46 protein-coding genes (2 of these 46 cut by a window edge) are annotated in these 57,671 nt (G+C 63.5%); 12 read left to right on the top strand and 34 right to left on the bottom strand.

Features of this window, described 5'->3' with window-relative positions; genetic code table 11:
* The 5 genes in view from ACDC66_RS13985 to ACDC66_RS13965 are tightly spaced (each overlapping or abutting the next) and all read right to left on the bottom strand, a layout consistent with a single transcriptional unit that may run on beyond the window.
* Window positions 1-451: the 5' portion of a DUF2878 domain-containing protein gene (locus tag ACDC66_RS13985; RefSeq protein ID WP_376697350.1), read on the bottom strand. It extends 119 nt beyond the left edge of the window; 451 of the gene's 570 nt are visible here — the first part of the coding sequence; its start codon is at window positions 449-451; its stop codon lies beyond the left edge, outside the window.
* Entirely contained in the window at window positions 448-1,734 is a 1,287-nt protein-coding gene (locus tag ACDC66_RS13980; RefSeq protein ID WP_376697349.1) for a class I SAM-dependent methyltransferase, read from the bottom strand. The genes ACDC66_RS13985 and ACDC66_RS13980 overlap by 4 nt, the downstream gene beginning before the upstream one ends.
* Complete coding sequence (locus tag ACDC66_RS13975; protein WP_376697348.1) at window positions 1,731-2,480, bottom strand: DUF1365 domain-containing protein; 750 nt, start codon at window positions 2,478-2,480, stop codon at window positions 1,731-1,733. Before ACDC66_RS13975 ends, ACDC66_RS13980 begins: the two co-directional genes overlap by 4 nt.
* Complete coding sequence (locus tag ACDC66_RS13970) at window positions 2,473-3,714, bottom strand: NAD(P)/FAD-dependent oxidoreductase (RefSeq protein ID WP_376697347.1); 1,242 nt, start codon at window positions 3,712-3,714, stop codon at window positions 2,473-2,475. Before ACDC66_RS13970 ends, ACDC66_RS13975 begins: the two co-directional genes overlap by 8 nt.
* On the bottom strand, window positions 3,711-4,622 hold the full coding sequence (locus tag ACDC66_RS13965) for an acyl-CoA desaturase (protein ID WP_376697358.1): 912 nt from the start codon (window positions 4,620-4,622) through the stop codon (window positions 3,711-3,713). The genes ACDC66_RS13970 and ACDC66_RS13965 overlap by 4 nt, the downstream gene beginning before the upstream one ends.
* A 197-nt stretch (window positions 4,623-4,819) precedes the next feature.
* Between ACDC66_RS13965 and ACDC66_RS13960 the strand changes: the two genes are divergently transcribed.
* Together ACDC66_RS13960 and ACDC66_RS13955 are read left to right on the top strand one after the other, a co-directional pair.
* Window positions 4,820-5,317, top strand: coding sequence for a nuclear transport factor 2 family protein (locus ACDC66_RS13960; RefSeq protein WP_376697346.1), 498 nt, complete (start codon window positions 4,820-4,822; stop codon window positions 5,315-5,317).
* Window positions 5,314-5,841, top strand: coding sequence for a chalcone isomerase family protein (locus ACDC66_RS13955; protein ID WP_376697345.1), 528 nt, complete (start codon window positions 5,314-5,316; stop codon window positions 5,839-5,841). The genes ACDC66_RS13960 and ACDC66_RS13955 overlap by 4 nt, the downstream gene beginning before the upstream one ends.
* Before the next feature lie 317 nt (window positions 5,842-6,158).
* Here ACDC66_RS13955 and ACDC66_RS13950 read toward each other — a convergent pair whose 3' ends face one another.
* Genes ACDC66_RS13950 through doeB2 form a run of 4 tightly spaced genes read right to left on the bottom strand, consistent with a single transcriptional unit; the run spans window position 6,159 to window position 11,279 of the window.
* A complete protein-coding gene (locus ACDC66_RS13950) occupies window positions 6,159-7,535 on the bottom strand; it encodes an NAD-dependent succinate-semialdehyde dehydrogenase (RefSeq protein ID WP_376697344.1) in 1,377 nt (458 codons plus the stop codon).
* Window positions 7,532-8,791 (bottom strand): ectoine hydrolase, encoded by a 1,260-nt coding sequence (gene doeA, locus ACDC66_RS13945; protein ID WP_376697343.1) that lies wholly within the window; start codon window positions 8,789-8,791, stop codon window positions 7,532-7,534. The genes ACDC66_RS13950 and doeA overlap by 4 nt, the downstream gene beginning before the upstream one ends.
* Window positions 8,788-10,053 (bottom strand): aspartate aminotransferase family protein, encoded by a 1,266-nt coding sequence (locus ACDC66_RS13940; protein ID WP_376697342.1) that lies wholly within the window; start codon window positions 10,051-10,053, stop codon window positions 8,788-8,790. The genes doeA and ACDC66_RS13940 overlap by 4 nt, the downstream gene beginning before the upstream one ends.
* Before the next feature lie 53 nt (window positions 10,054-10,106).
* Window positions 10,107-11,279: a N(2)-acetyl-L-2,4-diaminobutanoate deacetylase DoeB2 gene (doeB2, locus tag ACDC66_RS13935; protein WP_376697341.1), complete on the bottom strand. Its 1,173-nt coding sequence runs from the start codon at window positions 11,277-11,279 to the stop codon at window positions 10,107-10,109.
* 272 nt (window positions 11,280-11,551) lie between these two features.
* Here doeB2 and ACDC66_RS13930 point away from each other — a divergent pair, with 272 nt between their 5' ends.
* Complete coding sequence (locus ACDC66_RS13930) at window positions 11,552-12,025, top strand: DUF4442 domain-containing protein (RefSeq protein WP_376697340.1); 474 nt, start codon at window positions 11,552-11,554, stop codon at window positions 12,023-12,025.
* A 244-nt stretch (window positions 12,026-12,269) separates the two neighbouring features.
* Here the strand turns inward: ACDC66_RS13930 and ACDC66_RS13925 are convergent, their stop codons facing one another.
* On the bottom strand, window positions 12,270-16,559 hold the full coding sequence (locus ACDC66_RS13925) for a response regulator (RefSeq protein WP_376697339.1): 4,290 nt from the start codon (window positions 16,557-16,559) through the stop codon (window positions 12,270-12,272).
* A 231-nt stretch (window positions 16,560-16,790) separates the two neighbouring features.
* On the opposite strand from ACDC66_RS13925, the gene ACDC66_RS13920 reads away from it, so the two are divergent.
* A complete protein-coding gene (locus tag ACDC66_RS13920) occupies window positions 16,791-17,795 on the top strand; it encodes a class 1 fructose-bisphosphatase (protein WP_376697338.1) in 1,005 nt (334 codons plus the stop codon).
* A 76-nt stretch (window positions 17,796-17,871) separates the two neighbouring features.
* Here the strand turns inward: ACDC66_RS13920 and ACDC66_RS13915 are convergent, their stop codons facing one another.
* The 5 genes from ACDC66_RS13915 to ACDC66_RS13895 form a co-directional block, all read right to left on the bottom strand.
* A complete protein-coding gene (locus ACDC66_RS13915) occupies window positions 17,872-19,326 on the bottom strand; it encodes a bifunctional 2-methylcitrate dehydratase/aconitate hydratase (RefSeq protein WP_376697337.1) in 1,455 nt (484 codons plus the stop codon).
* 331 nt (window positions 19,327-19,657) lie between these two features.
* A complete protein-coding gene (locus ACDC66_RS13910; RefSeq protein ID WP_376697336.1) occupies window positions 19,658-21,298 on the bottom strand; it encodes a fatty acid CoA ligase family protein in 1,641 nt (546 codons plus the stop codon).
* A 329-nt stretch (window positions 21,299-21,627) separates the two neighbouring features.
* Window positions 21,628-22,515, bottom strand: coding sequence for an alpha/beta fold hydrolase (locus ACDC66_RS13905; RefSeq protein WP_376697335.1), 888 nt, complete (start codon window positions 22,513-22,515; stop codon window positions 21,628-21,630).
* Between the two features lie 94 nt (window positions 22,516-22,609).
* Window positions 22,610-23,500, bottom strand: a complete 891-nt coding sequence (locus ACDC66_RS13900) for a 3-oxoacyl-ACP synthase III (protein ID WP_376697334.1) — start codon at window positions 23,498-23,500, stop codon at window positions 22,610-22,612.
* An 11-nt stretch (window positions 23,501-23,511) separates the two neighbouring features.
* Window positions 23,512-23,646 (bottom strand): hypothetical protein, encoded by a 135-nt coding sequence (locus ACDC66_RS13895; protein WP_376697333.1) that lies wholly within the window; start codon window positions 23,644-23,646, stop codon window positions 23,512-23,514.
* Between the two features lie 85 nt (window positions 23,647-23,731).
* Between ACDC66_RS13895 and ACDC66_RS13890 the strand changes: the two genes are divergently transcribed.
* Window positions 23,732-25,057, top strand: coding sequence for a flavohemoglobin expression-modulating QEGLA motif protein (locus ACDC66_RS13890; protein ID WP_376697332.1), 1,326 nt, complete (start codon window positions 23,732-23,734; stop codon window positions 25,055-25,057).
* Between the two features lie 2 nt (window positions 25,058-25,059).
* On the opposite strand, the gene ACDC66_RS13885 is transcribed toward ACDC66_RS13890, so the two are convergent.
* Window positions 25,060-28,389, bottom strand: coding sequence for a hybrid sensor histidine kinase/response regulator (locus ACDC66_RS13885; RefSeq protein ID WP_376697331.1), 3,330 nt, complete (start codon window positions 28,387-28,389; stop codon window positions 25,060-25,062).
* A 265-nt stretch (window positions 28,390-28,654) separates the two neighbouring features.
* Window positions 28,655-31,066, bottom strand: a complete 2,412-nt coding sequence (locus ACDC66_RS13880) for a TonB-dependent receptor (RefSeq protein ID WP_376697330.1) — start codon at window positions 31,064-31,066, stop codon at window positions 28,655-28,657.
* 182 nt (window positions 31,067-31,248) lie between these two features.
* Between ACDC66_RS13880 and ACDC66_RS13875 the strand changes: the two genes are divergently transcribed.
* From ACDC66_RS13875 to ubiB, 6 genes are all read left to right on the top strand, one after another.
* Window positions 31,249-32,562: a GntP family permease gene (locus ACDC66_RS13875; RefSeq protein WP_376697329.1), complete on the top strand. Its 1,314-nt coding sequence runs from the start codon at window positions 31,249-31,251 to the stop codon at window positions 32,560-32,562.
* 218 nt (window positions 32,563-32,780) lie between these two features.
* Window positions 32,781-34,373 carry an AbgT family transporter gene (locus tag ACDC66_RS13870; RefSeq protein WP_376697328.1) on the top strand — a complete coding sequence of 531 codons (1,593 nt, stop codon included), beginning with the start codon at window positions 32,781-32,783 and terminating at the stop codon, window positions 34,371-34,373.
* A complete protein-coding gene (locus ACDC66_RS13865) occupies window positions 34,370-34,720 on the top strand; it encodes a gamma-butyrobetaine hydroxylase family protein (protein WP_376697327.1) in 351 nt (116 codons plus the stop codon). The genes ACDC66_RS13870 and ACDC66_RS13865 overlap by 4 nt, the downstream gene beginning before the upstream one ends.
* A 62-nt stretch (window positions 34,721-34,782) precedes the next feature.
* Window positions 34,783-35,508 (top strand): bifunctional demethylmenaquinone methyltransferase/2-methoxy-6-polyprenyl-1,4-benzoquinol methylase UbiE, encoded by a 726-nt coding sequence (gene ubiE, locus ACDC66_RS13860; protein WP_376697326.1) that lies wholly within the window; start codon window positions 34,783-34,785, stop codon window positions 35,506-35,508.
* A gap of 3 nt (window positions 35,509-35,511) precedes the next feature.
* The gene (locus tag ACDC66_RS13855) at window positions 35,512-36,123 is read left to right on the top strand and encodes a ubiquinone biosynthesis accessory factor UbiJ (protein WP_376697325.1); all 612 of its coding nucleotides are present in this window, start codon (window positions 35,512-35,514) and stop codon (window positions 36,121-36,123) included.
* On the top strand, window positions 36,120-37,769 hold the full coding sequence (gene ubiB, locus ACDC66_RS13850) for a ubiquinone biosynthesis regulatory protein kinase UbiB (RefSeq protein ID WP_376697324.1): 1,650 nt from the start codon (window positions 36,120-36,122) through the stop codon (window positions 37,767-37,769). The genes ACDC66_RS13855 and ubiB overlap by 4 nt, the downstream gene beginning before the upstream one ends.
* A gap of 1 nt (window position 37,770) precedes the next feature.
* On the opposite strand, the gene pgaD is transcribed toward ubiB, so the two are convergent.
* The 7 genes from pgaD to secA all read right to left on the bottom strand — a co-directional run bounded on the left by pgaD (window position 37,771) and on the right by secA (window position 46,739).
* On the bottom strand, window positions 37,771-38,286 hold the full coding sequence (gene pgaD, locus ACDC66_RS13845) for a poly-beta-1,6-N-acetyl-D-glucosamine biosynthesis protein PgaD (protein WP_376697323.1): 516 nt from the start codon (window positions 38,284-38,286) through the stop codon (window positions 37,771-37,773).
* Entirely contained in the window at window positions 38,283-39,554 is a 1,272-nt protein-coding gene (pgaC, locus tag ACDC66_RS13840; protein ID WP_376697322.1) for a poly-beta-1,6-N-acetyl-D-glucosamine synthase, read from the bottom strand. Before pgaC ends, pgaD begins: the two co-directional genes overlap by 4 nt.
* Window positions 39,555-39,605: 51 nt before the next feature.
* On the bottom strand, window positions 39,606-41,414 hold the full coding sequence (locus ACDC66_RS13835) for a PgaA family protein (protein ID WP_376697321.1): 1,809 nt from the start codon (window positions 41,412-41,414) through the stop codon (window positions 39,606-39,608).
* A gap of 120 nt (window positions 41,415-41,534) precedes the next feature.
* A complete protein-coding gene (locus ACDC66_RS13830; RefSeq protein WP_376697320.1) occupies window positions 41,535-42,272 on the bottom strand; it encodes a creatininase family protein in 738 nt (245 codons plus the stop codon).
* Between the two features lie 60 nt (window positions 42,273-42,332).
* The gene (locus tag ACDC66_RS13825) at window positions 42,333-43,034 is read right to left on the bottom strand and encodes a 4'-phosphopantetheinyl transferase family protein (protein WP_376697319.1); all 702 of its coding nucleotides are present in this window, start codon (window positions 43,032-43,034) and stop codon (window positions 42,333-42,335) included.
* Entirely contained in the window at window positions 43,034-44,005 is a 972-nt protein-coding gene (locus tag ACDC66_RS13820) for a Nudix family hydrolase (protein ID WP_376697318.1), read from the bottom strand. The genes ACDC66_RS13825 and ACDC66_RS13820 overlap by 1 nt, the downstream gene beginning before the upstream one ends.
* A gap of 10 nt (window positions 44,006-44,015) precedes the next feature.
* Window positions 44,016-46,739: a preprotein translocase subunit SecA gene (secA, locus tag ACDC66_RS13815; protein WP_376697317.1), complete on the bottom strand. Its 2,724-nt coding sequence runs from the start codon at window positions 46,737-46,739 to the stop codon at window positions 44,016-44,018.
* A gap of 138 nt (window positions 46,740-46,877) precedes the next feature.
* Here secA and ACDC66_RS13810 point away from each other — a divergent pair, with 138 nt between their 5' ends.
* Window positions 46,878-47,192, top strand: a complete 315-nt coding sequence (locus ACDC66_RS13810) for a DciA family protein (RefSeq protein ID WP_376697316.1) — start codon at window positions 46,878-46,880, stop codon at window positions 47,190-47,192.
* A gap of 161 nt (window positions 47,193-47,353) precedes the next feature.
* On the opposite strand, the gene lpxC is transcribed toward ACDC66_RS13810, so the two are convergent.
* The 10 genes from lpxC to ACDC66_RS13760 form a co-directional block, all read right to left on the bottom strand.
* Window positions 47,354-48,268, bottom strand: coding sequence for a UDP-3-O-acyl-N-acetylglucosamine deacetylase (lpxC, locus tag ACDC66_RS13805; protein WP_376697315.1), 915 nt, complete (start codon window positions 48,266-48,268; stop codon window positions 47,354-47,356).
* Window positions 48,269-48,486: 218 nt separating this feature from the next.
* On the bottom strand, window positions 48,487-49,656 hold the full coding sequence (ftsZ, locus tag ACDC66_RS13800; RefSeq protein ID WP_376697314.1) for a cell division protein FtsZ: 1,170 nt from the start codon (window positions 49,654-49,656) through the stop codon (window positions 48,487-48,489).
* A gap of 177 nt (window positions 49,657-49,833) precedes the next feature.
* Window positions 49,834-51,063 carry a cell division protein FtsA gene (gene ftsA, locus ACDC66_RS13795; protein WP_376697313.1) on the bottom strand — a complete coding sequence of 410 codons (1,230 nt, stop codon included), beginning with the start codon at window positions 51,061-51,063 and terminating at the stop codon, window positions 49,834-49,836.
* Window positions 51,056-51,829, bottom strand: a complete 774-nt coding sequence (locus ACDC66_RS13790; protein WP_376697312.1) for a cell division protein FtsQ/DivIB — start codon at window positions 51,827-51,829, stop codon at window positions 51,056-51,058. Before ACDC66_RS13790 ends, ftsA begins: the two co-directional genes overlap by 8 nt.
* On the bottom strand, window positions 51,796-52,722 hold the full coding sequence (locus ACDC66_RS13785) for a D-alanine--D-alanine ligase (protein ID WP_376697311.1): 927 nt from the start codon (window positions 52,720-52,722) through the stop codon (window positions 51,796-51,798). The genes ACDC66_RS13790 and ACDC66_RS13785 overlap by 34 nt, the downstream gene beginning before the upstream one ends.
* Window positions 52,719-54,146, bottom strand: a complete 1,428-nt coding sequence (gene murC / locus ACDC66_RS13780) for a UDP-N-acetylmuramate--L-alanine ligase (protein WP_376697310.1) — start codon at window positions 54,144-54,146, stop codon at window positions 52,719-52,721. The genes ACDC66_RS13785 and murC overlap by 4 nt, the downstream gene beginning before the upstream one ends.
* Window positions 54,143-55,204 (bottom strand): undecaprenyldiphospho-muramoylpentapeptide beta-N-acetylglucosaminyltransferase, encoded by a 1,062-nt coding sequence (gene murG, locus ACDC66_RS13775; protein ID WP_376697309.1) that lies wholly within the window; start codon window positions 55,202-55,204, stop codon window positions 54,143-54,145. Before murG ends, murC begins: the two co-directional genes overlap by 4 nt.
* Window positions 55,201-56,382 (bottom strand): putative lipid II flippase FtsW, encoded by a 1,182-nt coding sequence (gene ftsW / locus ACDC66_RS13770; RefSeq protein WP_376697308.1) that lies wholly within the window; start codon window positions 56,380-56,382, stop codon window positions 55,201-55,203. Before ftsW ends, murG begins: the two co-directional genes overlap by 4 nt.
* Window positions 56,383-56,387: 5 nt before the next feature.
* Window positions 56,388-57,464, bottom strand: a complete 1,077-nt coding sequence (gene mraY, locus ACDC66_RS13765) for a phospho-N-acetylmuramoyl-pentapeptide-transferase (RefSeq protein WP_376697307.1) — start codon at window positions 57,462-57,464, stop codon at window positions 56,388-56,390.
* On the bottom strand, window positions 57,458-57,671 hold the final stretch of the coding sequence (locus ACDC66_RS13760) for a UDP-N-acetylmuramoyl-tripeptide--D-alanyl-D-alanine ligase (protein ID WP_376697306.1). 1,130 nt of this gene lie beyond the right edge of the window; the window shows 214 of its 1,344 coding nt (coding positions 1,131-1,344); its start codon lies off the right edge, out of view — the gene reads right to left on this strand; its stop codon occupies window positions 57,458-57,460. Before ACDC66_RS13760 ends, mraY begins: the two co-directional genes overlap by 7 nt.

Raw genomic sequence — 57,671 nt, 5'->3', positions numbered from 1 at the left:
CGAGCACCACCTGCCAGGCCGGTGCGAGCCACTCGACCGCGCCGAAACGCGAGCCGGCATAGTAGGACATGGGCGAACCAATGCCGCCCAGGATGCCAATGAGCAGTAGTCGCTGCTTGAAAATACTCATCGAGTGATTGAGTACCAAAGCCAGGGCCAGCCACAAGAGAAGAATCCAGAACGGCGCGAGCCCGCTCGACGGCCAGGGCATGGCAAAGGCCATAAGGCCGAATTGCACCCAGAGGGTATCCAGCACAAACCCGATTGCCAGGCAAAGGGCGATCATGCGCCAGTCATTGCGATGACGCCGTCGAGGATGCAACTGCCATAGAGCCATGGCGGCGACGACAAGCGTGCCGCTCCAGCCGGCAATGCCCCAGGAAGCTCCGACTACGCAGGCCGGCCAGCTCAGCTGGAAAAGCCCCTGGTTGATCCAGAAGTCTCGTCTCATGCCGTCAGCTCGCCTCCGCCGCTGAGTCCGGATTCGGAACCCGGTCGCCATTGCGGACCGGCCAGCAGCAGGTGAACGTCGCTAATGGCACGTTCGCGGAAGCCGCCCTCGCAGTAAGCCAGGTACCACAGCCATCGGCGCCGGAAGGTTTCGTCGAAGCCCATCTCGCGGATATTGTCCCAACGGGCCTCGAAGCGCTCGCGCCACGCTGCGAGGGTGCGCGCATAGCTGGCGCCGAAGTCGGTCATCTCGACCAGGCCCAGGCGGCTCGCGCGCGCCATGGATCGGGCAACCGCACTGACCGAAGGGATGAAGGCGCCGGGAAAGACGTAGCGCTTGATGAAGTCGACGTTCTTCAAAGCGCTGCCATAACGATAATCCTCGATGGTGATGGCCTGGAGCAGGGCCAGGCCGTCGGGCTTGAGCAACTCGTCGATTTTCGCCAGGTAGGTATCAAGATACTGGTGACCGACCGCTTCGATCATCTCGACCGAAACGATCTTGTCGAACTGCCCCTCCAGAACACGATAGTCACGAGTCAGAAGTGTGACGCGATCCTCGAGGCCGGCTTCCCTGACCTTGCTCAAGGCGAACTCGTATTGTTCACGTGAGATCGTGGTGGTCGTGACGCGGCACCCGTATTGCCGTGCCGCATGGATCGCCAATCCGCCCCATCCAGTGCCGATTTCCAGCAGGTGATCATTCGGACCCAGATCGAGCTTGCGACAAATCCGCTCGAGCTTGTTGATCTGCGCCTGCTCGAGAGTTTCGTTGTCGCCAAGGTACAGCGCACTCGAATACATCATGCGCTCATCCAGCCAGGCGGCAAAGAAATCGTTACCCAGATCGTAATGGGCGGCGATATTACGCCGGCTTCCCTTGAGGCTGTTACGGTTGAATGCGTGCCAGAGCGCCAGGGCGATATTGGTCAGTCGTGCAACCGCTGTTTCCATTTCGTCAAGCACGTTGCGGTTACGGGTAAGCACCTGTACCACAGCTACCGGATCCGGGCTGTCCCAGAGCTGTGCCATCCAGGCCTCGGCCGCACCGACGCTGCCACCGCTGGCCATCAGTCGCCAGAAGCGTAGGTCGCGGATTACCACCGTCGCCTGCAGCGAATCGCCGGGATTACCCAGCGTGTACTCGCCGTCGGCGTCCTCGATAACGAGTCGCCCTTGCTCGATGGCCCCAAGCCGGGACAGCACTCGAGCCCGCAGCCATCGATCGATGCTGCTGCCTGATCCGACGCCGAGTTCGTCAATGGTCCTTTCCGTATCCATCATTGCGTCACTTTGTCCGGGTGTGAGTGAAAAGGCGTCTTCTTCAGCCACAGGCGCAAGGCCTGCCAATAGATTCCGGCGACAACCTTTAGCGTCATCAGCGGAAACCTCAGCGGCATCCGCCGCATTGACGACTCAGTCATCGGTTCGAGGGTCAGGCGCATTCCCGCCTGGAAACATTCTTGATCCGAATGCCGCAGTTGCATGTGAACGCTCAGGTGATCTTCCTCGATGTGGAATCGCCAGTCGTAGCGGATGTCCATCGGCATGAAGGGGGAGACGTGAAATGCCTTGTCGAACTCGAAGCGGTACGCCGGCCCGTCCTGGCCGCGGCAGTCGAGCACGTAGGCATGGCGCTCGTTCCAGGGCGTGTTGTGCACGTCCGCGACAATGGCATCCATGCGGCCGGCCCTGTCGAGGCAGAAATAAATACTGACCGGGTTGAAGCACAGCCCCCATTGGCGCAGGTGCGCCAGCACAAAAATACGGCCACTCGGCCGGCGGCCGGTGTCCTCGGCGACACGCTCGACCACGGCCTGCCGCAGCGGCCGATCGAGCGGGCGCAGGAAATCGCCGCGCCGAAAGCTCACAAGGTTGAAACGCCCCAGAGACCAAAGGCGACTGCGGGCGAACAGTTCCTCCACGCGATCGATATCAAACAACGTGTAGCTGGTGCGGTAGACAAAGCGATGCGGCTTGGGCGTAAGACGACGGTGCCAGATCTTTCCGGTGGCAATGGCGCTATCCATTTCGAGCCTCGATATCGTCGATCACACGCCTTGCGCTGCGCGCGCCGTCCTCGTGGAAGCCCCAGCCCCACCAGGCGCCGCAGAACCAGGTTCGCCGCAAGCCGTTGATGTCGTTCCAGCGCGACTGGGCCGCCACTGCCTCGGTCGTAAAAACGGGGTGCGCATAATTTCGGCGCACGAGAATTCGCTCCGGATCGATCATCTCCGTCTGGTTGAGCGAGACGATGAAATGCTGCCGGCTGTCGATGTTCTGCAGCTTGTTCATGTAGTAGGAAACCCGGCATTGGCTTGGCTCCCGGCCATCCATGCGAACGTTCCAGGCTGCACGCGCAGCGGGCTTGTCGGGCAGAACCCCGACATCGGTGTGCAGTATCGCTTCGTTCGGCTGGTAGTCCACGGCGGATAGGACACAACGCTCGACCGGGCTGGCATCGGCCAGCAGCCGCAGCGCCTGGTCGGAATGGCAGGCAAGAATCGTCGCGTCAAAGTGAATGTCGTCATGAGGCGTTCGGATCACCACCCCGTTTTCGGTTCGCTCGATCGAGCGCACCGGCGTACTGGTCACGAATCGCGCCGCACAATTGCTAGCAGCCTCGACGTAGGATCGGCTGCCGCCTCGAACCGTCTCCCACACCGGGCGCCTGCCCAGAGTCAGCATGGAATGATTGTCCATGAAGGCAAGCAGGTGCTTCATCGGGAAGTCGGTAACGTCGCCCATCGGCGCCGACCACAGGGCCGAGGCCATCGGCAGCATGTGCCGGCTGGCAAACATTTCACCCAGGCCGCTTTGTTCAAGCCATTCGCCGAGCGTCACACGATCGTCGATTTCCTCGAGCAACTGTGGCGCACCCCGGTAGAAGCGGGCGATATCAAGCACCATGCCGTGGAAGCGGGGACTGAGCAGGTTGCGGCGCTGACAGTAAAGCCGCCCCAGGGTGCTGGCGTTGTACGCCAGGCCGGTGACGGCATCGCTCACACCGAAACTCATGTCGGACGATTCCGACTCGACCCCGAGCTCTCCGAACCACGCGGTCAACAACGGGTAGTGCGCCCGGTTGAAGACAATGAAGCCGGTATCGATGGATCGGGGCACACCTTCATCGTCCACGACCTGCGTATCGGCATGGCCACCCAAGCGGTCCTCGGCCTCGAACACCGTCACCTCGTGACGCTGCGACAGATGCCAGGCCGCGTAGAGCCCCGAAACCCCAGCACCCACGATAGCGATTCTCATGACGACACCCGACGTGCCTCACGGATTCGCTCGGGCACGGGCTTGAGCGCGCTGACGAGGCCAACCCAGCTCATTATCTTCAGCAGGTAGAAGCTGAAATCGACTTCCCACCAGTAGAAGCCCTGGCGCGCCGAACCCGGGAAGTGGTGGTGGTTGTTGTGCCAGCCCTCACCGAGCGTGAGTAGAGAGAGGAAGAAATTGTTGCGGCTGTCGTCGCGCGTGGCGTAGCGGCGGCTGCCCCAGACGTGGGCCAGGGAATTGATGGTCAATGTCACGTGGATCAAGACCACGGTCGAAACGAAATAACCCCAGACCAAAAGCTGCCAGCCGCTGGTTTCGAGACCCGGCGCCCAGTGGCTGAGGCCTGTTCCGAGCAGGAACATGAACAGGGCATAGCCAACAGGCACAAGCAGGTCGTAGCGATCCAGCCAGCGCAACTCTGGATAGACGACCAGGTCCGGAATCTGCTCGGCGCGCGTCTCGAAGTTCTCGCGGCACAAGAACCAGCCCATGTGGCTCCACCAGAATCCGTGGCGAGGTGCGTGCACGTCTTCATCGGTATCGGCATACTTGTGGTGGTGACGATGGTGGGCCGCCCACCACAGCGGCCCACGCTGGGTGGCCGAAGCGCCGATGAGCGCAAACAGGAACTGGACCGGCCGGCTGGTACGAAACGTCCGGTGCGAGAAATAGCGGTGGTAGAACGCGGTGATGGCGAACATGCGCAACAAATAGCTGAGCGCGAAGACCACCACGGCCGTCACGGAAACGCCGACGAATACGACCCCCAGGCACGCCAGGTGAAGGCCGATAAAGGGAATGATTCGAAGCCAGTCAACGCGATGCGGGTCCTGCACGTCATTCCGCAGGCGCTGTCGCGAGTCGAACCAGGCGAAGAGTTGCTTCATCACGTAACGAGTATCCAGTCCACTTGCGCCGAGATTAGACGCCCGAACTCATCAACCTGGCGTGAAAACGCCCTTCACTCCCGGTGGACATGACCCGGCGCATCATCGCGTCCATGAATAATCACGCAATCATTCAACGCTGCGCGGTAGTCGCGCTGCTTCTGGCAGCCACCGCCGCTTGTGCAGGGAGCGGGTCGATGACGGACAAGGATACGGTCGAGGGCTACCACCAGGCGCTGGAGCAGAACCCCGGGGACACCTCGGCAATCGATCAGGGGGTAGCAACCTTCCAGCAGACCTTCGCGGACCTGACCCGCGAGGACCTGGCCCGGCGCATCGGTGAACTCTACGCCGATGAGTTCTACTTCAACGACACCGTACACATTGCCCGGGAGCGTTCAGAGCTGGTGGATTACATGGCCCGTACCGGCCAGACACTCGAACAGAACCGGGTCGAGGTGCACAAGGTCATCCGCGACGGCTCCGACGTTTACGTCCGCTGGGAGATGACCTTCGTCACTCGGGCCATGGGTAAGCGCGTCGAGTCGCACTCGATCGGCATGACCCACTTGCGGTTCGACAAGAACGGACAGATCGTGCTTCACCAGGACTTCTGGGACAGCGGCAGCGCGCTCTATGCGCACCTGCCGGTGGTCGGATTCTTCGTGAGACGTGCCCAGGGGGCGATGCAATGACGCGCAGCATATGGCTCATACTCCTGCTGGCCGCCGCTTCCACCCCAGCGCCTGCGGCGACTGCGGAGCTGGAGCGCTGCTCCGAAGTCGAACTGAAGGTCATCGGCCTGTTCAGCGTCGGCACCGCCAGCCTGCACCTGGCTGACTGCGGCGACGCCGGGCGCGTACTCGAACCCGTTGCCAAGCAGTTTTCCCTGAAGCTCGACCGGGACATGGCCGGCAAGGATCTGATCGAAAGCGCCAACGAACTGCTGGTCGAAAACCTCGATGACGTCGACAACCCCGACCAACTGCCCGAGGAACTGGCCTGCCTTGCCAATGCCTACGTCGATGCCTCCGACGGCGAACGATTCGACGTCGTCTACGAACCCGAGGAACGCCTGGCGCTCTACCGCGATGACGAGCTGCTGACAGAATGTCCCGACCAAGGGCGCGGCCACGAGTACTTCAAGATCTGGTTCGGCGAAGAACCCTTCAATGACCGCATGAAGAAACGCCTGCTCGAGCGGGCTAGTGGAAATTAAAAAGAAATTTAAAGCCTTCCACAGATAAACACAGATCTGGTGTGCCGATAAGAAGTGGGTTTGACCCTGTTCTCGCGCGGCGATCAATTCGGCGCTGAAAATCCCAAATTACAAGCACCAAATATCAAACAAATTCGAATGACCGAAATTCGAATGACCTAAACGGCCAAACTGGTACCGGCTTCTCCACTGGGGTGCATTCCCGCTAGCGACTCCAGGCTCGGGAAGCATGACAGTGGGTTGGTGTTCGATCGCCCAATTAACAGTGCTTTTTATCTGTGTTCATCTGTGTTTATCTGTGGACAAATTTTCTTTTATCAGCCCCTCGAGGGCCCCACCCAAACCTGTTGCGCATTGACGAATTCGTGGATGCCTTGCGGGCCGAGTTCGCGGCCGATGCCGGAGCGTTTGATACCGCCCGAGGGCAGCCTCGGATCGGTCTTGACGATGCCGTTGACCGCCACCTGGCCGGTTTCGAGCCGGCTGGCCATGGCCACACCGCGCTTGGTGTCCGTCCACACCGCCGCGGCCAGGCCGTAGTCGGTGTCGTTGGCCAGTTCGATGGCCTCGTCCTCACTGTCGACTTTCATCACGACGGCCACGGGACCGAAGGTTTCCTCGCAGGAAGCGGTCATTTCGGGGCCGACGCCGGTCAGCAACGTCACCGGGTAGAAGAAGCCGTCGCCTTCGGTCAGTTCACCGCCGAGGGGGCAGTCTGCACCGGCCTCGACCGTCTTGCGCACCTGGCGGTGCAGGTTGTCGCGGAGATCCTCGCGCGCGATCGGGCCGATATCGGTCGACTCCTCGGAGGGATCCCCCAGTTTCAGGCCCGCCAGACGCTCGTGCAGCAGTTCGACGAAGTGGTCATGGACCGGTGACTCGACGATGATGCGCTTGGCCGCGATGCAGCTTTGACCGGCATTGATGATGCGCGAAAGGCAGATGGTGTCGGCCGCCTTCTCCAGCTCGGCGTCGGCCAGCACAATGGCCGGGTCGGAACCACCCAGTTCCAGCACCGAGTGCTTGATCTCCGCCGCCGCGGTCGAGGCGACGATTCCGCCGGCGCGCTCCGAACCCGTGAACGATACCGCCTGCACACGCTTGTCCCGGATCACCCGCTCGACCCGCTCGGTCTCCAGCGGCAGGTTGGCGAACAAGCCCGCCGGAGCACCGGCGCGCTCGAACAGCTTGCCGATCGCCTCGGCGCAGGCCGGCACGTTGGGGTCGTGCTTCATCAAGCAGGCATTGCCGGCCATCAGGGTCGGCGCGGCAAAGCGAAAGGCCAGCCAGAACGGCGCGTTCCAGGGCAGGATGCCCAGGATCACCCCCAGCGGCAGGTACTGCACGTAGCTTTCGCTGGCATCCGAGGCGATCTGCTCGGTCGCCAGGTACGCCTCGGCGTGTCCGGCGTAATGCTCGGCGCACCAGGCTGCCTTCTCGACCTCGCCGCGGGCCTCGCGAATGGGCTTGCCCATCTCGTCGGTCATCAGGCGAGCGAGGTCCTCGACATCCTCGCGCATCAGCGCGGCCACATCGTTCAATACCTTCGCCCGGTCGGAGAAGCCGGCCAGCTTCCACCCGGCAAACGCGGACTCAGCCCCGGCCAGACGCTGTTCCAGCGCGTCGTTCGACAACGCTTCAACTTCGTACTGGGTCTTGCCGGTCGTCGGGTTGATCGAGCGCAGCGTCGTCATTGTCGGCGAGCCTCCTTGATGTTCTTGATCGATTCACCACGTGAGCCGCCTTGGGCGGCCTTTTCTGGCCGCGGCAATTCGCATGCGGCCTGTTCGGGTTTCACCATGAAGTTCTCGTCGAGATCGAAGAAGGACTCGCAACCGTCGGCGGTGATATGGATGGTGTCGGAGATGCCGACCGTCTTGTCGCCATCGACCCCCCACATCCAGGGAATGATGTGGAACGTCATGCCTTCCCTGATCACCCGTGAGTCGCCCTGTTTGAGGCTCATGATGTAGCCCTCGTCCCAGCTCGGCGGAAACGCGATGCCGATGGAGTAGCCCGAGCGCGTGATCAGGCGTGCGCCCACTTCGTTGGCAGTGATAATGTTGCGCACCAGATTGTCGGCATCCGACACCGTCATACCCGGGCGGATCACGTTCTTGATCTCATGCAGGGCCTGCTTCATGCGGTTCTGGGCATGCTCCATCGAGGGCGAGAGCTCGCCCAGCACGACGGTTCGCATCATGGCCGTGTGATAGCGCCGGTAGCAACCGCCGACTTCCAGGAACACGTGCTCACCCGGCTGGACCGTTCGTCCCTCCCAGGTGGCATGACCGATCATGCTGCGCGGTCCTGAGGTGACATAGGGCATTACCGCCGGCGGCTCGCCGCCGGCGCGGAACATGGCGGAAGAAATGGCGGCGCCGATATCGTTCTCGGTCACGCCAGCTTCGGTGGCCTCGAAGCCGGCTTTCATGCCGGCCTCGGTTGCCGCGGCAGCCCGGCGCATGATCTCAATCTCGTGCTTGGACTTGCACACACGGCCTTCCTCGACGATGCCGAAGCAGTCAAGCAGCTTACCGTCCAGGAACGTCGTAAAAATGCTGTCCTGGTGATAAGCGGGGAGAAAATAGCTGTTGCGTTCATAGCCGATGGACTTGCCGGTCAGGCCGAACTCTCGCAGCGACTCGACCAGCATCTGGATGGCGTCGCCCGTGTCCGGATACGGACGCGTTTTCTCGACCCAGGTGCGCGCATGGACATTCGATTCCTCCAGCATGCGGGTGATCATGAAAGGCTCGTCCTCCAGTGGCACCACAAGGGCCTGGAAGAAGCTGTAACCCGTGGTCTGATAATCGGTGAGATACATCAGGTTTTCCGGGTCGGTGATCACTACAGCGTCGAGCAGGCGCTCGGCCATGCGGTCTCGTAGTTCCTTGAGCCGACGTTCGTACTCCTCGAAGGGAAACGTCATGTCGTCGCGCTGTCTCATGCCGCCGCCCTCCGGGCCGACGCCACCGACTGCTCCAGGATGTCCAGCCCTTCGACCAGGTCGGCCTCGGGAATGGTCAGCGGCGGGATCAGCTTGAGCACCCGTCCGCCGGTGCCGCAGGCGCCGATCAGCAGGCCGCTTTCGAAGGCGGTCGAGGCAATCTGCTTGGCCAGCTCGCCGTCGCCGACGTCGAGCGCCTGCATCATGCCGCGGCCGCGCACGGAGAAGCCGCCGCCGTGCTTGCCGGCGATTACTTCGATCCGTTGGCGCATGGTCTCGCCGTTGGCCTTGACGGCATTCATCAATTCATCGTCATCGAAGTATTTCAGTGCCTCGACGCCGGCAACGAAGCTCAGTCCCTGCCCGCGGAAGGTGCCGGTATGCTCGCCCGGCGACCAGTGCTTGTCGTATTCCGGTTTGACCAGGTTCATCGCCAGCGGCGTGCCGAAGCCGCCGATCCCCTTGGCCAGGGTGACGATGTCCGGATCCAGGCCCATGTCATCGAAGCTGAAATAGCTGCCGGTGCGGCCGCAGCCGGCCTGGATGTCGTCGTAGATCACCAGCGCACCCAGGTCGCGGGCCAGGTCCTGCACGGCCTTCAGCCATTCGGGCCGGGCCACGTGAACGCCGCCTTCGGCCTGGATGGGCTCGATCACGAAAGCCGCCGGGGGTTCCAGACCGCTGGAGGAGTCCTCGTACATGGCGCGCAATTGGTCGACCCAGGCCAGGCATTGATCCAGCTCGACTTCGTCACTGCCGAAGGGCTGTCGAACGACATGATCCAACGGCACACCGGCGGCGTTGCGGAAATAGGCGTTGGCGGTGCAAGCCAGCGAGCCGAGGGTCATACCGTGGAAGCCGTGCTCGTAGGCGACCACGCTGCGCCGGCCGGTGACCTTGCGCGCCAGCTTGAGGGCGGTTTCGACCGCGTTGGTGCCGGTCGGCCCCATGAACTGCAGCTTGTGGTTCCAGCCCCTGGGCTTGACGATGGTGTCGACGAATTTCGCGATGAAGTCGCGCTTGACGTCGGTGTACATGTCCAGGCTGTGGGCCACACCATCGCGCTCGAGAAACTCGATCAGGGCGCGTTTCATCCTCTCGTTGTTGTGACCGAAGTTGAGCACCCCGGCACCGGCGAAGAAGTCGATATAGCTCTTGCCGTTCTCGTCTGTCTGGCGCGCATTGGACGCCGACTTGAACACGGTCGGGTACAGGCGGCAGTAGCCGCGAATGTCCGATTCCCACTGTTCGAATACCTGCATGTTGTACCTCCTTCGGCTCGGTCCCGGCACTGATCCGCCGGGCACGGGGGTTGTTACTCCTTCACTGGATAACCAGCGATCCGGGAATAAATGCGGCCGACCGTGTCGATCAGCCGGTCGTTGAAGTCGTATTTCGGGCTGTGGCAGGGATGGTCGTGGCCCTGGCCGTCGTCGGCGCCGATCAGGGCGAAGGCGCCTGGAATGGCCTTGAGGTAATAGCTGAAATCCTCCGAGGCCATGATCGGCGTCTTCAAGGCCGTCTCGAGCGCATCGTCGCCAAGCTCGCCGCAGATCGCCCGGCGATATTGCCCGGCCTCGGCCGGATGATTGACGGTCGCGTCATAACGCGGATGAATGCGCACATCGACCTCGACACCGTAAGCGGCACCGGTGTTCCGGGCGATGGTCTCGATCAGCTCCCCCATCAGGGCACGTGTGTCGGGATCGCCAAGCCGGAAACTGCCGCCGAGCGTGGCGGTTTCCGGAATCACGGTGGGCGCACCGTCGGCGCGGATATTCGTCACGCTGAGCACGGTCGGCGCCTGCGGCGAAATCCGCCGGCTGACCACCTGCTGCAGCGCGGTGACGATGGCAGAAGCCGCCAGCAGGGGATCGCGGCACAACTCGGGCTGGCTGGCATGTCCGCCCCGTCCGTGCACGCTGATCTCGAAAGTGCCGTTACCGGCCATCACCGCCCCGTCCGGGCACACGGCCTGGCCGAATGGAATCGCCGGCCAGTTGTGCCAGCCGAAAATGGCGTCCACGCCCTCGAGTGCGCCGTCGTCGATCATGGCTTTGGCGCCATGACCACCCTCCTCGGCCGGCTGGAACAGCAGCGAGACCGGGCCTGGGAGCCCGGATTCATGCGCCTTGAGCCACTGCGCGGCCGCATAGAGTGTGGCCGCGTGGCCGTCATGACCGCAGGCATGCATGCAGCCTTCATGCCGGGAACACCACTCGACGCCCGACTCTTCGACGATGGGCAGGGCATCGATATCGGCGCGCAGGGCGACATGCCGCCCGCCGGCCTTGGGCGCCAGCGTCGCCACCGTGCCGGTCCCGGCACAAGCCCGCCACTCAACGCCCAGATCGTCGAGACGGCCGCGAATGGATGCAGCGGTCTCGTGCTCGGCCCAGGTCAGCTCGGGCGAACCATGCAGCGCCCGCCGAAAGGACACCGCCTCGTCGACCATCGCCTGCCAGTTGTGCGTCGCGCTCGTCGCCAAGGCCGAATCTCCTGAAAAAATCAACCCGGCGGGCACCGGGTTGATGGCAGAACCTGACGTCATCCAGGCGTTCTTTTCGCCCGACGACCGGTCTAGGCTAGACCCGTGATCGACCCACTTGCAAGCACTTTCGTTTAGGCCCAAAACAGTTGCGCGGCAAGCGTTTACCCAATCTATCCACAGTCATTCGGAAGGCCACGGGGAGACAAGCGGCAGACCGCGCTCGGTCCTGCTATTCTTCCGCTCAGTTCTGGCGATCAACCAGGAATCGAGTGAAGGCCTCCACCCTGCGACTGCTGTTCAACCTTTACCCGCCCTACTGGGGCACGGGTATCCGGGTACGCGAGATCGCCGAGGACTACCGGCGCGTCGTGGTGGAAATGCCGCTGCGCTTCTACAACCGCAACTACGTCGGTACGCATTTCGGAGGCAGCCTGTCGGCGATGACCGATCCCTTCTACATGCTGATGGTGACGAACATCCTGGGGGCCGACTATATCGTCTGGGACAAGGCCGGCACCATCGAGTACCGCAAGCCGGGAATGGGACGGGTCCGCGCCGAGTTTCGCATCGACCAGGCGCTGATCGACGAGATTCGGGGCATCACGCGGGAGAACCGTAAGTTTGAACCGAGACTGGCGGTGGATGTCGTCGACCAATCAGGCGAAGTCGTCGCCCACGTGACCCGCACGCTTTATATCCGCCGAAAGCGAAAGTCCGGGACAGACCAGGGCCAAACCAGCTGACGGGGGTCAGTGAACGAAAAAAGAAATGCCGGCACTCGTGAGAGATACCGGCATTTCGCCCCCAGGTCCCTTCCCGTGCGTCCCCATCTGCCTGTGCAGCGGTTGTGCTGAAAAGGTGCCGTTGCCGCCAGCGGGCAGGCGAGGAGCACCCAGCGCTGGCGACAGATTCATGCTAACCCCATGGTCCTTTGGGAACTTGCACGCACCCGACGCAGATTTGTACAAATCCGGCAATCGACGCCAATCACTGCTGTTTTCGCCAGGCCGAGGGCGACATGCCGAAATGCTGGCTGAATACACGGGTGAAATACTGGGGGCTGGAAAAGCCGCAACCCAGAGCAACCTCCTGAATCGGACGGTCGCTTTCAATCAGCATCTTCCGGGCACACTCGAGGCGGAAGCTCTGGAGCTGGGCCCCCGGCGTAAGCCCGGTCAGAGCCCTGAGCTTGCGCTGCAGGGTTCGCGTATCCATTGACAGAAATGCCGCCATTTCGGGCACGCTGGCATCCGGATGTTCATGGTTCCGCTCGAGCCAATCCCGTACCTTTTCGAGAAATCTCGCATCCCGTTCGGACAGGTCGGGCAGCGGGCTATCGGACGGAGGCGCTTGTTGGGCATCGGCAGCCTTCACCCCGGTCGCCACAAGCTCGCGCCACAGGCGCTGCTGAATGCGCGCCCGCATATCGACCATTCGCTGCAGTCTCAGCCGAAGTTCAGCGGGATTGAAAGGCTTGGCGAGGAAGTCGTCGGCACTCAGCGAGTAGCCGCGGAGGCGCGTGGCCTCGTCCTGCCGGGCGGTCAGCAGAAGAATCGGCAGATGGCTGGTACGCACATCTTCTCGTAGCCGCCGTAGCAGCTCTAGGCCGTCCATCCGCGGCATCATGATGTCACTGACGACAACGTCGGGCATGCGCTCGCGCGCCAGCGTAAGGGCCCTTCGGCCGTCATCAGCCTCGACGATGTGCCAGTCGCCGGCCAGCACATTCGCCAAATGACCGCGAAGATCGTCATTGTCTTCGACCACCAGCACGGTTCCGAGCCGCTCGGGGCAACCGATCGGCGGCGGTGCGGCCTCCGGGGCCGATGTGCCGGACTCGGGGGCCAGGCTTTCGAGTTCGAGCTGCAGACGCCGCTCGGTCAGTTGGTCGACCGGCGCACTCTCCATATGGCCGCGCCAGGCGGGCAGCCAGACCCGAAAGCTGGCGCCGTGACCCGGCTCACTGACGAGGTCGACATTCCCGCCGTTGGCGCGTGCAGCCTCACGCACCAGCGTCAAGCCGATGCCGGCACCCTCGATACGACCATTTTCATGCGCCGGCATCCTATTGAAACGTTCGAAGATAAGCGCCTGCTGCTGCCTGTCAATGCCGGGCCCATCATCGCTGACCGACAGCAAGACGCCGTCGCTTTCGCCTTCGACGACAACCCGCACCCGCGACCCGGCCGGACAATACTTGAGCGCATTACCGACCAGATTGAGAAGGATACGCTCGACATCCGCCTGGTGGCACTGCGTCAGCCATCTTCCGTCCACCTCATGGCTGAGTTCGATACCGTTCGTCTCAGCCATTGCCTGGAAGGCTTCGACTGTCATCGTCACCACCCGGTCGATCGGCCACGGCTCTGGAACCCGCAAGTCGCGCTTGGACTGCAGCCGCGACAGACTGAGAAGCTGGTCGACCAGTCGCAGCAGTCGACGCAAGTAGCGCCGGGCCGTCTTTGCGGCACCGGAGTCATTCCCATTACGTTCCAGCCGGTCCAGGCTGGCTTCGATCAGCGTCAGCGGCGTACGAAATTCATGCGAGATGTTGGCAAACAGGGTTGTACGCGCCTGCAACAGTTCGGCCAAGTCGCTCGCCTGCTGATCAACCAAGCTCTTTTGCTCGCGCAGCTCCCGCGTCCGTGCCGCCACGGTGTCCTCCAGCGTGCGTCGGCGCCGCCGCTCAACCATGATGAAAGTCGAGATCAGCGCCGCGGTGACAATGACATAGAGTGTCCAGGCCCGCGGCGTCAGCCACGGGGGCGACGCGACGGTGAGCGTCAAAAGTTGGCGATCGTGCGACCAGACACCATCGCTGTTGGCTGCCCGCACTGAGAAGCGGTAGTTACCGGGCGCAAGATCCGGATAGCGAACCACCCGGGTGCCGTTGGTCTCGACCCAGCCCCTGTCGGCACCCTCGAGACGGTAGGCGTAGCGGTTTTGTCCCGGCTCGGTAAAGTGCAGGCCGACAAACTCCAGCACCAGGGAATTACGATCATGCTCGGTGTAGAACGATGCCGGAGTCCCCCCAGGCAACTGCAGGGCTTCTCCGCCCAATATCGCGCGCTCGAGGTGGATTCGTGGCGGTTCCGGATGCAGCTCGATGTCGTCGGGGCGAAAGACATTCACGCCGTTGATACCGCCAAAATACAAGCGGCCGCTTTCGCCCTGGGTGACAACGGTATTGTTGAACTCCAGGCCCTGCAAACCGTCCCCCAAGGTGAACTGCCGAACCTGACCGCTTTCGGGGTTGAGCCGGGCCAGGCCACGATTGCTGCTGAACCACAGGTAACCGGCACTACCGGAGACCAGCGCGTAAACGGTTCGGTCAGGTAGGCCATCGGACTCGCCCAGCCACGTCCAATCCGAAATATCCCCGTTCTGCAGCCGGGCACGGCCCAGGCCAACCTGCTCCGTGCCCACCCAAAGCACGCCCTCGGGGAATTCGGTCAGGTGAAAAATCTGGTTGCGTGGATGCCAGCCGGGAACCCCTGCCGGATCGTGCCAGACCAGTTTTCCGTTCTCCGGGTTCCAGACAACGATCCCGCGCTTGGTCGCCACTAACACGGTGCCGTCAGACGTCTCAAGGAATGACTGGACCTTAATTTTCCCGCGTTCCTGCCCCGCTCGGGTGGCGGAAAGATCGGTCCACTGAAGGGGCTGAATACCGATGCGATCGGAATTCAGGCGGAAGCTGCGTAACTGGCTCCCCGCGCCAACCCAAAGCTGTTCACCATCGGCGGAAAACTGAAGCGACTTGATCTTGATGTCACGACCGGCTTCCTGCACTGGATGGACGGCCAGTACTTTTCGCGACCGGCCCGAGATCACAGCAATGCCACTGTCGGTCCCGGCCCAGATATGACCGGAAACCGGATCCTCGGCCAACGACCAGACAGCATTGCCAGGCAGACGCTTGTCCGGCCCGGCGAGCGTATGCAGGCGGTCGGCAACGACTGAAAACTTGTCATCCCGTTGCTGCCAGACCCGAATCCCGCCATAGGTCAGCCCCGTCCAGAGAAACTCCCGACCGCCGGTTCGTTGCTCGAGCACCGAGCGCACGACGTTGTCGCTGCCGAAGAAGTCATCCCTCGTTCGATCCCGCACCAGCTCAAAGCGCGTGGACTGCGGCGTGAAGCGAGACAAGCCACCCAGCCCTCCTCCGACCCAGACCACGCCGAAATCATGCTGATAGACCCTGTTCATGTCGCTGGCGGGCGACGGCGTCAGGGAGTGCGGATCAGCCGGGTCATGACGGAGCACTCGGAACCGTTTACCGTCGGGCGTCGATAGCCCGACCGCCTCGGGAAAACCAACCCAGACATAACCCCGGTCGTCCTGCATCACGTCGAGGCCATAGGCCAATTGCTCGACCGCGCCTTCAGGCCGCCAGCGCACGAAACGCACATCCCAGCGCGACTTCTCCGGATCGAACTGCACCAGTGACTCGCGCGTCAACACCCACAACATGCCGCGCGGGTCAGCCGCGACTGCGCCCACCCAATCGTCATCATGACCATGATCGCTCGGCCGGATCCGCCCGGCCACAGCTTCGCGCTCAGGATCGAACAGTGTGATGCCGGACCGGCCAGCGAGCGCCAGCCAGCCATTGGGGAGCACCGAAATCGCAGAACGGCGCACGGTTCGGCGATCGATGTCGATTTCGGCCACCCGACGAAAGCCGGACCGGTCGGACCGCAATCGCCACAGCCCATCGGTATTGTAGAACCAGGGCTGGCCGGAATGATCCACTGCAAGGCCGCCAGCCTCGAACGGTTGCCCGCTCCCGTCCAACCCCACGGGCACGAGGCGGTCGGCGCCCGACGGAAGCATCAGCAGACCTTCCGTAGACTGGACGACCAGGTTGCCGTCGCCGTCCTCGACCAGGTCCCTGACGTTGTGCTCGAGCCCACCCGCGCCGCCATTGGCGAATTCGCCAACGGGGATTCTCTCGATGCGCAGGGATGTGGGATCGATTCGATCAAGCCCGCTCCGCGTTCCGACCCAGAGCTGCCCGTCATGTCCCCTGAGCAGGACCTGAATGCGGCTGTCACTCAAGGAGGCAGGATCATCAGGGCGGTGGCGTAAGTTGTGAAAGCCGTATCCGTCGTAACGGCTCAGCCCGTACTGGGTGGCAACCCACAAATAACCCAGGTCGTCTCCGACCATATCCTGCACCGCCGACTGCGCCAGACCATGTTCGGGCGAGAGATGATCGAATTTAACGGTCGGATAGGCCTCGGCCGAGCCGGCATACAGAGATGCGGCCAGCAACAGCACACATCCCAGTCCCGCATTGGCGACGCGTACCGAATCCCCCCGATGCTGCGTAAGCAAAATAAAACTCGCCTCCCATAAGCCGGTAAACAGTTTACAAGACTGAACCCCGGGGGCGGTAAACCCACCCACGAGCCCCGCCCGCTGATTCGCAGCTTGGCCCCCACCGCTCCCGGGGCTAGAATGACCCGTTTTGCGGTCTCACAGCCACCCACGAGTCCTTCAAATATGCGCATCGGCACGACCCTGACCCACTACATCATCCGCAACCAGCGAGAAATCGCTGGCGCCAGCGGCACCTTCACCGGCCTGCTCAACGATGTTTGCGTGGCCTGCAAGAAGATCGCGGCACTGGTCGACAAGGGTGCGCTGATCAACGTCCTCGGCAGCGCCGAGAGCGAAAATATCCAGGGCGAGGAGCAGAAGAAACTCGACGTGATTTCCAACGAGATCATGATCGAGGCCCTCGAGCACAACGGGCATATCGCCGCGCTGGCTTCGGAGGAAATGGAGGGCATCCACCCCATGACCGCCGAGCGTCGCGGCCGCTATCTGCTGCTGTGCGACCCACTCGACGGCTCGTCCAACATCGACGTCAACGTCTCGGTCGGCACGATTTTCTCGATCCTGCGCGCACCCGACGACACACACGAGCCGACCGAGGCCGATTTCCTGCGACCGGGCGTCGAACAGGTCGCCGCCGGCTACTGCCTGTACGGTCCCTCGACCATGATGGTGCTGACCACCGGCGACGGGGTGAGCATGTTCACCCTCGACCGCGAATTCGGCGAATTCCTCCTCACCCGCGAGAACGTCACCATTCCGGAAGATACGAAGGAGTTCGCCATCAACGCTTCCAACCAGCGATTCTGGGACGAACCGATCCGGCGCTATATCGACGAGTGCCTGGCCGGCGAGGACGGCCCGAGGGGCAAGAATTTCAACATGCGCTGGGTCGCCTCGATGGTCGCCGAGGTCCACCGCATCCTCACCCGCGGCGGCATCTTCATGTACCCCTGTGACAAGCGCATTCGCGCCCAGGGCAAGGCCGGCAAGCTCAGGCTGATGTACGAGGCCAACCCCATGGCCATGATCGTCGAACAGGCCGGCGGCGCGGCCTCCACCGGCGAGCAGCGCATTCTGGACGTCGCTCCGGAAGAACTGCACCAGCGCGTACCGGTGGTCCTGGGCTCACGCAACGAGGTCGAGCGCGTGAGCGCTTACCATCGCTGAACCCCCACGCTTCGCCTTCAACGAAAAAGGCCGCTCCAAAGCGGCCTTTTCCCGATCTCTTGATTCATTCCGGCAATCAGTCGAGTGACCACAGCGCGGTGAACTCGGGCACGGGCATGGCTTTGAGGGCGTCGAAGCGTTCGGTTGCCGTCATGATGGCGCCGGCCTGGCGGGCCGAGAGCTGGCCGGAAACGGCGCGCTCGAACTTGTCCTCGAGCAGCGGAATGCCCTCCTCGCGGCGGCGACGGTGGCCAACCGGGTAGTCAATGGAGACCTCGTCGGTGCTCGAGCCATCCTTGAAGAATACCTGAACCGAGTTGCCGATAGCGCGCTTGTCCGGGTCAAAGTATTCCTCGGTGAAACGCGGATTCTCCTTGACCGTCATCTTCTCGCGCAGTTCGTCGATGCGCGGATCGGCGGCCACCTCGTCGCGGTAGGAGTCGGCCGTCAACTCGCCGAAGATCAGCGGTGCGGCAACCATGTACTGCAGGCAGTGGTCGCGGTCGGCGTAGTTGTTGAGCGGGCCGGTCTTATCGATGATGCGGCAGCCGGCTTCCTGGGTTTCGAGCTCGATGCGTTCGATCTCGTCAAGACGATCCTTGACCTCGTCGTGCAACTTATAGGCGCACTCCACCGCGGTTTGGGCATGGAACTCGGCGGGGAAGGAAATCTTGAACAGTACCTGCTCCATCACGTAGCTACCCAGCTCGCGCTCGAGCACCAGGTCGTTGCCCTTGAACAGTACGTCCTGGAAGCCCCAGCCCTTGGCGGTCAGCGCCGAGGGGTAGCCGATTTCGCCCTTGAGCGTAATCAGCGCCAGCTGCACGGCGCGGCGGCAGGCGTCACCCGCGGCCCAGCTCTTGCGCGGGCCGGTATTGGGGGCGTGGCGGTAGGTGCGCAGCGCGCCGCCGTCGATCCAGGCCTGGCTGACGGCGTTGACCACGTCGTCGCGGTCGCCGCCGAGCATCTTCGTGACCACCGCGGTAGACGCGACGCGCACCAGCAGCACGTGGTCGAGCCCGACGCGGTTGAAGCTGTTCTTGAGCGCCAGGATGCCCTGAACTTCGTGGGCCTTGATCATGGCCTCCAGCACCGCTTCGATCTTGAGTGGCTCACCGCCTTCGGACACGTTGCGGCGCGAGACGTAGTCGGCCACGGCCAGGATCGCGCCCAGGTTGTCCGAGGGGTGACCCCACTCGGCGGCCAGCCAGGTGTCGTTGAAGTCGAGATAGCGCACCAGCACGCCGATGTTGAAGGCCGCCTGGACGGGATCGAGCTTGTAGGGCGTGCCGGGAACGCTAGACCCATTTTCCAGCTCCATGCCCGGCACGACGGGACCGAGCAACTTGACGCACTCGGGGAACTTCAGCGCCAGCATCGAGCAGGCCAGGGAATCCTTGAGGCAGTAGTGCGCCGTCTCCCAGGCTTCGCTGGAGGTGATGTCATAGTCGACGACGTAGTCGGCGATGTCCTGAATCAGCTGGTCCGGGTCCGGGCGCGTCGCCGAACGAATATCGATCTCACCACTCATGGTGCGGGCTCCTGATGGTTGTGCGGAAAGCCGGCCATTTTAGCGCATTGCGGCCTGGGTGCCGAAGGGTCTCGCGCAGAGCCGCCGAGCGGCAGAGACGCAAAGAACGCGAAGAAAAACCATGGAACCAGGGAAAACACGGAAGAGCACGGAAAAAGCTCTTTTGATCGAACTTGCTCTTTCCGTGAGCTTCCGTGTCTTCCGTGGTTAAAGGTTCAATCTTTTGAAGTTTTTTCTACGGTCCTTCGCGCTCCTAGCGTCTTCGCGGTTAATGCTTCTATTGTTTCCTCTGCGTACTCTGCGGCTCTGCGTGAGACAGAACGACACGCGATCACACGGATGCAGCCCAGGCAGCGAGGTCCTGGCGGCGGATCTTGGCGTTGTGGCGGATATCGACGGGGAAGGACTTGTGGAACAGCACGCGCCGAATTTCTCGGGTGAGCCAGTCGCGGGAGAGCACTTCGCGCACGGCCCGCTCGACCGCGGCCTGGTCAGCACCCGATTCAGGCTCGATGACAATCACCGGCTCCTGCCGACCCTTTTCACCGACGCCGACCAGCGCCGAGCGGAACACCCCCTCGATGGCGTTGACCGGGCCCTCGACGCACTCGGTGAACAACGTACCCTCGGGGGCGACCACGCGCTCGGACTTGCGGCCGCAGAACCACAGACGGCCCTCGTCATCCTGCCAGCCCAGGTCGCCCATGCGGTGCCAGGTTCGGCCCCGGCTGTCGGTCATTTTCGCTTCCCGGGTCTGCTGCTCTCGCTTCCAGTAGGTATCGGTGACCGTGGGCCCGACCACGCAGATCTCGCCGATTTCGCCATCGGGAACCTCACCGGCGTACTCGGTCAGGTCGATGGAATCGTCGGAAATCGGGATGATGCGCACTTCGTTGGCCGCCAGCGGCCGGCCGATGCAGATGCCCTTGCCCGAGCGATTGCCGTCGGACAGTTCGCCGACGAGTTCGCGGCCGGCCACGGTGGCCACCGGCAGGGCCTCGGTCGCCCCGTAGGGCGTATGGATATCCGACCAGGGATCGAGCGCACCGTGCATGCGCTCGATGACGCTCGGCGGTACCGGCGCGCCGGCCGACAGGGCACGGCGCACGCCCGGAATCCGGATGTTGTGCTTCTCCAGGTGACGGCTGAGCGTGTCCATCAGCGCCGGCGAGCCGAACAGGTGGGTCACGCCGTAGGTCTCGATCAGGCTGACCAGCATGTCCGGGTCGGCCTGGGCCGGACGGGTGAAGTCCATGATCGGGATGACCGAGGTCATGCCCAGTGCCGGGTCGAACAGCGCGAACGGCGGAAAGGTCGGCAGGTCGACTTCCCCCGGGCTGATGCCGAAGGTCTCGCGCAGCAGCTCGACCTGGGCGGCAAACATGCGGTGGCGATAGACCACGCCCTTGGGAATGCCGGTCGAGCCGGAGGTGAACAGGATGGCGGCATCGTCGTCGGCATCGACCTCCGGGGGCTCGAAATCCTCCACTCCGGCCGACAGCAAGTCAGAATACTTCAGCCCCACCCAGAACGGTCGCGGGCCCACGGTGACGGTCCGCCGAATGCTGCCGCGCGCCCAGCCCAGCACCATGCGCGCGATCTGCGCGCGGGTCACGCCGATAAACACTTCCGGCTCGGCTTCGGCCAGGCAGGTCTTGAGCGGCTTCAGGCCGATGCCGGGGTCGACCAGGATCGGCACGGCCCCGGCCTTGAACAGCGCGAAGAACAAAGCGAAGAATTCCAGCGAGGGGGGCACCATGAAGGCCACGCGCGTGCCCTTGCCGATGCCCTTGGCCTGCAGCCCGGCGGCCAGTCGATCGGTCAACTCGTCGAGTTCGCGATACGTCCAGCGGCGGTCGACCCAGCCGTCGGCCGAGCGCTTGATGGGCATGATCAACGCAATGGCCTCGGGCTGCGCCTCGGCTTGTCGCGTCAGGGCGTGGGCGATGTTGATGGGCTGTTCAGAGGCCATGAGTCAGCAAGAAATCAAAATCTATTTGTCCACAGATAAACACAGATGAAAAACTGTGTTACTCGAGTGTTTGACTGTTGCCTTAGTGCCAGGCTTCCCACGTTGGGAGTTGCTAGCACCAATGAGCATCCAGCCAAGCATTTCGTAGCAGGTTGGCCGTTTCTGTCATTCGTATTTCGGTAATTGGAATTTGTTTGATATTTGGTGCTTGGAATTTGAGATTTTCGGCGCCGGATGAATGGTTGAGCGGACGAGTTGCCCAATCCCTGGTTATCGGCACACCAAATCTGTGTTTATCTGTGTTCATCTGTGGACACAATTCTTTTCTTTCACTGGCCGAGAAACTGCCGAATACCCGCTACGACCCGCTCGGGAGCATCTTCGAGGACGTAGTGGCCGGCATCCTCGAGGTACTCGATCTCGGCCTGCGGCCAGATCTTGCGCCATAGGTCGAGCACGCGGTCGTCGAAGACGAAATCCTTCGCGCCCCAGATGAAGCGGATGGGCTTGTCGGCCAGGCGGTCGAGATGTTTCTCGGTGTCGGCCAGTACCGGCCAGGCCCGGTCTGATTCCTTCAGTGGAATATCCTGCACGAAACGCAGCGTGGCGAGTCGGCGACTCGGGCTACCGCGATACGGGGCGGTCAGCCCGCGCGCCACTTCACGATCGAGCCTCGTGGCTGTAGCCAGTCGCGTCGCCATTCCGGAGAAAGCGTTGAACCGGTTGATCAGGAAACCGCCCGGTCCGGTGCGCGCGAACTTCAGCGCGAAAGGCAGCGGTTCATCTTCCGGAATGGTGAAGGCCCAGGTGTTGAGCAGCACGATGCGCCGCACACGCTCGGGGTTCTCCACGGCCCAGGCCATGGCGATCGCCCCGCCCCAGTCGTGCACAACCAGGTCGATCTCGCGCTCCGGCTCGACCTCGTCGAGCCAGTGCCCGAAGTCCGCGACCCGGCTGGCCATGGTGTAATCGTAGCCGGACTCTTCCGGACGATCCGACAGGCCCATGCCGACATGATCCGGCGCCAGGCAACGAAACTCGCCCTTCAATGCGTTGATGACATTGCGGTAATAGAACGACCAGGTCGGATTGCCGTGCACCATCACCACCGGCTGCCCCTCCAGCGGCCCCTCGTCCACGTAGTGCATGCGGTGGCCGGCCGACTGGAAATGGTAGTGGCTTTCGAAGGGAAAGAGTTTTTCGGATACCACGGGCATTCGCTTGCCTTTGTTGGCTAGTTTGCTGGTTGGCTAGTTGGCTGGTTCCGGCAATAACAAGCTAACCAGCCAACCAGATAACAAGCCAACGCGTTTACCAAACGACCTCGGCCATGCAGCAATTCAGGCCCGAGCCGATCCCCATCAGGGCGACCTTGTCGCCGCGCTGGACGCGGTTTTCGTCGACGATCTTGCTCAACACCGTCGGAATGGAGGCCGGACCGATATTTCCGAATTTCGGGAAGATGCGATAGACGCGTTCGGGTTCGACGCCGAAGGCGCGGATAAAGGCTTCGGTGTGCACACGCGAGACCTGGTGGATGACGACATGGTCGAGTTCGTTGGCTACCCAGCCAAGCACCTGGCGGGCGGTGGAATAGGTAGCACCGGCCAGCTTCATGCCCTCGCGCAGAAGGCTCCTGGTGTCGGTCCACATCTGGTGATTGTAGCCGCGGCAAAGGTTGTTGAACTCGGTCGCCGCACGCGAGACCCCGCCCTTGTACTGGTGTCCCTCGGGTTCGAGATCGCCGCGGGACATGATCATGGCTGCCGCGCCGGAGCCCAGGGTCAGGCTGGCGAACTCGCTCTTGAACTGCTTGCGCGTTACCTTGGGCTGGAGCAGGCGCTCGATCGTGGTGTCGTTGATTTCGCGACTGTTCTCGGCATTGACGATCAACGCGTAGTCGATCTCACCGCGGTCGAGCATGTGCGCCGCAATGTTCATGCCATTGATGAAGGCCAGGCAGGCATTGCCGACATCGAAGCTTTCGCAGGTATTGGCCAGCTTGAGGTTGCCGTGCACCATGCAGGCCGTCGACGGCTCGAGAAAGTCGCGCGAAACCGAAGTGTTGATCAGGATGCCGACGCGGTCGGGATCAATGTCAGCCCGTGCCAGTGCCTTCTCGGCCGCCATGGTCGCCGCCTCGGAAGGCAGTACACCCTCGTCCCAGAAACGGCGCTCTTCAATGCCGGCCAGGTCGATCAAGGGGTTACCCCTTACGTGCAGTTTCTTGAGCGTACGTGCAGTTTCTTGAGCGTGGGCGCGAGCCGATCGCGAATCTCGGCACTGGTTACCGTGTGCGGGGCATCCACCGAGGCCACCGACTTGATGACGACATTGTCAAACAGCATTAATCTCTTTCCTGGCCGCGAATTCGAGGCAGTTTCGTTGGGTTAACAAGTTATTATACCGTGAAATGATGAGTGGGACCTTCATTTGAGCACCCGGGCCGAAGCAGCGCTGGCAACACGCATCACCCGCGCCGCGACCGCGCTGCGCGAGGCCGAACAACCCCTGCGCATTCTGGGACTTCTGGCCTGGCCGCTGTCGGTACGCGATCGCTTCCTCGATGCCGGCGCACGGGAACTGCCCCGGGTCGAATACCCGCCCGTCGATACTGGCAGTGTCCGACAAGCCCTGGACACGGCCCGCCCCCTGATTGCCGAAAGCGGCCCGGCCCGCGAGTGGCTGGAGCGCATTGCCGGACGTCTCGACCTCGCCAATCGCATGGTCGACAGCCTCGGCAAGCCGGAATTCTTCGCCGTATCGCGCGAGCTCTACGGTGCCCCTGACGAAGCCCTGCCCGACTCTACCGACAGCCCGCTGCAGCTCGCTCGCCGCCTGCGGGGTATCATCGACCAGCTCGACCACATCGACCTCGGTACGCCGGCCGACGCCAGCGCCACGGATCAGGAAGTGGCCCGGCGCATGAGTGCAGCCGTGCTGCGCTTCTTTGGCGACCAGGCGCCAGACGTCGAGATCGTCGATTCGCTTTCGGCCAACGCCACCGCCGGTGCCGACCGCATCAGAATCCGGGCCGGCGCACGCTTCACCGATCGCGACGTGGACCAGCTCATCCACCATGAGGCCGGAATTCACGTCTCCACTGCCCTTAACGGCCGCGCCCAGACCGAACTGCCCATTCTTGCCGCCAGTCACCCCGGAACAACTCGAACCCAGGAAGGCCTGGCCGTATTTGCCGAGTTCATCACCGGCGGCATGGACATCGACCGACTCGGCCGCCTGACCGACCGCGTGCTGGCCATCCAGATGGCCGTCGAGGGCGCCGATTTCATCGAAGTCTACAGCCACTTCCTGGAGCAGGGGGAAGCCGCGGCAGAGAGACAGAGCAATCGGCCGAGCCTGCGGGCGCTTCAATGCACCGCTTTTGAACAGGCCCGGCGCGTTTTTCGTGGCGGGGTACTCACGGGCGGCGCACCGTTCACCAAGGACGTCGTCTACCTCGACGGCCTGTTGCGGGTGCACGATTTCCTGCGTTCGCTGGTGGCCGCCGGCCGCGTCGACATCCTGCAGTTGCTGTTCTGCGGCAAGCTCTCGCTGGCCGATATCCCGGTGCTGTGCGAGCTGGCCGAAATGGGGCTGCTCAAGGCACCGAAGTTCCTTCCCCCTTGGGCCACCGACCGGCGTTTCCTGGTCAGTTACCTGGCGTATTCAGGCTTTCTGGGGCGGGTGCGAATCGGGCGCGTGCACGAACGCTACGCCGAGGTACTGGCCACCGCTCCGGTGGCGAAATTTTCCTGAGCTCAGCCTCGGCGTCGGCGCGGCATCATGCGCGTAATCAGGGAACGCAGGGCGAGCGGCCGAATCGGCTTGTGCAAAAATTCGCAACCAGCGCGTCGGGCGGCCTGCCGCACCTCGGCGGCGTGATCGGCGCTGATGAGGATGGCCGGGCTGCCGCAACCGGCCTCGCGCAGCGAATCGAGCAGCTCGAGACCGGTGCGCCCTTCGTCGAGATGGTAATCGACGATCAGCAGCTCAGGCTCGAACTGCCCGGCGGCCGCCTGGGCCTGCTCGGCATTGCTCGCCACCCGCACCTCGAACCCCCAGCCCGAAACCAGGGTATCGAGCGACCCCAGCATGGCCGCCTCGTTGTCGACGATCAACACGCGACCGGTACCCGGCTCGCTGCGGGCGGCGGTCCGCGAAGGCGCGCTTTGTACTGGCTCGGCACGGGGGACCCGCACGCCGAAGACCGTACCTCGACCCGGTTCACTCGTCAGCTCGATATCGTGGCCGAGCAATCGGGCCATGCGCTCGGCGATCGCCAGGCCCAGGCCCAGACCCGGGGCGTGCTGGCGATCACCCAGGCGGCGGAATTCCTCGAAGATCACCGCCTGGTCATCGGCCGTAATGCCCGGCCCGGTATCCCAGATGCCGATCAGGATCTGGTCGCCACGCCGACGGCAGCCGATCAAGACCCGCCCGTGGCGCGTATACCGCACGGCGTTGGACAGAAAGTTCTGCAGAATGCGCCGTAGCAACTGCGGGTCGGTTTCCACCCAGACCCGGGTGTCGACGCATTCGAGCCCCAGGCCGCGCTCGCGCGCCAGCACCGTGAATTCACCCTGCAGCTGGGAAAACAGTTCGCCCAGTGGGAAGCGGCTACGCCGGGGCTCCATCCCGCCGGCATCCAGCCGCGAGATGTCGAGCAGGCCCTCGATGAGATCCTCCGTGGCGCCCAGAGCGCCGGAAATCTGGTCCAGCGACTTGCGCGATCGCTCGTCGTTGACTCGTCCGGACAGGGCATGAGTCAGCAGTTGCGCGGCATTGAGCGGCTGCACCAGGTCGTGGCTGACCGCGGCCAGGAAGCGCGTCTTGGCCTCGCTGGCGCGCTCGGCGTCGACTTTGGCCTGCTCGAGTTCATGCGTCCGGTCGGCCACGCGCTGTTCGAGCGTTTCATTGATGCGCCTGAGTTCCTCCTCGGCGTTTCGGAAGGCAGTGACGTCGGTGAAGGTGGCCACGAACCCCCCACCGGGCATGGGGTTGCCGCGGATCTCGATGATGCGTCCATCCGGCCAGGGCCGCTCGATTCGATGCCGCGTACCGGCACGCTTGTGCGCGATCCGCCGCTGGATCTTGCGCTCGATGTCCCCGCCCCCCATCAAACCGGATTCGGCATTGTGACGCAGGAGGTCGGCCACCGGCCGGCCGAGGCGGATCAATTCCTCGGGATAGTCGAACAGGGCCAGGTAGGCGCTGTTCCAGGCCACCAGGCGCATGTCCTGGTCGACGACACACACGCCCTGGCTCATATTCTCCAGCGCGCCCGAAAGGACTTCGCGGCTGAATCGCGCCTGTTCGGCCGCCTGGCCGACCAGGTCGGCAACCGTATCCAGCGGCGCGGGTGTGCGGCGACGCGCGGCATCGAGCAGCAACCTCGCAGAAGCTGAACCCACCACGGCGGCAAGCTCGTGCTCCAGGCGAGCGGCGAGGCTGCGGGCATCGCTGCTTCCGGCAAACAAGGTTGCCAATTGCTCTTCCGGTAGAAAACGCTCGGCGAGGCGATACAGAATGTCCGGGCGCATCGGATCGTCCTCGGCGATATCACGCCCGGGCGCGGCGTCAAGCCGCACGCCGATCAGGGTCACCGTCAGGTTGACCGCCAGGCTGGCGACCACGGCACGCGTCAGGGGCGAAAATCCGGCCATGCCGAACAGGTTTTCGGGCGCCAGCCAGGTCAGCCCCAGCGGGCCGGTACTCATCCAGTCGCCCTGGACGCCGAAACCGGTCAGCAGCAGCGGCAGGAACAGGACATAGGCCCAGGCCGCCACGCCGAAGACGATGCCGGCCAGTATGGCCCTCGCGGACAGGCCGGGCCGGTAGACGGCCAAAACCACGGCCGGCCCGAGCTGGGCCAGGCCGGAAAAGGACAGCGCCCCGATGTCGGCCAGGGCATCGGCAACACCGATCGAGCGACTGTAGACGTAGGCCAGCAAAAGCACCACCACGATACCCAGCCGGCGCTGCTGGCGAACCGGAATCCCCAGTTCGCTCACCCGGCCCCAGTGGCGATTGAGCAGGGCCGGTGTCAGCCAGTGGTTGCCGATCATGATCGACAGGGTCAGGCTGGCCAGGATGACCATCGAGGTCGCCGCGCTCAATCCACCCAGGAACGCCAACAGCGCCAGGCCGTTCTGGCCCTCGCCCAGCGGCAGCATCAGCACGTAAAGATCGGGCGTGACCACGCCCTCGAGCAGGGCGTTGCCCGCTCGCGCGAGCGGAAGAATGGGGAGGCTGATCAGCACCAGAAACAGCGGAAACAGCCAGCGCGCGACGCGCAAGTGACGCTCCTGACGGCACTCGACCACACCGATGTGGAACTGATGCGGCAGCGTGAACATGGCGAGCGCACCAAGCAGGGTCAGGGTCAGAAAGGAATCCAGGTTCGAGAATTCCGGCGACGGCGCCTGCCGGGCGAATTCCCCCGGGCCGGAGAACAGGCCGAAGATCACGAACCCCCCCAGGGCCAGCATGGCAGCGAGCTTGAGCAGTGACTCGAAGCCCATGGCCAGTACCAGCCCCCGGTTGTGCTCCGTGGCTGCCGCGCGTCGCGTACCGAAGAGCATGGCGAACACCGCCATGATGAGTGCCGCGTAGAACGCCAGGTCCTGCCAGGCGGCTGAATCTGCCGCCACGCGACCGTGAATGGCCTCGAAGCTCATCGCCACCGCCTGAAGCTGCAGCGAAATGTAGGGCACGAGGCCGATGACGGCCACCCCGGTTACCGCCGCCGCCAGCATCGACGACTTGCCGAAGCGCGTGGCGATGAAGTCGGCGATGCTGGTGGCATTGGTTGCCTTGCTCAGCGCCACCAGGCGCCGCAGGAAGGGAAAGAAAACGACGAACAGCACGATGGTGCCGACGAAGGTCGGCGGAATGGGCCAGCCCGAACGAGCCGCCTGGGTGGTGGTGCCGTAGAAGGTCCAGGCCGTGCAGTAGACCGCAAGGGACAGGGAGTAGACCACCGGCCACAATTTCTGCCAGCGCGCCTGGGAACGCTCACCGAACAGGGCGACGGCAAACAGCAGGCCCAGCCAGGCCAGCCCGGCGGCAACAAGCGTCAGCGTCGACACGGCTCTTTCCGCAAAGAAAGGGAGAAGTTCATGTGAAACAGTTTAAGGGCTCAGTCACAACGGATTTGCAGCACCTAACCCGTTTCGGTCATTCGAATTTCGATCATTAGAATTTGTTTGAGATTTGGTGCTTGGTGCTTCGAATTTGTGATGCTCGATTCAACTCCCAAAAATAAAACCTTCGGGTACGTAGGATTGCCCCCCGAAAAAGAAGGGCCGGCAACCGCAGAACGGTTCCGGCCCAAAGAGGAGAGTCAAGCGAACGTCAGAAGTTGATGGTGCCGGTCAGCGTTACGGTGCGCGGCGGTCCGTAGAAGGCGTTCATCACACCCTCGAGTCCTAGCGTCGAAGCACTGCCGTCCGGCGTGGCGAACACGTAACCGGAGGTCTTGTACTGCTCGTCGCCGAGGTTGCGCCCGTGCAGGCCGATTTCGTAGCGACCGTCGTTGCGCTTCCACACCAGGTGCAGGTCGTAGAGCGAATAGGCTTCCTGGTCCAGGAATTCGGAGGGGACCTCGAACTGGTTGGTCTTGCCGCGATAGGACCAGGCGCCGATGACCGAGAACAGGCCTTCGCTGCCGAACAACGCCATGGGCGTGTCGTAGCGCATGTTCAAGTGACCGGTCCAGTCCGGCGTGTTCTGGAAGACGCGCTGGTCGGAGACATCCTCGAGCGCGGTCTCGCCGGTAGCGGGGTTCGTGACCGAGGTAATAAACTCGTCGTACTCGGCGTCGATGTACCCCAGGGTCAGCATGCTCGTCAGGGCATCGCCCTGGGTGGCCAGGTTGCGGCCCAGCAGGGCGTTCATTTCCAGCTCCACGCCCTGGACGGTGGCTTCACCGGCATTGGTCGTGACACCGGCAAAGGTGTCGGAAACACCGTCACCGTCGGTGTCCACCCCGATCGAGCCCGGTACCTGGATATCGGTGTAGTCGCTGTAGAAAAACGCCAGGCTCGTGTTGACGCGGCCGTCGGCGAACGAAGACTTGGCGCCGATCTCGTAGGTGTCGACCGTTTCGGGCTCGAAGCGCATGAACTCGAAGACCTCGTCTTCACTGACGGTGCCGTCACCGTTGAAGTCCGGTGCTGCGCTCGTCAACCCGCGCGGGTCGAAGCTGCCGCCCTTGAAGCCCTGACTCCAGGAAACATAGAGATTGTGCTGGTCAGTCGGCTGCCAGGCCAGGCTTGCGCGGGGCGTGAACTCCGAAAACGTGTCCGAGCCCTGGAAATCGGAATCGGTCGAGAGAATGGTCGGATCACCGCCGAAGTACGAGGACCGGCCGAGCATCGTCTGGCGCAGGACGCGCGAAGAGCGCTCGTCTTCCGTATAGCGACCGCCCACCGACAGCTCGAGCCCGGTATTCAGGTCGAGCATGCTGGCCAGATCGAAGCTCGCGTCGGCAAAGACCGACCAGGTTTCGGTATCGACATCACCCAGGGTGAAGGCATTGAGCCCGGGCAAATCGAGCACCTCGCCGGTCTGGAAGAGGCGCACGTCGAACGGCCCGAAGGCGTTGGCATCGAGATAGTACAAGCCGGCTACCCCGGTGACGTTTTCGCCGGTGAAGTTGAGCTGGAACTCCTGGCTGAACTGCTCGTTGTCATAGATCGTGGCCACATCCAGGTCCACCGGGGGCAACGCCTCGAAGTCGATCTGGTTGATGGTCTCGTCGGCGCGCCAGGCGGTGATGCTCTTGAACAGCCAGCTGGGATTGATGTCGTATTCGACCAGCAGGCTCAGCCCTTCCTGTTCGGTCTCGTTCTCGCCCTGCATGCCGCCGCGGGAATCGTAGACGTCGTCAAGCACGGGGGCGCCCGAGAACAGGCCCGGGATCAGGCGGTGGCCGCCCACCGGGTTGGAATCGTCCTTGTAGTAATCGCCCGACAGGCGAACGAACAGGTTGTAGCTCGGCGTCCACTCCATGCTGGCGCGCGCCGCCATGACTTCCTTGTTGTAGTTCTCGAGGCCCGTGGTCAGGTTCTTGCCGAAACCGTCGCGATTGAACGTGGCCACGGCGCCACCGATGGCCAGCGTATCGCCGACCGGTGTCTCGCCCTTGACCACCAGGTCGGCCTGGGAGTAGCTGCCCACGCTGGCGCGAACGCTGGCCGAGGGCTCGCGGCCCAGGCGCTTGGTGACGTACTTGACCGCACCGCCGATGGTGTTGCGACCGTAGAGGGTGCCCTGCGGTCCGCGCAGCACCTCGATGCGCTGCACGTCGTAAACATCGAGCACGGCCCCCTGCGGGCGATTTAGGTAGACGTCGTCAACGTAGATACCCACACCGGCCTCGAAACCGGCGACCGGATCCTGCTGCCCGATACCGCGAATGAAAGCGGTCAGCGTGTTGCTGGTACCCCTGGAGACTTCCAGGGTGGTGTTGGGCACGACCTGGTTCAGGTAGGTAATGTCCTGCGCACCCGAGTCCTCAAGACCTTCCCCGGTGATCGCAGTCATCGAGATCGGCACATCACGCAGGTTTTCCTCGCGACGCCGGGCCGTGACCTCCAGGTTGCCCAGTTCGGCGGACTCCTCGGCAGCCTCGTTTTCGTTGTCATCGGATTCGGACTCATCGTCCTGGGCCAACGCTCCGGTGGTCATGGCCAGACCCAGCACGATCGCCAGGCTGAGCCTGGACAGCTTCAGCGATTTGTTGGACAGCTTCAGCGATTTCATTTGAACTCCCTTGGATAGACGAAAGCTTGCTCGCAGTCTTGGGTCGCCTGCAAATATCAGAGCGACCGACACGGCTTGCAGACTAGACAAGCTGCCCGGCCGTGTAACTTGTACCTTGGTACAGTTACGCACGGCAGCCGGCCTTGCCAACATGGCCGCGAATTCATGCGGATGCATCTACCATGCTCAGCCTGATCGGCCTGCTGGGCGGTCTCGCCCTGTTGATCGTACTCGTCATGCGCGGCATGAGCCTGTTCGTGGCAACTCCCCTGTGCGCCCTGCTGGTCGCATTGACCAGCAATATCGCCCTGCTGCCGCCACTGGCCGCCGAAGGCCAGGCCGATCTGGTCACCCAGTACATGGACGGATTTACCGGCTTTATCGCCTCCTGGTTCTTCGTGTTTCTGCTGGGGTCGCTGTTCGGCAAGCTGATGGAATCTTCCGGCGGCGCCGAGTCGGTCGCCCACTGGATCGTGCGCCGCCTGGGCACGAAGCAGGCCGCGCTCGCGGTGGTGCTGGCCTGCGCGGTTCTGACCTACGGCGGCGTAAGCCTGTTTGTCGTGGCATTCTCGGTATACCCCATGGCCCTGGCCCTGTTCCGCGACGCCGACCTGCCGCGGCGCTTCATTCCCGCCACTCTGGCCTTCGGCTCGGTGACCTTCACCATGACCTCGGCCGGATCACCCGAGATCCAGAACTGGATTCCCATCGAGCACCTCGGCACCGGTCCGCTGGCGGCCTGGCAGGCCAGCCTGGTGGTCGCCATCTTCATGGCCTCTACCGGCTACGTCTGGCTGCAGTGGATGCTCAAGCGCGCCGTCGAGCGCGGCGAAGTCTTCGAAGAGCGCGACGCCGACCCCGAGAGCGGCCGAGAGGATCTCCCCAACCCGATACTCGCCCTGGTCCCCCTGATGCTCGTGCTGGGTTTTTCCTTCACCCTGCACGACCACCTGGGTATTTCCGCGCTGATCGTGGCGCTACTGGCGGGCTGCATCGGCGCGGCGGCCATCAACCTGCGTCACCTGCACGAGCCCGGCCAGGCGCTGACAGAGGGCGGCGTGGGCGCACTGGTCGCCATCGGCAACACGGCCGCCGTGGTCGGCTTCGGCACGGTCGCCAAGGTATCGCCGGCCTTCGACGCCGCGGTGGTGTGGGTCACCGGCTTGCCGGGCAACGGCCTGGTCAGTGCCGCCATCGCCGTTTCGGCGATCGCCGCCATGACCGGCTCGGCCTCCGGCGGCCAGGCCATCGCCCTGCCCATCCTCGGACCGCACTACGTCGATGCCGGCGTCGATCCCGATCAGCTGCATCGCGTCGTCTCGATCTCCTCGGGCGCGCTCGATTCGCTGCCGCACAACGGCTACGTGGTCACCACCATCCGCGCTATCTGCAACGAGACCCACTCGGCCGCCTACCCGGCCATGGGGGCACTGACCGTGCTGATTCCGGTCGCCGGCCTGGTTCTCTGCCTGGGGCTGTTCGCGATGGGTCTGTGACCTTGCTTACGGGCATGCGGCTGGGACGGGCCGAGTACAGCGGGATGATCCGCTGAGGGCCTCGCCACGCATCGAACTGAGGCGGATTCACCCCGGCCCGGCCGGACCCCCGAGTACCCCGAACGCCGCCTGGCCGGCAGACAGCCGCAGCGACCTTGCGCTATCATGCCGGGTCGCTGCCGCGGCGGCATTCCGAATCAAAAGCAGGGACTGACATCGTGAGCAATTACGACAACTCGGCGGCGACGACCGCCCAGCGCAACTGGTTTACCCGCTTCCTGGACGTCGTCGAGTGGCTCGGCAACCTCCTGCCCCACCCGGTCACGCTTTTCGCCATCCTGGCCACCGCCATGGTGTTCCTTTCGGGTTTGTTCGGGTGGCTCGGCGTGAGCGTGGAAGACCCGCGGCCGAGTGCCGGCGTCGGGGCCACCATCGAGGCGGTCAGCCTGCTCAACGCCGAGGGACTGCGCCGGATTCTCGGCGGCCTGGTCGACAACTTCGTCAACTTCGCGCCCCTTGGCGTGGTGCTGGTGGCCATGCTCGGCGTGGGCGTAGCCGAGAAGTCCGGCCTCCTGTCAGCCCTGGTGCGCGGCATCGTGCTCTCGGCGCCGAAGCACGTGGTCACCGTCGCCGTCGTCTTCGCCGGCGTGCTGTCCAATACGGCGTCCGAAATGGGCTACGTGGTGCTGGTACCGCTAGGCGGCGCTATCTTCCTGGCACTTGGCCGACATCCCCTGGCCGGCATGGCCGCCGCCTTCGCCGGCGTCTCGGGCGGCTACAGCGCCAACCTGCTACTGGGCACCATCGATCCGCTGCTGGCCGGCATCACCGAGGAAGCCGCACAACTGATCGATCCCGGCTACACCGTCTACGCCACGGCAAGCTGGTATTTCATGATCGTGTCGACTTTCATGATCACGATCATCGGCTCGCTGGTAACGATCTTCATCGTCGAGCCCAAGCTCGGCGAATACGACGACTCCAACGCCGATCCTTCGGTGCTCGACAACAGTCAGATGCAGCCGCTGACCGGATCGGAAAAAAAGGGCCTGGGGACTGCCCTGTTTGCCACCGTCGCCGTGCTGGGGCTGATGGCCCTGCTGGTCGTTCCGGAAAACGGCGTACTACGAGATCCCGACGCCGGCGCGGACTTCCTGGAGTCCTCCGGTCCGTTCTTCGACTCGATCGTGGCCTGGATCTTCATCATCTTCCTGGTCGTTGGCTTCGCCTATGGCAAGGTCGTGGGCACGATGAAGAACGACCGCGACGTGATCGACGGCATGGCCTCGGCCATATCGACGCTCGGCCTGTATGTCGTGCTGGTGTTCTTTGCCGCGCAGTTCGTGGCCTTTTTCGGCTGGTCCAACCTCGGCCTGATCACGGCCGTGACCGGGGCCGACTTCCTGCAGAGCATCGGCCTGACCGGGCCATTCGTATTCGTGCTGTTCATCATCATGTGCGGCATCGTCAACCTGTCGCTGGGCTCGGCTTCGGCACAGTGGGCGGTCACCGCGCCGATCTTCGTGCCCATGCTGATGTTCATCGGCTATTCCCCCGAGGTCATCCAGACGGCCTACCGGATCGGTGATTCGACCACCAACATCATCACCCCGATGATGAGCTACTTCGGGCTGATCCTGGCCTGGGCGACGCGCTACGACAAGAAGTTCGGCATCGGCACCCTGATCGCCACCATGCTGCCCTATTCGATCTTCTACTTCATCGGCTGGAGCCTGCTGTTCCTGCTGTGGGTGTTCGGACTCGACCTGCCGGTCGGCCCGGGCTCGCCCACCTACTACGAAGCGCCGTGACCGACCGCCAGGCGGTCGAGCTGCGCTACGAGCGCTCCAGGCGCATGCTGGTGGTGAACTTCGACGACGGCGAGCAGTTCGAATTGCCGGCCGAGTACCTGCGCACCCACTCGCCCTCGGCCGAGGTCCGCGGCCACGGCTATTCGGAGCCGAAGCTCATGACCGGCAAGGAAGATGTCGATATCTCCGCGATCGAGCCGGTCGGCGGCTACGCCGTGCAGATCACCTTCGACGACGGCCACGATTCCGGCATCTATTCATGGTCTTTCCTTTATGATCTAGGAGAGAACATGGATTCAAATCTCGACCGCTACAGGCAACGGCTGAGCGAAGCGGGCCTCGAATAGATTCAATGGGTTCGGGCTCCCGAACCCGGAACCCCGAACACCTTTTTGAATTTGAGAAAACGATGACCGATTTCGGCTACCGCGACGTATCACCCGAGGAGAAGACGCAACTGGTCGGTCGAGTCTTTTCGTCGGTGGCCAGGCGCTACGACCTGATGAACGACCTGATGAGCCTCGGGATTCATCGGTTCTGGAAGCGGCACTTCGTGGCCACCTGCGGCATTCGCCCGGGCCACAAGTTGCTCGACCTGGCCGGCGGTACCGGCGATATTGCCCGGCTGGCGCGCGAGCGTGGCGCCGACGTGATCGTCGCCGACATCAACCGAGAAATGCTGGCCACCGGCCGCTCGCGCATGGACGCACTCGGGATCGTCAAGGGCCTGGAATGGATGCAGGTCAACGCCGAGGCCCTGCCGTTTTCCTCCAATCATTTCGATCATCTCACCATCGCCTTCGGCCTGCGCAACGTCACCTGGCGCGAGAAGGCCCTGGCCGAGATGCACCGGGTGCTCAAGCCCGGCGGCCGCGTTCACATACTGGAATTCTCGAAGGTCGGCCTGCCGGCGCTGGCAAAGGTCTACGACACCTGGTCCTTCCAGGTTCTTCCTCGTCTGGGGGCACAGATCGCCGGCGATGCCGAAAGCTACCAGTACCTGGCCGAATCGATCCGCCGCTTCCCCGACCAGCCTACGCTGGCCGAGCAGATGCGCGAGGCCGGCTTCGAGCGGGTGAACTGGTCGAACCTGTCCGGCGGCATCTGCGCGATCCACCGGGGTGCGAAGGTTTAGGACGTGAGCCGATACCTGACACCACTGCCGGGAATGCTGGCCACCGGCGTCGAACAGGCCGTCGCTCGCGCGGTGGCACTCGACGACAAAGCGCCTCAGCGACTCGCCCCGCTGAAGGACAAGCTCGTTCGGCTCGAGCTCAAGGGCCTGGGCATCGACCTGTATTTCCGCGGCCGCGAAGACACCCTGGGCGTCAGTGCCGAGGACGAGTCGACCCCGGACACCACCATCAGCGGCACGCCCGTGGCCCTGCTGGCCATGGCCGTGCCGGACTGGCGCGCACCCGGCAGCGGCGTGCGCATCGAAGGTGACGCCGGCACCGGCCAGGCCTTCGAAAAACTGCTCAAGCAACTCGACCCCGACTGGGAATCCATGTTCGTCGAACACTTCGGCCCGGTGGTCGGCCATCAGCTCTGGCGCATGCTCACCGAGGCCCGCGTCGGCGCCCGGCACGTGTCGACCACCGCGGCCGAGCAGGCCGCCCGCTTCCTGCGCGAGGAATCCGGTCTGCTCGTCACACGCGAGGAGGTCGACGCGTTCGTCCACGAGGTCGATGAGTTACGGGAAGCCGTCGATCGGCTCGAAGCACGTCTGCGCCGAAGGAACGAAGCGTGATCTCGCGCGCGCTTCGACTGACCAGCATTGCGCTGACGCTGGCGCGCTATCGCCTCGACGAGCTCCTGGTCGCCCTGCCGCCGTTGAGATTTGCCCGCGCGGTGCGCCTGCTGCCGTGGGGGCGCCGGCACGTGCGCGAACTCTCGCGCGGCGCGCGGCTGCGTCTGGCCCTGCAGGAACTGGGACCGATCTACGTCAAGTTCGGGCAGATTCTCTCCACCCGCCGCGACCTGCTCCCCGAGGACATCGCCGAAGACCTGGCTGGGCTGCAGGACGACGTCCCGCCGTTTCCGAGCGAGCAGGCGCGCGCCATCATCGAGCGCCAGCTCGGCGCACCCATCGCCGAATTGTTCGCTCAGTTCGACGACTCGCCCCTGGCTTCGGCATCCATCGCGCAAGTCCACGGTGCCCGCCTGAAGACCGGCGAGGCGGTTGTAGTCAAGGTCGTGCGACCGGGCATAGAGCTACAGATCCGACGCGACCTCGAACTGCTGCGTGCACTGGCGCGACTGGTTCGCCGCTACCATCCCGAGGGCGATCGCATCCGGCCCGACGATATCGTCTCCGAATTTCAGCGAGTTATCTATCGCGAACTGGACATGAAGGCGGAGGCGGCCAGCGCTTCGCTGCTCAAGCGGAATTTCGAGGGCTCCCGCGACCTCTACATCCCGGCTATTCACTGGCAAATGACCGCGCCGCGAGTGCTGGTGATGGAACGCGTCGAGGGCGTTCCGGTCAAGGACATTGCCGAACTCAAGCGCCGCGGCGTCAACCTCGAGCGCCTGGCCCGGCGCGGCATCCGCGTGTTCTACAGCCAGGTCTTCCGTGACAACCTGTTCCATGCCGACATGCATCCCGGCAACCTTCTGGTCGACACGACAAACCCACAGGACCCGACCTGGATCGCGCTGGATTTCGGCATCGTCGAAAGCCTGACGCCCGAAGACCTCTACTACATCGGTGAAAATTTCCTGGCCATCTTCAACCGCGACTACCGGCGCGTGGCGGAACTGCACGTTGAGGCCGGCTGGGTTCCGGCCGACACGCGCCTGGACGAACTGACGGCAGCTGTGCGGACGGTGGGCGAGCCCAACTTCACCCGCCCGCTGGAGGAAGTCTCGTTTGCCGAAATGGTGATCGAGCTGTTCTCGGTTGCTCGCCAGTTCAAGCTCACCCTGCAGCCACAGCTGATCATGCTGCAGAAAACACTTCTCAATATCGAGGGCATGGGCCGCGAACTGTATCCGCGGCTGAACATCTGGGACGTGGCCAAGCCGGAACTGGAAGCGATTTTCGCCGAACGCTACGGACTGCCGCGCACGGCCCGCCGCATGCTGAAAGAGATGCCGTCGTGGCTCGCCCGCGCGCCGGAACTACCCGGCCTGTTCCACGGCTTCCTCAAGACCACCGGCGAAGGTCGACTGCGCACGCGCATCGATTCGGAAGATCTCGAAAAGCTCGCCGACGAACTCGGACGCCACAACCGCCGCCTGCCGGGCGCCGTCTTCGCTGCCGGCCTCGTCGTCTCCGGCGCCGTGCTGGCCGGCTACCAGGTCGCCCCGCTGTGGGAAGGTCATTCGCTGCCAGGTGCCGTAGCGGTAACCGCCGGCTTCATACTGGGATGGTTGTGCTGGCGCGCCCGCTGAATCAACTTCGGCGAACGGCGCCGGAAGCTTCGCGGAACACCTCTGGTTCTATCTGGCTCTCATACCTGAACGCCGCGCTGGTGAGCTTACCGCCTTTCTCGAAGTCAAGTTCGATGGCCTTGGCCTTCTGAACGCGCTGGAGCATTTCCGCATCGAGCTGGAACTTCTCCTGGATCATCTCGTTGGTCACCGGAGGCATATGGTGCCTCCGATCCGGGCCACTGAACCGCACCTGGTTGTAGCGCGACCAGCCGATGATGACCAGCGCCGTGACGGCCACGACGATGGCATAGGCGGTCAGGGTCAATAGATAACCACTGCGCTCGGGGTCGAGCATGTAGTGTCGAAACGACTCCACGCCGAACCACCAGGCGCCGAGACTCAACAACGGCATGAACAGGTAGAACCAAAGGATCCAGGCCACCAGTGTGATCGCCGAGAAGAGGGCCCTGCGCCCGGACGGCTGAAGGTCCGGTCGATAGATGATTTCCGGATGCTCGGGCGAATAGCGCGTCATGGCCGCACCCCCCTGTCGGGACTGGTCCAGACAGCGCGCTCACCATGGCCTTTGACCAGAGCCTTGGGCAGGGCAACCACCGTGGTCAACATACTGATGACCCAGAACGCGAGCGGATACCAGATTACCCAGAAATAAACTCGCCAGAGGCCTCGTTCGTAACGGCTGTCGATGATCAGACTGACGGCGAACTGGAGCAGACAGGTCACACCGAGCACGATGCCGTTCCACTGCGGCAGGATCGACTCGACCCGCAATGTTTCGGGTATCGGCACGACAAAACCCAGGAAGTAGACCAGGAAGATAGTGGCCATCACATAGGCCCAGAGCACGCTGAGCGTGTATTCGGCCACCACCCCCCACATGCGGCGTTGGCGCCAGCGCAGGGCTTTCAGCCCATAGCGCAGAAGCACCTCCACACCACCCTGGGCCCAGCGGAGGCGCTGTTTCCACAGTCCCTTGAGGGTTTCGGGCATCAAGATCCAGCACAACGCGTTCGGCTCGTAGCGCACATCCCAGTGGTCAGCCTGCAACAGCCAGGTCACGTCGATGTCCTCGGTAACCATGTCGGTGTTCCAGTAGCGATTGCGGTGCAGGGCAGCCTTGCGATAACCGGAAACCACGCCCGACACGGTGAAAATCCGTCCATAAATACGCTGGGCACGCTTGATCAGGCCGATGATGGAAGAGAACTCGCCGACTTGCAGGCGACCAAGCATAGTCGATCGATTTCGAATGCGTGGGTTTCCCGTCACGGCGCCGACACGCGGGCCGTTCACGAAATGCCACATCATCCACTGCAACGCGGTCTTGCCGAGGATGGCATCACCGTCAACGCAAAATAGGAACTCGTGGCGTGAAGCAACCGCGGCCACGCGCAGGCCCATGGCCTTGCCCTGGTTGGATTTGAAGTGGATAACGCGCAGGTTGTCGTGACTGGCGGCCATTTCCTCGAGAATCTCACCGGTATCGTCCGTGCTGGCGTCGTTGACGGCAATGATCTCGAAACTTGGATAAGTCTGTTTGAAAAGCCACTCGAGCGTCTCGCGTACCTGGTCGCCCTCATTGTGGCAGGGCAGCAGAATGGAGCAGCCGGGATACTCGTCCAGTTCGGGCGGCTCCTCGGGTGAGCGCGTGATGCGCCGCTCCCAGTGGAAGTAATACCACACCCCACCGATCATCCACAGCCAGGCCATGAACAACGGGTAGAAGAACGCGAAGTTGAACAGCGTGGCCAGCACGCCGGTACTTTCACCCCAGGGCAACATCGATATATCCCCTTTCCGATTCACTTGTCAGCGTAAGAGAGAGTCTGTACATCAGAACAACCCCCGCAGCCAGACCTGGCCGTCCACGCGGGTTTCCCGGTCGCCATCGTAGACCCGGCTGGCAATACCCACCCCATAGTGGAAGAACCAGTGCTGGCTGAGCTGCCAGAGATGTTCGTAGCGCCCCAGACCAATGGCGTTCGTGCCGAAATTCTTTTGCCAATAGGCACCGCCACCGAGCACGAAACGCTGGGTGAAACTATGTTCATAGCGACGCCAGGTCAACCAGTCGTGCTGAACGACATAGGCCAGGGACGCGTCCTCCTCGGGGTTGTAGTATGGCCCGCCGGTCTGGCTGGCGCGTGCGGCATAGAGATCGAGCGTCCCGTCGGTGGTGTGATGAGACGATACGCGCAAACGGTGCCGCAGGGAGGCCAGGACGGAATCACGCTCGTTGCCGTCGGAAATGGCCAGGCGCGAGACGCCCAGCCGCAGGCCGAGCGATTCGTGTGCTTGCCAGCGAAGGGCGGCCTCGGCCTTCCAGCCATCCAGGCCCTGCCCGCGCGCACGCAACGGCACGTCGGTCGAAAAGCTTTCGTAGCGCGTCGCCAGACTCCAATAATCGTCGACCTGGAAGTCCCAGGCGGCCGTGAAACCGTCATCCTCTCTGCTGTGACGATCGCGATGGAATTCGAGGTTGAGCCGGTGTCCATTCCGCCGGTAATCGATACCGATCCCGATGCGATCGTAATCCGCTTCGCCCTCCGGGAACGTGGCATCGCTGTATTCGCTCCTCAGGTAGGGCTGCAGATAATTTCCGATCCAGGGCGCGGAAAAGCGCAGGTGCAGTGCCCGGTCGCGGCTGCCGAACTCCCGCACCCCGTCGCTTTCACCGTACTCGCCGTGAGTCGAGATTGCCCAGCGATCACGTGTCAGCCAGCCGGCGTAATCGCGCTGAACGTGACGATTCTCGGGGTGCTCGCGATGAAGCGCTTCAAGGATTTCACCGGTGCTTTTATAACGCCCCAGATCGCGAAGCAATGCGGCGTGCAGCAGGCGGTTGTCGGTACGCTCGGGATCCGATTCCAGCACCGGCTCCACCAATTCGAGCGCACGGCGACTCCAGCCCCGCCAGCGATAGATGGTAGCCAGAGCACGCTTGGCCGCTGCACTCTCCGGATGATCGGCAACGACGTCCTCGAGCGATTCCATGGCTTCTTCAAGGCGATTGGCATAGCCGCGCCCCATGGCTGCGGTTATACGCGCATCACGCCGCATGCGCGAACCGGGTTCAAGTTCCGGATGGTCGGCGAGAGTATCGATCGTTTCCAGTGCTTCGTCGAACTCTTCCTGCTCGAGCTGCGACCAGAACAAGGACTGTCGCGTCTCGATGCGCTCCGGGCGCCTGTCGAGGACTTCCAGATAGAGTTCCGCAGCCCGTTCGGGTTTACGCAGATACAGGAATGCGTCGGCGGCCGCAACGGTCACGTACACTGGCGGTTCGATTCCATCCGCCAGCAGCTTTTCCCAGGCGGCGACCGCTTCCTCCATGGATTCGCGGGTTCGAAGTGCGACCACGCGATCGAAGCGACTTCGCCTGATGTTGTCCCGATTGGCCTGCGGATGCTCGGCCACCGCATCCAGCATATCGAGCGCTTCATCGATGAGCGCATTGCGTTCGGAGATGCGACTCGCCGAGTTCGCGTCGCGAATCTTCTCGGCCGCGCGATCACCGAGTCCGGCAGGTGTCGATGCGTCATCCTGCGCCTCGACGTTCATTGCAAAAACGAGGAGCAGCATCAAGCCGCAGCCCAGAATACCCCGGCGCCGACGCTCGCCGGCGAAGTGGATGGTGAACACTCGGTTTCCCCTTTTTTCAGTCCTGTGGAACGGAACGAACTGTTTGAGAAAAAAACCTCACAATAATTTCCTCTATGTGATTTATATCACAAAATAGACATTTCGCAACCCGGTACGGAATCAGCTTCGATCCATGAATTCGCGGTAATCCTCCAGCGCATCGGCCACCCCGGCCGCGTAGAAACGCTTGCCGTGCTCGTGGGTGGCGAGATTCGGCTCCGAGCCGATGCGCCCGTCGGGGAAGTGTTTTCGATAGTCGGCGGCATCGCGAATCGGACCGTCCGGCGCACGTACCGGGTCCAGTTTGTCGCGCCGCTCCGCTTCCGGGCAGGCATACCAGGTCAGGGCGATTTCCGAGGCGGTGGCATGACTGCCGTCGGCCTCGCCGTAGAGCTCGCGGGCCAGGGCCTGGACGCGCTTTCCGGCGAACCAGTTGCCCATCTTCATTCTCAGGCCTGACGGTTGGTCACTCAGGCTGGCATCGGCCCAGACCTCGGCGAAGGCGGCGTTGACCGTGGCGATGTTGCCGCCGTGTCCGTTGAGAAAATAGAAGTGCGTAAAGCCGTGAACGGCCAGGGAATTGACCACATCGCGCACGACGGCAAGCAGGGTGGAAGGTCGCAGCGTGATCGAGCCGGGAAAGCCCAGGTGATGCTGCGCCATGCCGATGCTCAGCGTCGGCCCGATCAGAATGCCGGCATCGGCCAGCCCCCCGGCAATCGTCTCGGGGCAAATGGCATCGGTGCCGATCAGGCCGGTCGGCCCGTGCTGTTCGGTTGAACCGATGGGAATGACAATCCCACTTGAGCGCTTGAGATAGGCTTCGACTTCAGGCCAGGTGCTGCGCTGCAAGAACATGCTCGGCTCCATTTCGGACGAATTTCAGTGTAACGCCGCCAACCCGCCAGGCTTCGACATTTACATGGTGATATGGCGAACGACGGGTTCGACGGGCCCTTGCCCAACCGACAAGTGACCCACGATCCCGTCTGGCAAATGCAGGGAACGCAGCGCCATCTCACCCGCGCAATCCCAGTCGGCGGGTAGTCGGCGGATGGCGGGCGGCTGCCAGTCCAGTGCCATTTCCCCGAGACAACCGGCCAGCCCGCAACCACGCGCCTTGACCAGCGATTCGCGCGCCGTCCACTGCTTCAGAAACTGCTTCGATCTGAAGGGCTCGTCCAGCCCGTTGATCCATTCGCTTTCTGCAGGGGAAAGGAAGCGTCCCGCCAGCAGGGACGCGCGCGGCAGGAGCCGTTCCGTCTCGATATCGATACCGACCGCCACGCCGTCGGCAACCGCCACGGCCAGCCAGTCACCGGAATGCGATGCATTGAACTGCAGTGGACTTTCGGCATGCTCCCCGGCCAGCATGGGCTTGCCGCGATCGCTTCGGACCAATCGAACAGACTTGCCGGGACAACCCAGGTAGGCGGCCAGCAGCAGGCGCAGGAAGAACTGCTGCTGTACGCGCTGTCGCATGATGCGCTCGCGACGGGTGTCGCCGCGCGGCCCGGTATCGAGCGGCATCTCGGTGAGCCGGGTCAGCCAGACATCCACCGTGCCGGGCCCGGGCATGGATCGCGAGCGAATGGGCAGTTGAACGGTTTCGATCACCATTAAGGCTTACCGAAGGCCAAGCTACCGGCTACGCCGAAGCCGCCGTGCTCGCGTGAGCGCTCGAGATCTTTCGGCGCACAGCCGCCGAGCGCATAAACAGGGAGCGGCGAACATCGGCTCAGGCGCTCGAAACCGTCCCAGCTCAGCGCAGCTGCTTGCGGATGGCCGGCCGTGCTTCGGACCGGCGAGATCGTCACGAAATCCAGCTCCAGCTCCCCCGAGCGGGCCAAATCCGATTCATCACGGCAGGACGCGGCGACCAGGTAGTCACCGGACAACGGGCGAGCCGTCAGGCTTTTGAAGCCGGCAGCATCGAGATGAATCCCGTCAGCGCCAACTGCGGGAACCATTTCCGGCGGACCGTTGAGCAGCCAGCGTGCATCGCTGCCGGCCATTAGCTCACCGAATTCGCGGGCCAGCTTGGCCAGCGCCGCCTCGTCGAGCGATCCGGCGCGAAGCTGGAACAGTCGAATGCCCCGCTCGAGCGAGCCGAGAGTCCAGTCCAGCAAGGCTTCGGGCCCCCCCAGGTCTTCGGGATCGGGCGTGATGGCATAGCGGTCATCGAGCCCGAAGGCGCGCACGATCGGACGATCGGCGGCCGGCATCGGCAGTTCATTCATTTCCTCGACCGTGACCCACGAGAGCGCCTGGCCCTCGCGGCCGTGCAGTTCGCCGGTCCAGTCGTCGACCAGATGGAGCTCCAGCCGGACGATGATTTCGGGATAGCGGTGCGTCACCGCCAGCCAGGGCCGGAGCGAGCGCACGGCAATCCCCAGCTCCTCGTCCAGCTCGCGCGCCAGGGCTTGACTGCCGGTCTCGTTATCGTCGCGCTTGCCGCCGGGAAACTCCCAGGTTCCGGCCAGGTGCTTTCCGTGCGGACGCTGCGCCAGCAGGATTCTCCCGCGGGCATCGCGCAGGACGCCGGCGACAACCTCAATCAGCTCGGTCGAGTCCGACGCCACAGGCTTCACACAACGCGCCTTACCCCAGCTTCCCGTGGCACTGCTTGTATTTCTTGCCGGACCCGCAGGGACAGGGCTCGTTGCGGCCAACCTTGCGGCCGTGACGCACAAAGGTGTCGGGTTTGTCGGTGCCCTGGCCGTCCGGCCGGTCGCCACCTGCAGCGCCTTCGCCGGTGGCTGACTGGGCCTCGGCATGCTGGAACTGCATCGGCGCTTCGCGCTTTCGCTGCTGGTCGACCGCCTGAACGTCGTCCTCGCTGCGAACACGCACACGCGCCAGGCCCTTCATCACCTCGTGTTTCATGCTGTCGAGCATTTCGGTGAACATCTCGAAGCCCTCGCGCTTGTATTCCTGCTGCGGCTTCTTCTGCGCAAAGCTGCGCAATCCGACGCTGCGGCGCAGGTAATCCATGCCGGCGAGATGTTCCTTCCACTGCTGGTCGAGAATCGACAGCATCAATGCCTTCTCGAACTGGCGCATGACCGAGGATCCGACCATGTCTTCCTTGGCCTGGTAGTGCGCCTCGACGGCTTCCATCACCTTCTTGCGCAGGCCTTCCTCGGCCAGGGTGTCATCTTCTTCTAGCCAGCGCTGGATGGGCACCTCGATACCGAACTCGCCGCCCAACGCGCGCTCGAGACCTTCCGAATCCCACATCTCGTCGATGGAACCGGGCGGAATGAACTGGCTGATCAGCCGATCGAAGACCTCTTCACGGATGGAGTCAATGGTGTCCTTGATGTCTTCGGCTTCCATCAACTCGTTGCGCTGGGAGTAGATGACGCGGCGCTGGTCATTGGCCACGTCGTCGTATTCCAGCAGGTGCTTGCGCATGTCGAAGTTGTGCGCCTCGACCTTGCGTTGCGCGTTCTCGATGGCGCGGTTGACCCAGGGGTGCTGGATCGATTCGCCGTCGCGCATGCCCAGTTTCTGCATCATGCCGCTCATGCGCTCGGAGGCGAAGATGCGCATCAGGCTGTCGTCCAGCGAAAGGTAGAAACGGCTTGAGCCCGGATCGCCCTGACGGCCGGAGCGGCCGCGAAGCTGGTTGTCGATTCGCCGCGACTCGTGGCGCTCGGTGCCGATGATATGCAGGCCACCGGCTTCGATCACCTGGTCATGGCGCTTTTGCCAGTCCTCCTTGACCTTGCGACGAGCTTCCTCGCTGGCATCCTCGCCCAGGTCGCGCAGCTCGGCCTCGAGATTGCCGCCGAGCACGATGTCGGTACCACGGCCGGCCATGTTGGTGGCGATGGTGACCGCGCCGGGCTGGCCGGCCTGCTCGATGATGTGCGCCTCGCGCTCGTGCTGCTTGGCGTTGAGCACCTCGTGCTTGATGCCCGCCTTCTTGAGCTCGTTGGCGATGAGCTCGGAATTCTCGATCGACGTGGTACCGACGAGCACCGGCTGCCCCCTGGACACGCAGTCGGTTATGTCGGCGACGATGGCGTCGAATTTTTCCTGCTTGGTCAGGAAGACCAGGTCGGGGTGGTCTTCGCGAACCATCGGCTTGTGGGTGGGAATGACCACCACTTCCAGGCCGTAGATGGACTGCAGCTCGTACGCCTCGGTGTCGGCCGTGCCGGTCATGCCCGAGAGCTTTTCGTACAGCCGGAAATAGTTCTGGAAGGTGATCGACGCCAGGGTCTGGTTCTCGCGCTGAATGGGTACGCCTTCCTTGGCCTCGATGGCCTGGTGCAGACCCTCGGACCAGCGCCGTCCCGGCATGGTGCGCCCCGTGAACTCATCGACGATGATCACCTCGCCGTCGCTCACGATGTAGTCGGTGTCCTTGTGGAACAGGTGGTGCGCGCGCAGCGCGGCATTGAGTGTGTGCATCAGGCCCAGGTTGGCCGAGTCGTAAAGGCTGGCGCCGGACTCGATCATGCCGGCCTCGGCCAGCAGGCCTTCAACCTTGGCCATGCCATCTTCGGTCAGGTAGACCTGCTTGGTCTTTTCGTCGATGGTGAAGTCACCCGGCCCCTCTTCTTCTTCCTGCGGTTGGAGCTGCGGAACGATCCGGTTCATCTTGACGTAGATGTCGGGGCCTTCGTCGGTGGGGCCGGAGATGATCAGGGGCGTTCGCGCCTCATCGATCAGGATGGAGTCAACTTCGTCGACGATGGCGAAGTGCCGGCCGCGCTGCACGCGCTGTTCCAGCGAGAAGGCCATGTTGTCGCGCAGGTAGTCGAAGCCGAACTCGTTGTTGGTGCCGTAGGTAACGTCGGCGTTGTAGGCTTCGCGCTTGGCGTCGGGACTCATGCCGGGCACCGATACGCCAACGCTCAGGTCCAGGGCCGAGTAGATCGGCTTCATCCACTCGGCGTCGCGGCGGGCCAGGTAGTCGTTGACCGTAACCAGGTGCACGCCCTTGTCAGGAATGGCGTTGAGATACACGGCTAGCGTGGCGACGAGGGTCTTGCCCTCACCGGTCTTCATTTCGGAAATCTTGCCCTGGTGCAGCACCATGCCGCCGATCAGCTGGACGTCGAAGTGACGCATGCCGAGAGTCCGTACGGACGCCTCGCGTACCGCCGCAAAGGCTTCCGGCAAAAGCTGGTCGAGGCTCTCGCCGTCGCTGTGACGTTTGCGGAACTCCGCGGTCTTGGCCTTGAGATCGGCGTCGCTGAGTTTCTGGAATTCCGGCTCGAAGGCGTTGATCGCCTCGACATCCTTGTAGAGGGTCTTGATCAGCCGCTCGTTGCGGCTGCCCACCACCTTGGTGATCAGGGATTTGAGCATGAATCGTCCGTTGGCTAAGAAGTGGTTCTTCCGAAGTGAATCTACTTGGGGCCGACACCGCACGGGCACAAGCACAGCCTGCCATTGTAGCCTCCCAAGGCGTTAAACTGCAGGGTTTCCGCCCCAGGAATTCGGGTGATGAGCAATGATCGCCGCAGAGAGCGCGAGATATCGGACGTTTCGGCCGGCCATGACGGGCTCTCCCGCCTGCTGGCCACCGCCCGCGCCCTCGACCGACTCGACGCCAGCCTGCGCCAGGTCCTCCCGGGCAGCATGCGCGAGCACATCGGCCTGGCCTGCATCGAGGGCAAAACCCTCGTCCTGGCCGCCACCAGCCCCGCCTGGGCCAGCCGCGCCCGCCTGATGGCAGATGACCTGCTCAGGGAGGCGAATCGGCAGCTTGACGAGCGGCTGGAGGGGACGAGGGTGATCGTCGTCCCCCGGCTTCACTAGGAACGGTTAGATTTGTCTATAGAAAGTTTCGAGAGCGTAGCGAGCGGGCGACTGACGGTGGCCGCCGGAGCGCAGGAACCGGAGTGTATGTGCGAATACATGAGGATTCCGAGCACCGCCGGACGCCGTCAGTCGCTCGCGCAGTAGCTCTCGAAGCTTTCTCAGACTGCCTGTGCCGGCTGCACATACGAAATCGGCGCCGGCTCGTCGTCCTCGAAGGTGACCTCTTCCCAGGCCGTCTCGTCGGCCAGGATCTGGCGGACGAGCTGGTTATTGAGTTCGTGGCCGGACTTGTGGCCGAAGAACGCGCCGATCGGGTTGCGATTGAGCAGATAGAGATCGCCGATGGCGTCGAGTATCTTGTGCTTGACAAACTCGTCTTCGTATCGCAGGCCGTTCTCGTTGAGTACGCGGTAATCGTCGAGCACGACGGCGTTGTCGAGGCTTCCGCCGAGTACCAGGTTGCGCTGGCGCAGGTATTCGATGTCGCGCATGAAGCCGAAGGTGCGCGCACGGGCCACTTCCTTGAGGTAGGAGGTGGTGGAGAACTCCACGTCGGCCTGGCAGGAATGTGAGCGAATGACCGGGTGGTCGAATTCGATCGTGAAATTGACTCGAAACCCTTCATGCGGCTCGAATCGCGCCCAGCGGTCCTCATCGCGCACCTCGACGGTCTTCTTGAGCCGGATGAAGCGCTTCGGGGCGTTCTGCTCGGCGATACCGGCCGACTGGATCAGGAATGCGAACGGGCCGGCACTGCCGTCCATGATCGGCACTTCGGCGGCACTCAGGTCGATGTAGAGGTTGTCGATCCCCAGTCCGGCGAGCGCAGACATGAGGTGTTCGATCGTGGCCACGCGCACGCCCGCGTCGTTGACCAGGGTGGTCGACAAGGCGGTGTCACGCACCAGGTGGGGTTCGGCCTTGATTTCCGCGATTGGATCGAGGTCGACACGGCGAAAGACGATACCGCTATTGGCGGGCGCCGGCCGCAGGGTCATCAGGACCTTTTCTCCGGTATGCAGACCCACGCCGGTGGCGCGGATGACGTTCTTGAGTGTTCTTTGTCGGATCACTGCGTTAACCGATTGCTGGTTGACGCCGCGGAGCATAGCACAGCCATGTGTCGCGAAAAAGCAATTTTTCGTGAAAATTGCCACATGTGTTGCCCAAAAACCACATTCGGCGTCGTATCCATGACACAAACCGGCCGGCCAGGCGTCCGTGGCGAGTCAGACGCCCGTGCCGGCGATTTGTTTTTCGACTGCATCAACCCCCGAGACAGTCGGCAGCCTCAGTCGGCCTGGTTGCGCAGGAAGGCCGGAATATCGAGATAGTCCATTTCCTTCTGCTCACCAAAGAGCTTGCGGCTCTCGCCCGGTTCGGACTGGCGCCGGTCGCGCGTGCCCTGCGCGTGCTGCTCTTCCTCGGTCGCGGTGAATGCGGCACGATTATCGGTACCGGTGCGGACGACTTCCATCGGCCGCTCTTCGCGCTTTGGGCGCTGCGACCCCAGGCCGGTGGCCACCACGGTCACGCGCAACTCGTCATTCATGTCCGGATCGATGACCGTGCCGATGACAACCGTAGCGTCCTCGCTGGCGAGGTCGGCGACGGTGGTGCCGACTTCCTCGAACTCCTTCATGCTGAGGTTCATGCCGGCAGTGACGTTGACCAGGATGCCGCAGGCACCGTTGAGGTCGACGTCTTCGAGCAGCGGTGACCCGATTGCCGACTGCGCGGCCATCAGGGCACGATCCTCGCCCTTGGCAGTGCCGGCGCCCATCATGGCCATGCCCATCTCGCTCATGACCGTGCGCACGTCGGCAAAGTCGACGTTGATCAGGCCCGGCCGCGTGATCAGTTCGGCGATGCCCTGCACCGCGCCCGAGAGCACCTGGTTGGCCGACTTGAAAGCGTCGAGCAGGGTCACTTCGCCACCCAGCACGCTCAGCAGCTTGCCGTTGGGAATGGTGATCAGCGAGTCGACGTGATGCGACAACTCGTCGATGCCCTGCTTGGCCACGGCGCTGCGACGCTGCCCCTCGAAGGGGAAGGGCCGGGTCACCACGGCCACGGTCAGGATGCCCATTTCCTTGGCAGTCTGGGCCACCACCGGCGCGGCCCCGGTTCCGGTGCCGCCGCCCATGCCGGCGGTGATGAACACCATGTCGCAGCCTTCCAGCATCTCGCTGATGCGGTCGCGGTCTTCCAGCGCCGCCTGCCGCCCCACTTCGGGGTTGGCGCCGGCGCCCAGGCCCTTGGTCACGCCCGATCCGATCTGGAGCGTGGACTTGCCCGAGAAGTTGCGCAGTGCCTGTGAGTCAGTGTTGACGCAGATGAACTCCACGCCCTCGATGGCCTGTTCGACCATTTGGTTGACGGCGTTTCCGCCGCCTCCGCCTATCCCGACGACCTTTATGGTCGCACCGGGTGTGTAATTTTCGATCAATTCAAAAGGCATGTCGGTTTCTCCTTTCGCTCGCCATGTCGATCAACAAAGGCCGGTCTTGGCCTGAACACTCTCTTACTAAGGGATGGCGGCACGCGCCTTCTTGCCGGACGCTTTGTGCCGCTCCCATGCCTTGCCCGAGGTACATCGAGTTCGGGCAAACACTCGTGGAAGCCAGTCGCTCCCATTTCAAAACTCTCCCTGGAACCAGTTCTTGATACGGTTCCAGAGACTTTCCCCGCCACGCGCCAGTCCGGTGCGCCGCGGTCCTTCCATACGGCTGCCGTAGATCAGAAGACCCACGCCGGTCGAATGAATCTGGTTGTTCACGACTTCCGACAGGCCGGTGACGTGCTGGGGCGCGCCCAACCGAACCGGCATGTGCAGGATTTCCTCGGCCAGCTCGACCACACCTTCCATCTTCGAGCCACCGCCGGTCAGCACCAGGCCGGCCGGAATCATCGATTCGAAGCCGGACTGCCGCAGTTGTTTGTGGACGTGATGGAAGAGCTCGCGGTAGCGCGCTTCGACCACCTGCGCCAGGGTCTGACGCTCGAGGCGCCGGGGCGGCCGGTCGCCCACGCTGGGTACCTGGATGGTCTCGTCGGAACTGGCCATCTGCTCGAGCGCGCAGGCGTACTTGATCTTGATTTCCTCGGCGTGCACCGTCGGGGTACGCAGCGCCACCGCAATGTCGTTGGTGACCAGGTCACCGGCAATCGGAATGCAGGCCGTGTAGCGGATCGCACCCTCGGTGAATACCGCGATATCAGTCGTGCCCGCACCAATATCGACCAGCACGATCCCCAGGTCCTTCTCGTCCTCGCTGAGTACCGCGTAGCTGGACGCCAGCTGCTGCAGGATGAGGTCGTCGACCTGCAATCCGCAGCGGGCGACGCACTTGGTGACGTTCTGGACCGCGCTGACCGCGGCGGTGACCAGGTGAACGCGCGCTTCCAGGCGCACACCGGACATACCCACCGGCTGGCGGATGCCGTCGGTGGAATCGATGACGTACTCCTGCGGCAGCACGTGCAGGATGCGCTGGTCCGCCGGGATGGCCACCGCGCGCGCCGATTCGAGTACGCGTTCGACGTCGCCATCGGTGACCTCCTTGTCCCGGATCGCCACCGCGCCGTGAGAATTGAGCGAGCTGATGTGACTGCCGGCGATTCCGGCAAAAACGGAGTGAATCTGGCAATCCGCCATCAGCTCGGCTTCCTCGATGGCGCGCTGGATGGACTGCTCGGTCGACTCGATATCCACAACCACGCCACGCTTGAGCCCGCGCGAAGGATGCGAACCCAGACTGACCACTTCCACTTGCCCGTCGGCCTGAACCTCGCCGACGATGGCAACGATCTTGCTGGTGCCGATATCCAGTCCGACGACCAGCGATTTGTCCGGTCGTTTAGCCATGTGTCGCTTCTTCTCCCTTTGGCGTGTCGCTGTCGCGTTCTGTTTGCGCGTCGGCCCAGCGCACCGCCAGGCCGTTGGTGTAGCGCATGTCGATGAGCCGAACCGGCCGATCAAAGTCGTCCAGGGCGGCCTGCGCGCCGATGTAGCGCGCCAGTCTCTTGGTCACCTGCTCCCTTCCCAGCACCAGCGTGACGCCGTTATCGAGAACGGCGCGCCAGGCACCACGTTCATCGACAGAGAGCTCGACCACGTCACGGCCCACGCTGCCGAGCCGGCTGCGCATGGCCTGCCAGCGCTCGAGCACATCGCCGCCGCGGGATTCGGGCCCGCGCAGCTGCGCCAGCCCCTGCATCCCCTCACTGCCGCTTACGCTGAATAATTCTCCGCCGTGGCTGAAGAGCCGGTCGTCGTTCCATCGCGCCACCGGCCTGTGTTCGATGATGTCGATGAGCAGCGCATCGGGCCACTCGCGACTCACTTCGGCCCGGGCCACCCAGGGCAGCGCCTCGACCCGCGTGCGAACGCTCTCGAGGTCGACCGCGAAGAACCCGCGGCCGGCTTCCTCGGCGACGGCACCGCGCACCTGGCTGGCGCTGGTACGCTCCAGCTCTCCGGCGACATCGAGCCAGCGAATCGGCCACTGGTCACCGCCGATCAGGCCCGAACGCAGCCACAGCGCCAGCAGCAGGGCTGCGCCCGCGAGCACCGCCGTGGCCAGCCAGGCCGGCCGTATCAACCGTTCAGACTGGTTTCCAGAATCCGCCATACCAGTTCCTCGAATTCGATTCCCGCCGCTTTCGCGGCCATGGGCATGAGCGAGTGATCGGTCATGCCCGGCGTCGTGTTCACCTCCAGCAGCCAGGGCTGCTCGTCTTCATCCACCATCAGATCCACCCGACCCCAGCCCGAGGTGCCCAGCACCCGGAAGGCGGTCAGGCACAACTCGGCAAGGCGCGCCTCCGCGGCCCCGTCCAGGCCGCAGGGGCAGCGATACTGCGTATCGCCCGATTCATACTTGGCCTGGTAGTCGTAGAACTCGCGCGGTGTCTCCAGGCGAATCAGCGGGAGGACCCGATCATCCAGGACGGCCGCGGTGTACTCGACGCCCCGGATCATCGGCTCGACCAGTACCGTTTCATCGTGGGAAAGGGCTTTCTCCAGCGCAGGCTGAAGCTGGCCGGCTTCCATGACCCGGCTCATGCCCAGGCTCGACCCTTCCCGCACGGGTTTTACAAACAGCGGCGGGGTCATCGACTGCAGGATTCGCTCGCTGTCGGACGCGCTGCTCGCCACGGCCCATTCGGGCGTCGGCAGGCCGCAGGCTGTAAAGATCCGTTTGCTCTGGACCTTGTCCATGGTCAGCGCCGAGGCAAGCACGCCTGAGCCGGTCACCGGCACACCGTAGATGCGCAAAGCGCCCTGCAAGGTGCCGTCCTCGCCGCCACGGCCGTGCAGCAGGTTGAACACGCGGTCGTAATGGCCGGCGGCGACGTGCTCGAGCAAACGCCGCGGCCCATCGACCACGCTGTACTGGATGCCGAGCTTGTCCATCGCGGCGGCTACAGCGCGCCCGCCCCGCAGCGAGACTTCGCGTTCGCCGCTTTCACCACCGACGACCAGGGCTACCTGTCCGAATTTGCGCGGATCACCAAGCGTCATGTGGCCTCCCCGGCGTAGCGTTCTCTCAACAATCCACCAAGGCGCCCGACGTCACCGGCACCCATGACCAGAAGCAGATCACCGTCGTGAAGCAAATCGGGCAGGACATCGACCGCCTCGCTGACGGGGCCGATTCGACGCATGGGTATTTCACGCCGCCTTCCTACGGCCTTGGCCAGCGTGTCCGAGTCGATCCCGGACAGGGCGGGTTCGCCGGCCGGGTAGAGATCGGCCAGCACGAGAGAATCCGCGCTGGAGAGCACGCGCGCGAAGTCGTCGAACTGGTCACGGGTACGGGTATAACGATGCGGCTGGAAGAACAGCACCAGGCGCCGGTCGGGCCAGCCCTCGCGCGCGGCCTGAATGACGGCCTCCAGCTCGGTCGGGTGATGGCCATAGTCCTCGAAGGCCAGGACTCGTCGGCCGGCCACGTCGAGCGTACCGATCTCGGCGAAGCGGCGGCCGATTCCACCGAAGTCCTGCAAGCCGCGGACGATCGCCTCGGGCGTAATACCGACCTCGCTGGCCACGGCGGCGGCACCGAGCGCATTGAGCACGTTGTGCCGGCCCGGCTGGGCCAGGCTGACGGCCCGGGCGCTCTCCTCCCCTGGAAGCCACAGGTCGAAATGCATGTGCCGGCCGGTCTGGTGGACGCCGGTCGCCCGCACGTCGGCCTGCTCGTCGAAGCCGTAAGTCACCACGGTGCGCCCCACCTCGGGAATCAGTTCGGCCACGTGGGCGTCGTCGATGCACAACACCGCCACGCCGAAGAAAGGCAGGTGATGCAGGAATTCCAGAAAGGCGCGCTGCAACTGGTCGAAGCTGCCCTGGTAGGCGTCGAGATGATCACGATCGATATTGGTGACGACCGAAATTACCGGCTGCAGCTTGAGGAAGGAGCCGTCGGATTCGTCCGCCTCGGCGACCAGATATCGACCCTGGCCCAGTTGCGCGCCCGTGCCGAAGGCGTTGACCAGGCCACCCACGATAAAGGTCGGATCCAGCCCGCCCTCGGCAAGAAGGGTCGCAACCAGCGATGTAGTGGTCGTCTTGCCGTGGGTACCGGCGACGGCGATGCCCTGGCGAAAGCGCATCAACTCGCCCAGCATCTCGGCACGTGCGATGACCGGAATACGGCGCTCGCGGGCGGCCATCACTTCCGGATTGTCTTCCGGCACCGCCCCCGAGACCACGACCACATCGGCATCGCCGAGGTTATCGGCGGCATGACCGATCTTGATATCGGCGCCCATATCCAGAAGGCGAACGACGGTCGTGGACCGCTGCAGGTCCGATCCGCTGACTTCGAAATCGAGGTTGATCAGCACTTCGGCAATGCCGCACATGCCGGCGCCACCGATCCCCACCAGGTGAATGCGGCGCGTTCGGTGCATCAGACTGGGCGCGTGCCTTTGTGTCATCATGCGGCTACCTCCAGGCAGGCATCCGCCACGGCCTCGGCTGCACCGTTCCGCGCCAGGGCGCGGGCATTGCGGGCCATGGATAGCAGGTGCGGGCGTGCCATTGCGCCCAGATGCTCAGCCAGCCAGCGTGCGTCGAAATCGAACTCGCGCACCAGCCAGGCGGCCTTGCCGTCCACCAGGTAGCGGGCATTGCTGAACTGGTGATCGTCGACGGCGTGCGGAAAAGGCACAAGGACCGAGGCCAGGCCCGCGGCGGCCAGTTCGGCCACCGTCAAGGCACCGGCACGACAAATGGCCACGTCGGCCTCGCCCCACGCGCCGGCCATGTCGTCGATGAACTGCACGACCTCGCCCTCGACCCCGGCTTGTTCGTAGGCTTCCTTCGTCGCGTCGAACTGGCGGCCGGCCTGGTGAAGCACTCGCGGACGGCGCGATTCGGGCAGGCGGGCAATCGCGTCGGGCACCACGCGTGCGAAGGCGCGCGCGCCCAGGCTGCCGCCGATCACGAGCACTCGCAGGGGGCCGTCGCGGCCTTCGAAGCGCGCATCGGGCTCGGGCAGTGAGGCGATCTCGGCCCGCACCGGGTTGCCCACGTGCTGCCCTCCGGCCAGGGTGTCCGGGAAGCCCGTCAAGACCCGCCGGGCCAGCGGTCGCAGCCAGCGATTGGTCAGGCCGGCAACGGCATTCTGCTCGTGAATGACCAGCGGTATGCCCTGCAGACGCGCGGCCAGGCCGCCGGGCCCAGCGACGTAGCCGCCCATGCTCAGCACACAGTCGGGCCGTTGCTTGCGGATCACTCTGCGGACCTGCAGGATCGCTTTGTAAATTCGCCACGGCGCGGCCAGCCAGCCGGCGACACCGCGACCGCGAAGCCCGGCAATGGTAATGCGCTCGAGCTTGAACTCGGCAGCCGGCACCAGGGTGTTCTCCAGGCCGTTCGGCGTACCCAGCCAGCTCACCTCGACACCCCGCTGCCGCAGAATTGATGCCACGGCCAGGCCTGGAAAGATGTGCCCGCCGGTTCCGGCGGCCATGATCATCACGCGAGGTGAACTCATACCTGCCACCCCCGGCGTCGGCGCGGCTGCTGTCGTGCCTCCATGCTCAATTCCCACTGAACGCGCAGCACGACACCGATAGCGACGAGCGTCATGATCAGGCTGCTGCCGCCCGACGAAATCAACGGCAGGGTCAACCCCTTGGTCGGCAGCATGCCGAGATTCACGGCCATGCTCACCAGTGCCTGCATACCGATCCAGAGACCGATACCCCACACCATGAAAGCCGAGAATGGGCGTTCCTGACGGTGCGCCTGGATACCGATGAGAAAGATTCGCCCGACCAGGAGCGAGAACAGCATCATCACGAAAACGATTCCGATCAGCCCCAGCTCTTCGGCCAGCACGGCAAAGATGAAGTCGGTGTGCGCTTCGGGCAGGTAGAAGAGTTTCTGCACGCTCGCGCCCAGTCCGACACCGTCGATTTGCCCGCGGCCCACGGCGATCAGCGCCTGGGTCAACTGAAAGCCGCTGTTGAACGGATCCGCCCAGGGGTCTACGAAAGTCATCACGCGCTGCAGCCGATACGGCTCGAGTGCGGCGAAGGTCAGGAGCGGCAGGCTGGTCAGACCGAGCACGAACAGGTGCTTCCAGGCCGCGCCGGCGAGCCAGATCATTCCGCCGACGATGGCGCCCAGGACCACGGCCGATCCCATGTCGGGCTGCTTGAGCAGCATGGCAGCCAGCAGGCCAACCAGCAGCAATGGCTTGAGGGTTTCGATAAAGCGTGCCTGGCCGAGCTGCGGCCGCTTGGCCAGGTAGCCGGCAACGAAAACGATCATCATCAGCTTGGCCGCCTCGACCACCTGGAACCGGGCCACGCCGAGGTCGATCCAGCGTGTGGAGCCATTGACCTCGTGTCCAAGCCCGGGCACGAACGGCAGCAGCAGAATCAGTACGGACAAGGGGAAGGCCACGGGTGCGAGCCACTGCATCTGCCGGGTACCGATAAAGCGCAGGGAAATGGCCGCGGCCACACCCAGACCGATGTACACCAGGTGCTTGATGAGAAAATGCCACACCGATACCGAATAGCCTTCGGCCACGGCGATCGAAGTCGAGGCAACCATGATCACGCCCACCACCAGCAGCCCGAGGGTGGCCAGCAGGATGACCTGGTCGAGCCCGGCCGACGGTGCGGCGTCTCTTGTGCGATATGCCTGTTTCACCTGTCCCATGGCAATCACCTGATCTTCATCGTCGCAAGGCCGGCCAGAACGAGCATGACCGAGATGATCCAGAAGCGAACGATGACCTTCGGCTCGGGCCAGCCCTTGAGTTCGAAGTGATGATGGATCGGCGCCATGCGGAATATGCGCCGGCCGGTGAGCTTGTAGGAAGCCACCTGCAGGATGACCGACAGGGTCTCGATGACGAAGATGCCGGCCATTACCATGAACACGATTTCCTGGCGCACCGCCACGGCGACAAGGCCGAGCGCCGCGCCCACGGCCAGGGCGCCGACATCCCCCATGAACACCTGCGCCGGATAGGTGTTGAACCATAGAAAGCCGAGCCCGCCACCGGCCAGCGCCGCGCAGAAAATGGCCAGCTCGCCGACACCGGGAATATAGGGCATGGCCAGGTATTCGGCGAACACCGTGTTGCCCGTCGCATAGGCAAAAATGCCGAGACCGGCCGACACGAACACCGCCGGCATGATGGCCAGGCCATCGAGTCCATCGGTGAGGTTGACGGCATTGGATGAGCCGACAATGACGAAATAGGTCAGGACCACGAAGCCCATGCCCAGTGGCAGCGCAATGTCCTTGAAGAACGGCACGAACAGCTGGGTATTGGCGGCCACATCCGCGCTGAGGTAAAGAAAGATCGCCACGGCCAATGCCGCCAGCGACTGAAGGCTGTATTTCCAGCGTGCCGACAGCCCTTCGCTGTTCTTGTACTTGAGCTTGCGCCAGTCGTCGACGAACCCGATCGCGCCGAAGGCGACTGTCACGAAGAGCACCATCCAGACGTAGCGATTGGCCAGGTCGGCCCACAGCAGGGTCGAAATCAGTAGCGCGATGAGGATCAGCGTGCCGCCCATGGTGGGCGTGCCCGCCTTGGTCAGGTGCGACTCCGGGCCGAGTTCGCGGATCGGCTGGCCGATCTGGCGCTGGGTCATGTGCCGGATGAACAGCGGCCCGACCAGCAAGGAGACGATCATTGCGGTCAGCGCGGCCATCACCGTCCGGAAGGTAATGTAGCCGAACAACGCGACGTCGGCCATCAGAACATGGTCGAGCAGCCAGGTCAGCATGGGCTCGCCTCCTTCAACAGTCCCTCGACGATGCGCTCCATGCCCATCGAGCGCGAACCCTTGACCAGGCAGGTCACCCCGGCGTGCAGTTGCGACGAAAGCGTTTCAATGAGCGAGCTTTGGTTTTCGAAGTGGCGGGCGTCGCCGTCGAAAGCGTCCGAACTGGCACGGGCCAGCCTGCCAACGGTGAACAATCGGCGAACACCG

It is taken from the genome of Wenzhouxiangella psychrophila (genome assembly GCF_042310375.1).
In the GTDB taxonomy this organism is placed as follows: Bacteria; Pseudomonadota; Gammaproteobacteria; order Xanthomonadales; family Wenzhouxiangellaceae; genus Wenzhouxiangella.
This window is presented reverse-complemented; position numbering and strand designations above follow the sequence as displayed.

Coding starts and splice junctions, on each gene's coding strand:
- ACDC66_RS13980 (WP_376697349.1), bottom strand. CDS start 1,734: ATGATGGATACGGAAAGGACCATTGACGAACTCGGCGTCGGATCAGGC.
- ACDC66_RS13975 (WP_376697348.1), bottom strand. CDS start 2,480: ATGGATAGCGCCATTGCCACCGGAAAGATCTGGCACCGTCGTCTTACG.
- ACDC66_RS13970 (WP_376697347.1), bottom strand. CDS start 3,714: ATGAGAATCGCTATCGTGGGTGCTGGGGTTTCGGGGCTCTACGCGGCC.
- ACDC66_RS13965 (WP_376697358.1), bottom strand. CDS start 4,622: ATGAAGCAACTCTTCGCCTGGTTCGACTCGCGACAGCGCCTGCGGAAT.
- ACDC66_RS13960 (WP_376697346.1), top strand. CDS start 4,820: ATGACGGACAAGGATACGGTCGAGGGCTACCACCAGGCGCTGGAGCAG.
- ACDC66_RS13955 (WP_376697345.1), top strand. CDS start 5,314: ATGACGCGCAGCATATGGCTCATACTCCTGCTGGCCGCCGCTTCCACC.
- ACDC66_RS13950 (WP_376697344.1), bottom strand. CDS start 7,535: ATGACGACGCTGCGCTCGATCAACCCGACGACCGGCAAGACCCAGTAC.
- doeA (WP_376697343.1), bottom strand. CDS start 8,791: ATGAGACAGCGCGACGACATGACGTTTCCCTTCGAGGAGTACGAACGT.
- ACDC66_RS13940 (WP_376697342.1), bottom strand. CDS start 10,053: ATGCAGGTATTCGAACAGTGGGAATCGGACATTCGCGGCTACTGCCGC.
- ACDC66_RS13920 (WP_376697338.1), top strand. CDS start 16,791: ATGCGCATCGGCACGACCCTGACCCACTACATCATCCGCAACCAGCGA.
- ACDC66_RS13915 (WP_376697337.1), bottom strand. CDS start 19,326: ATGAGTGGTGAGATCGATATTCGTTCGGCGACGCGCCCGGACCCGGAC.
- ACDC66_RS13910 (WP_376697336.1), bottom strand. CDS start 21,298: ATGGCCTCTGAACAGCCCATCAACATCGCCCACGCCCTGACGCGACAA.
- ACDC66_RS13905 (WP_376697335.1), bottom strand. CDS start 22,515: ATGCCCGTGGTATCCGAAAAACTCTTTCCCTTCGAAAGCCACTACCAT.
- ACDC66_RS13895 (WP_376697333.1), bottom strand. CDS start 23,646: ATGCTGTTTGACAATGTCGTCATCAAGTCGGTGGCCTCGGTGGATGCC.
- ACDC66_RS13880 (WP_376697330.1), bottom strand. CDS start 31,066: ATGAAATCGCTGAAGCTGTCCAACAAATCGCTGAAGCTGTCCAGGCTC.
- ACDC66_RS13875 (WP_376697329.1), top strand. CDS start 31,249: ATGCTCAGCCTGATCGGCCTGCTGGGCGGTCTCGCCCTGTTGATCGTA.
- ubiE (WP_376697326.1), top strand. CDS start 34,783: ATGACCGATTTCGGCTACCGCGACGTATCACCCGAGGAGAAGACGCAA.
- pgaD (WP_376697323.1), bottom strand. CDS start 38,286: ATGACGCGCTATTCGCCCGAGCATCCGGAAATCATCTATCGACCGGAC.
- pgaC (WP_376697322.1), bottom strand. CDS start 39,554: ATGTTGCCCTGGGGTGAAAGTACCGGCGTGCTGGCCACGCTGTTCAAC.
- ACDC66_RS13830 (WP_376697320.1), bottom strand. CDS start 42,272: ATGTTCTTGCAGCGCAGCACCTGGCCTGAAGTCGAAGCCTATCTCAAG.
- ACDC66_RS13825 (WP_376697319.1), bottom strand. CDS start 43,034: ATGGTGATCGAAACCGTTCAACTGCCCATTCGCTCGCGATCCATGCCC.
- secA (WP_376697317.1), bottom strand. CDS start 46,739: ATGCTCAAATCCCTGATCACCAAGGTGGTGGGCAGCCGCAACGAGCGG.
- ACDC66_RS13810 (WP_376697316.1), top strand. CDS start 46,878: ATGAGCAATGATCGCCGCAGAGAGCGCGAGATATCGGACGTTTCGGCC.
- ftsZ (WP_376697314.1), bottom strand. CDS start 49,656: ATGCCTTTTGAATTGATCGAAAATTACACACCCGGTGCGACCATAAAG.
- ftsA (WP_376697313.1), bottom strand. CDS start 51,063: ATGGCTAAACGACCGGACAAATCGCTGGTCGTCGGACTGGATATCGGC.
- ACDC66_RS13790 (WP_376697312.1), bottom strand. CDS start 51,829: ATGGCGGATTCTGGAAACCAGTCTGAACGGTTGATACGGCCGGCCTGG.
- ACDC66_RS13785 (WP_376697311.1), bottom strand. CDS start 52,722: ATGACGCTTGGTGATCCGCGCAAATTCGGACAGGTAGCCCTGGTCGTC.
- murC (WP_376697310.1), bottom strand. CDS start 54,146: ATGATGACACAAAGGCACGCGCCCAGTCTGATGCACCGAACGCGCCGC.
- murG (WP_376697309.1), bottom strand. CDS start 55,204: ATGAGTTCACCTCGCGTGATGATCATGGCCGCCGGAACCGGCGGGCAC.
- ftsW (WP_376697308.1), bottom strand. CDS start 56,382: ATGGGACAGGTGAAACAGGCATATCGCACAAGAGACGCCGCACCGTCG.
- mraY (WP_376697307.1), bottom strand. CDS start 57,464: ATGCTGACCTGGCTGCTCGACCATGTTCTGATGGCCGACGTCGCGTTG.